Origin of the sequence: Paraglaciecola sp. 25GB23A, from assembly GCF_040012495.1 — a bacterium.
In the GTDB taxonomy this organism is placed as follows: Bacteria; Pseudomonadota; Gammaproteobacteria; order Enterobacterales; family Alteromonadaceae; genus Paraglaciecola.
This window is the reverse complement of the sequence record NZ_JBDYKM010000006.1, coordinates 115,344-173,014: the sequence shown is the minus strand read 5'-3', so window position 1 is coordinate 173,014 and position 57,671 is coordinate 115,344. Positions and strand designations below refer to the sequence as shown.

Here is a 57,671-nt window from a genome sequence, read left to right as displayed (position 1 = left end):
TGAGAATCAATTTTTAGGGTTGGCAAATCATGGTTAGACCAACGACTTTTATCGACAGACTGATAAGTAATATCACCGGAGACAGTCGAGCCCTTCAGTAGACTAATATCGCCATTTTTGGTTTCAAGATTTCCAGTAACCTTGACGTCGTACAAGCTAATATCACCATTAACGGTGGATATATCGCCACCTACTGTAGATCTTGCCTTTAAATCAATATCGCCGTTAACTGTATTAATATCGTCTTTTACCGTTAACTGAGACTCAGCACTTATATCTCCGTTGACACTACTTGCTGAAACAATACTGACATCCTTGCCTATATCTATGTCGCCATTCACAGTGTCAATTGTCTCTGCACTCACGCCATTATTCAGAGTGATATCACCGTTAACTGCTGATACATCTTGTATCTGCCGACCCGCATCAATATCGATGTCACCCATTACATGGCTTATGTTGCCATTGTGGTGATTATCATCATTAGCATGACCGCCTACATGAATGATGCACCCCGATGTTGATAAAAGTAAAAATGTGATGAGGCCGATTTTAGTGAAATAATTTACTTGCATGATATTTTCCAAAAATATTTTAACTTGAATAAAGTTTATTCTCTAAGCAGGTACTATGCCACTGATTTAACTAATTGAATTATATGATTTAAATTTAAATACTTATACTGGTTTGTGTGCATGTAACAGTAGATTTGGTGAAAAATACGATTAATTGGTTAAAACTAAAATGAGGGTAAATAAGTGAAAAATTGTTTAGATGCCATTCACGCATAATGTTAAATTAACGGACTCGTAGGAGACTGATGACCTGACAAATTTACCTCCTCCCGTTCCTAATTTTTATGTGGTAGTCATGAAGACGTTTATAGCCCTTTATTTGATGGTGTTTTGTTTACCAGCCTTGGCTGCAGATGATGTATTGCTCCATGAGCAATGTGTCTTAAAACAGTTAGGTTCGGATACCAACTTTATTTTAGTTTTGGGGCAAAAAAGTCAAGTGTCCATACCCACTGGAACAAGTCGATTCATTATCAACTGCAATACTCAAGAAGAAGGTGTACTGAGCTTTTTAAAAAGTGAACTCATTGCATTTGAATGGCGTCAACCAGATGGCCAATTGAAAGATGCCTTGCAGGCTACTCAACCCAGTTATTTTATGCCAAAAGGCCGTTTTAGCGGCGAATTGATGTTTATAACCCACCATAGTTACAAACCTCAATTTGAATGGTTAAGTGCTGAGTCTTTTATTGAACAGGTTCAAATAAATAATCTATTGATGGGCAGTTTTTATGGTTTGTGTCTGACTCTTATTTTTTACGTACTGATATTGGGTCGCAGTTTAAAAGATAATACCTTTAAGCTTTACAGTGCATATATTTGTTGCGCCGGTTTTTTCTTCTTGTTGCAGGAAGGCCAATTGAGTTTGTTTTTAAATGCACATTCTTATTGGCTAAGCCATCAACTTTATTTAGTGAGTGCAGGGCTCACGGTTTTTAGTGCAACAATTTTTCTGGTTCGTTTGACTGATTTACAGCAAACATGGCCCAAATTGATCAATAGACTGCTTTTACCAAGTGCGTGGTTAGTGCTGGGGTTATCTATCTTAATTACGCTGTTAGAGCATAGTTATTGGTCGGCTTTATTGGGGTCAATAATGGCCTATATGACTTTGGTCATAATCTTAGTTATTTTTGTTTTAGTAGCAAGATTAACCTATTGGCAAGTACCTGATGCCTGGTTGGTTTTTATTGCATTAAGTTTGGTTTTTGTAGCGATGATATTTCGGATTCTATTCCCTGATATTAGCCCCACAATTAATCGCTATGGTTTGATTTTTGCCTTTGCTATCGAGTCTTTCATACTGGCAGTGGCTGTTTCTGAGCGTGTAAAACGTTTGAAAAAAGATAAAAATCTGGCTGAGACTGAGGCAAATTATGATCCACTTTGTAATGTTTTGAGTCGCAGAGGCTGGTCTAAGCAAGCCCATAACTTATTGGAACAACAAAAGCTAAAGGGTGGCATGTTAGGCTTGCTTTATATTGATTTGAACAAGTTCAAGCAGGTAAACGATACCCATGGACACAATGTGGGTGATAAAGTACTACAAGTGGTAGCCAAAATTATCCGTAATCAAATCCGTGAGACTGATGCTCTAGGACGACTAGGTGGCGACGAGTTTGTGGTGTTGGGACATTTTGCTGATATAACGATATTTCAGGCATTACAACAGCGAGTACAAACACGTTTACAACATATTCCAATTCATACACAAGATGCGGATCTAGAAATCAGTGCCAGTGTCGGCAGTGTTGAGTTTTTGGCAATGCCATCGGATATCAATGAATTACTCAAGGCAGGTGACAAGGCAATGTATGCTGAGAAACTGGGTCATAATAGGCTGACACCTTCAGTCTTAAACTAATTACATTATTTATAACATTATCGAAGGTTTTACATGTTATCTACAGCACAAAAAGAACAGTTTATTCAGCAAGGTTATGTCGTTCTCGATGAATTATTTTCTCTACAAAGCATGCATAGCTTGAAGCAAGCAGCAGGTAAAATAGTTGATGATTTTGATGCTGAGTCTACCCGAGCGGTTTTTTCTACCCAAGATCAAAGTAAAAGCCGTGATGATTATTTTCTTAGTTCGGGTGATAAAGTCCGCTGTTTTTTTGAAGAAGATGCCTTCAACGCCGAAGGCCAATTAAAGCAAGAAAAAGCGCTCAGTATCAATAAAATTGGCCATGCTCTACATGTCCTAGAGCCTGTTTTCAAATCGTTTAGCCATAGTGATACTATTAGTCAGTTAGCATTGGACTTGGGTTTGCAAAAGCCCCAAATACATCAATCTATGTATATTTTTAAGCAACCCAAAATTGGCGGAGTGATACGTTGGCACCAGGATGCCAGTTACTTTTACAGTGACCCTATTACCGTATTAACGTTTTGGTTCGCGGTTGAAGATGCGACGATTCAAAATGGCTGCTTACAGGTGCAGGCCGACCCTGAGACCTATCCCCTCATTGAACAATTTAAGCGCTATGAAAATGACGATACTGACTTGATCAAGCTAAATAACAAACCCTGGCCAAAAGATGACGACGCTAAGCCTTTGGAAGTTAAAGCTGGGACTTTAGTGGTATTCAACGGTTTGTTACCGCATTTTAGTGCGCCTAATTTGTCGGATAAATCCCGTCACGCATTCACCTTACATATGACTTGTGCCACCAGTAAATACGCTAAAGAAAATTGGCTGCAGGCTAAACCGAGCCCCTTGTACTAATTTTTGATTTTTTACAGGCTGTCATAACAGGATCCGCTGTTTCTTAGCCGCGGATTCGAACACTGCTGCAACAACATGGATGTCGCGCAAACCTTCTTCACCCGGAACAAGCAATTTACCTTGCCCATTGATGGCCAGTGCATCGTTATCCATTTGAATAGTCTGTTGTATTTGTTTAATGGCGGGGAATAACTGCTCGTCGCTGGTATAACCGGTCACACCGGTATAGTTAGACATGGGTCTTAATGCATACCAACCATCACTGCAATCCATCTGTAATTGACTAAAAGACTTAACGACACTGGTGGCACATTCTGCGATTAAGCCCTCGGGGAATTCCAGCGTAAAATAGGTGGTTTCGTCGACCTCTGTAAATATTTTGGGGTGGGATTTTTCATGCCTTGCCGTCACTGCAATAGGCTCTTGGCCGGTCATAAAACGACAACCGTTTAATGGGTAAACACCCATGTCATACATAGCGCCACCCCCCATGGCTTTTTGCATTCGCCAATTGTTTGCAGCCAGTCCGTTACCGCCGTAACCTGCTTGTGCTACTAGTTTAGTGAATTTGCCATAAGGCTGCGTGTTCTTAAATTGCATAAAACGTCGAGTATTAGGTTCATGTTGCATGCGGTAACCTATGCTTAATTTGACCTTGTTTTTTTGACAAACATCAATAATACGTTGGCATTGCTGGGTATTAAGGGCCATTGGTTTCTCACACCAGACATGTTTACCTGCATTGGCGGCAATTTCACAATATTTAAGATGCAGAGACGTCGGCACCACAACATAAACAATGTCGATATCAGGATTGTTGGCTAATTCATGCATGTTGTCATAAGAATAAATATTTTTGTCTAAGAGACCATAACGTTTTTGCCAACTAGGAATTTTTGCTGGGCTACCGGTAACAATGCCACGTAACTCACAATGATTGGTCAGGTTTAAAGCAGGCGCAAGCAAGCCTTCGCTATAACCACCAAGGCCAACTAATGCAACGCCAAGTTTAGGGCTTGTGGCTGAAGTTGCGGCAACACTTTTTAAACTTGTTAGGGCACTTAAGCCAAAACCGCCACTTAGTTGTATGAATTTTCTTCTATTTAAATTACTCATGGTCCGTTCTCCACCAATATTATGCTGCAGTGTTGAACAAAAAATAAACATTCGCAAGTCTGAGGGGAGATGTCATAACTTACTTAACATAATTTTTAAACAGCACCCTTAGATAGGTAATAATATTCATGTAGACTAAAGCTATGGTTTATTGACTCAGGTTTATAGAAATAAAATGACTCAAGAATTTAGCATAGAGACATTTAGCCTTAAAAATCGCGTAAGTGAAGTCGAATGGCAAACACGTATTGACCTTGCCGCCTGTTATCGTTTAGTGGCAAATTTTTCATGGGGTGATTTGATTTATACCCATATTTCAGCACGAATTCCGCAAACGAATGACTATTTAGTTAATGCCTTTGGTCTGAGCTTCGAAGAAGTGACCGCATCTAACTTGGTTAAAGTCAATCTAGCTGGGGATATACTTGACGGCTCGCCTTATCAAATTAATCCTGCCGGTTTTACTATTCATAGTGCTATTCATGAAGTTCGCCACGATGTGCAATGTGTCATTCACTTGCATACCAAGGCGACAATTGGGGTCGCTACTATTGAGGGAGGCTTAAAACCTTGGAGCCAATATGCGTTATTTTCATTACCATCATTAAGTTATCATGGCTATGAAGGCTTGGCGGTCAATTGTGATGAAAAAGCTCGCCTACAAAATGACTTAGGTCATACTAACCATATGTTATTGCATAACCATGGTGGTCTCACCGTTGGGCCGACAGTGGGCGATGCATTTATGCGCTTTTATGATTTACAGCGTGCCTGCGAAATTCAAATGGAATTAATGCAAACTGGTAAACCGGTGATCAGTATTCCTCCTGCTATCGTTGAAGGTATCTATCAGCAGGCAAAAGTAGTCCATAGTGGTATTACGGGGGGGCAGTTAGCGTGGCCTGCCATGCTACGTAAAGCTTATAAGTTGGACCCTGGTTTTTGTCTTTAAGCCTTTTATTTTTTAGTTGATTGTTTTTTAGGATAATTATGAAAATAGTTCGTGTTGAAATTTTTGATATCCATTGTCCCAAACGCACAGTTTGGAATCCAGTATTTGTGCGTATTCATACCGATGAAGGTATTAGTGGAGTAGGGGAAGCCGGTTTAGCTTATGACTTAGGTCATAGTGCCGCTGCCCACATGATAAAAGAAATTGCAGAGGCGATGTTAATCGGTTGGGATCCCTTTAGAACAGAAGCCCTCTGGGCGCGCATGTTACGTGAAAGTTTCTGGGGTTTAGGCGGCGGACCAATAATTTATGCGGCCATGAGTGCTATTGATACTGCCTTATGGGATATCCGCGGTAAAGCGCTAGGGGTTCCTGTTTATCAATTGTTGGGCGGTAAAACAAACGCTAAATTAAGGACTTATGCTAGCCAATTACAATTCGACTGGGATAAAGAAGTCACACGTTTGAACAACCCCGCAGACTATGGCAAAGCCGCTGAAAAAGCCGTTGCTGAAGGTTATGACGCTGTTAAGGTTGATCCTATTGTGTATGACAAAGACGGTGTGAGCCACTTTGATCGCACCAAGTTATTCACTCAGCCTGAGTTACGCTTGTTTAAAGCTCGTTTGCAAGCAATTCGCGATGCTGTAGGCGATGATGTGGACATTATCTTTGAATGTCACAGCTTAGCAGGGGCCGCCAGCGCCATCCAATTGGGTGGTATGATCGAAGAGATTGGTTGCTTGTTTTATGAAGAACCCGTCAATTATCTAAATTCTAAGGTGCATGATAAAGTCGCTAAACGTGTCAATGTGCCTATAGCTGGCGGTGAACGTTTATATAACCGCTGGGGTATTCGTCCGTACATGGAAGATCAGTCTATTGATGTACTACAGCCGGACATTGGCTTATGTGGGGGGTTTACTGAGACGAAAAAGGTTTGTGATTATGCTGACGTTTATGATGTGCGTATCCAAGCCCATGTTTGCGGTGGACCTGTTGCCACAGCAGCGAGTTTACATTTAGAAACCGCCATTCCAAACTTCTTAATTCATGAACACCATACTTATGCGATTAAAGACTGGAACCGTGAATTATGTTTGCAAGATCCTCAACCAGTAAATGGCTTTTTTGAAGTCACTGAGGTACCAGGCATTGGTATCGATCTAAATGATAAAGTGGTTTATCGCTCACCGCATATGGAAGTGAAATAAGCTCTAAGTAAATAAAGAGAAACCATAGGGTTTCTCTTTTACTTTTTACGTTTTTTAGTCACGGTTAGCCAGTCAAAATTCACTCCAGAAATCGCATTAAAACGTGACACTCTTAACACTATGTCGAGCATTTTTGGACGCTGTCTTATTGTCGGCTCTTGCAGACGAGGAATAAAATAAGCAACCACACATAAACGCCCAATACTCGATGCCAGAAACACGACAAAAATACTGTGACTCAGTATATTGTCTAAACCACTTATTTGCGCAAATGGTTGTGCAAATGAGGCGATAACTCCGCCTACTATGGAGCCGATAAATACCAGCGCAGCACTCAGCCCCGCTTGCATTGCGGCATAGGTAGCAAAATCTGCTTGGTGTGGCCTGATGTCATACAAATAATTCACAGTACTTAGGCTAAAACCGCTCCACCACAAACCTGAAACGGCTTGAATGATTAGAATATAAGTAAAGTCTCCGGAAAATAACCATAACATGGGCACAAATGGGATCATGCTACAAGTGATAATCATGACTAAGCGATTGCCAAATTTATCACTGAATTTCCCCCAAAATTTTAAGGTGATAAATTGAGTGGCGATGGATGCAACCCCAGTCAAAACAAACTCAATGTAGGAAAACTGCAGGTTGTTAAGCATATAGACTGCAAAAAACGGTGCGGATATGGCGACCATGGACTGCATGGTGGCAACCAACAAGCTGTATTGTTTAAATACCGGATCTTGCCATGCATCACGAAGTTTTAACCAAGTACTATTTAATACTTTTTGCTGGATTTGTACTTGAGGATCATGCATTTTGTACAGCAACCAAGCTGAACTGAAGCGGCCTACTGCTGCAATTAAAAATAATAGGCTAAAGCCTAACCAAGCAAGATCAATGCTGCTAGTCAAGGTCAGTAAGCCGCCACCAATTATAAAGATAGCGAGTGAGGCGAGCATGGTGATTCGACTGCGCGACGCAAAGAATTTGCCACGACGTTTAGGCGGGACAATATTACCCATCCACGCACGCCAATGAGGTTGTACTAGATTTAACAAGCCATGATGTAACATGGCCAAAGCAATAAAATACCAAACTGCATTTTCTGGTCGCCAAATACTTAATATTGACATGGCAACGAGCCCTAAAGCTTGCAGTGTCGCGCCTACTATAATGATATTTTTTCGACAGAAATAACTGCCTATGCCCAATGATAGAAACTGCATCAGAGCGCCAAATAATTGCGGAAAGCCAGTTAATAAACCGAGTTGACTCATACTGGCTTGAATAAAAATGGCGAAAGCATTGAAAAAATTATCACTAGTCGCGGTCATAGCAGAAGAAGCTAAGGCTTCTTTTTGCGAATAACGCAGAGTGGAACGCAACCACAGATGTCGAGTGCTACGACGATTATTCAGTGTGGGCATTGATTCTGCTTTGTTTTGTGACATGAGCTCGTACAGCTAACATTTGAAATTTATGAGTGGCGTAGTTAAAAACAAAAATTGAGAGAGAACAAGTCATTCATCATTTTATTAGATAAATTGTTGGCTGAAAAGATAGGCGAGAGCATACGACTATTTTATATTGCAGAAAAAAGAAAGGGCGATGAAGTTTCCTTATCGCCCTTGTTGCTATGTTGTTAGCCTAGCTACTAAGCTACTAAGCTGCATTGGCTTGCGGTGCCGAATCTTCTTTTACCAAGTTTTGTTCAGTATCCAATAACTCTAAGTCAAATGTATACTCATCTACACGCACTGCTAGCTTGCGTTTTTCATTGTAATCGAGTACCAATTTTAAGTCTTTCTCACTTAACTCACCTGCCGCATGTAACTTACCCACGGCATGTTCGAAAGAAATAAATGGTATAACTGGATTCGCTTTCAAGGCCTTATGAATAAGCTTTAACTGTTCCATAACAGCATGTTTGGCAGCAAAGGCTTGTTGATTAATATCATGGCCATCACCTGGGGTGACTTTAACTAAGTGTGTTAACTCTTGCATAATACTGCTTTGTGACATGGTCGCGTCCGACAAGTCTCTTTTCAACTCATCCGAAATACTCTTAACCGAACGAGTATAAGTGTTAGTTAATACGCGCATTAATCCTCGAGTTGCGGTATTTGGGAAATTATCAACAAAATCAACGAGCGCTTGCTCACCTTGTTGCAATGTCCACTGAATCGCATATTCAAAGAAAGGTTTAGCTTCATTTCTGTTACTAACTTTTTGCTCGTAAAAACGCACTACTGCCATCGAAGCATATAGATAACTCATTACATCGCCTAAACGCGCCGACAACATTTCTGCTTTCTTAAGGTCACCGCCTAATACTAACAATGACAAGTCAGCCAAAGGAGCTAATTTTGCAGAAAGTGAGTTAATGCGTTTCTCGTACTGTTTAACTTCAGGCAAGGCAGTTTGTGAGCCGCGCATAAAGGGTAAATAGCTTTTTGATAAACTGCGGAAAGAATTTTTCACGCTGAAACCAATAGTCTTCATTAACACTTTATTAAAATGTGCATCAGCATTTTTGTCATTGCTGTGGATAAGATCAACCATTTCTTTCAAATGTGGATGACAACGCATTGCCCCTTGACCAAAAATCATCAAGCTGCGAGTTAATATGTTAGCGCCTTCAACTGTAATGGCTATGGGTTGTGCGGCGTAGCTGTCAGCCAAAGTGTTTTGCGGTCCACGTTGAATTGCTTTACCCGCTTGAATATCCATTGCTGTGGTATTGATATCCCGGCCTAGCTCAGTCATATGGTATTTTGCAATAGCAGTAACAACCGACGGTTTCAAACCTAGACCAAGGCCTTCAGTGGTTAGTACACGCATGGCTTCTAATACAAAGGTTTTACCTGCGATATCAGCAAGCTTTTCCTGTATACCTTCAAATCTGCCGATAGGGACGCCAAATTGCTCACGTACAAATGAATACTCTGCTGTTGATTTAAGCGCGGATTGACCTGAAGCCACCCCCATTGCTGGAAGTGAAATACCACGTCCGGCGCCTAAACAGCTCACAAGCATCTGCCATCCACGACCAATATTCTTTTGCCCACCGATAATGAAATCCATAGGAATAAAAACATTGTTACCACGAGTGGTACCGTTATAAAAACGCATGCCCATAGGGTCGTGACGATTACCTAATTCAACACCGGGATGTGACTTAGGTATAAGGGCGCAAGTGATACCGAGCTCTAGTTTGTCACCCAACAATTGCTCTGGGTCAAATACTTTAAACGCCAAACCAAGCACGGTAGCAATAGGGGCGAGGGTAATATAACGTTTGTCCCATGTAACAGACAAACCTAGTACTTCTTTACCTTCCCATGTGCCTTTAGTCACGATCCCTGCATCAGGAATTGAACCAGCATCTGAACCGGCTTCTGGGCTAGTTAAGGCAAAACACGGAATGTCTTTCCCTACCGCAAGGCTAGGTAACCATTGCTCTTGTTGGGCTAGGGTACCGTAATGCATAAGCAACTCACCTGGTCCTAATGAGTTAGGTACCATGACGGTTACAGCTATTGCACCACTTTTAGCCGCAATAGTGGCTACTATCGTCGAGTTGGCATAAGGGGAAAACTCTAATCCACCGAACTTCTTGGGGATAATTAAGGCAAAAAACTTATTAACCGAGAGATAATCCAAGATGTGTTGCGGGATATGCTTACCGTTTTGAAGGGCAAAATCATCCACCATGTTTAAAAGTGTCGTGACAGGACCGTCTAAGAAAGCTTGTTCCTCAGTACTCAAACGTGCTGCTGGAATAGCACGCAGGGCCGCCATGTCAGGCTTACCTTTATAGATAGAAGATTCAATCCACACATCGCCGGCGTCTAACGCCTCTTGTTCAGTTAGTGAAATAGGGGGTAATACTTTTTTAAGGCTTGTTCTAATACTCATAATTTACTCATCCGCTCATCTGACCAGTTGCTATTTATAATACTGCTTTTTGAAAATAGATCAAAACTGTTTTGTGTTTCTGTTAATTATTTGTTGATTTTATGAGTGAAGAGTTTGTTAAAACTCTATAATTATCAGGATAATAACTCTATTATTGGGGCCATAAATTTTTTTACAAAAAAACGTTAATTAGCGTAATGTGTGGCAGTTTCTGACTATAATCCAAGTTGTAAAACAACTAACTGTCGACTAATTGCCTTGTATTTTTGGGCAATATTGCAAATTAAATAGGGCTACAACTTATTTTTCTGCAATCCAAATTGAGCAACCGGGGTAAAACTAATTGTTTTAATTTGCATATTGTGTGGACGTGCTAGTTTATGTGCTTAGCAACATTATCAACGTACTATTAATAAGGAAATGATTTGAAAGGTTCATTACTTAGTTTACCGATTAATTACCCTAAAACTATTGTTATTGTCAGTTTACTGTTAACAATATTGGCTGCAATCGGTGCAAAGAACCTGTTTTTTAGAGGGGACTTTAGAGTTTTTTTTGAAGCCAATAATCCTCAATTACTTGCTTTTGAGCGAATGCAAAATAGTTTTAGTAAAAATGATAATGCCAGTATCATTATTGCCCCTCATTCGGGCAATGTATTCGATAAACAAAGCTTAAAATTAATCAAGCAACTTACCGATGATGCATGGCAAACCCCGCTGTCAACACGGGTCGATTCCTTAACCAATTTCCAGCATACATGGTCAGCCGAAGACGACTTGATTGTTGAAGATTTGGTATCCGATATTGATAAGTTAAACCCCAGCGACCTCATACGAATAAAACAACTTGCAATGAGTGAGCCTAATTTACTGGGCAGAATGGTCTCACCTGATGGTCAGGTCAGTATGATTAATATTACCGTTAATCTTCCGGATGGCGATCAAACTGAAGAAGTTGTTGTGGTCACACAATTTGTCAAAGCATTAACGGCGCGTTATAAACAACAGTTTCCTGATTTTGATTTTTATCATACAGGTGTAGTACTGATGAATGACGCCTTTGCTGATGCTGCAAAACGCGATGCTTCCTCTCTAGTGCCACTCATGTTTTTGACCATCATCGCTATTATGTGGTTATCTCTCAAAACTTGGGTAGGTACATTTTCTACGGTACTCGTTATTGTCGCCAGCATAGTGACTACAATGGGACTCTCTGGCTGGATGAATATGTTTTTAAGCACCGCGACAGTGAATGTGCCGACTATGGTGATGACATTGGCTGTGGCGGATTGCATTCATGTGGTTTCATCTATGCTATTTGCCATGCGCCAAGGTAAACCAAAAAATAGTGCCTTGGCTTATAGTTTAAAACTGAATGTAAAACCCATCCTCATTACCAGTATAACCACGGGCATTGGTTTTTTAACCCTCAACTTTGCGGCAGTGCCGATTTTAGCAGATTTAGGTAATTTGACTGCCTTGGGCGTCTTATTTGCTTGTGTTTTTTCACTGACATTATTACCCGCATTAATCATGATATTGCCGATTAAAGTGGTAAAACAGCAGACACAAGAAGAGGGCCGCACTGAAAAGTTTGGCGAATGGGTTATTGCCCATCATCGTAAGTTGTTGCCCATCAGTGTACTGGTGACTGTAGTAGCGGTATTCTTTGCTTTCAAAAATCAACTCAATGACTTGCCTACGGCTTACTTTGATCAATCTACGTCTTTTAGGCAGTCAACGGATTTTCAGCAGGCTACCTTAAGCGGCATGACGAATATCGATTTTGCTATTTATACCGAACAGGAAAGCGGTATTAATGCTCCTGATGTACAGTCAGTTACCGAGGCGTTTAGCGAGTGGTTGCGTGAACAGAGTGAGGTTGATCATGTCGCTTCCATTAGTGATACGTTTAAACGACTTAACAAAAATATGCACGGGGATGATGAAAGTTATTATGTTTTGCCTAATGATAGAGAGTTAGCAGCACAATATTTATTGTTGTATGAAATGTCTTTGCCCTATGGACTTGATTTAAATAACCAAGTGAATATGGATAAATCAGCGACCCGAATAGTAGCGACAATTCAAAATATAGGCAGTAAAGAGTTAACTAATCTAGAGGATCGTGCCCAACATTGGTTCACGGAACATGCACCACAACTTACTTTAATAGCTGCGAGTCCAGGCTTGATGTTTGCCCATATCGGTGAAGCCAATATGTCCAGTATGATAGAGGGCACGCTAGTCGCTTTGTTGTTAATCTCTGGTTTACTGATATTTGCGTTGAAGTCTTGGCGCATGGGGGTTATCAGTTTGCTACCAAATTTACTGCCTGCGGCCATTGGTTTTGGAATCTGGGGCGCGTATTCTGGGGAGATTAATTTAGGCTTGTCAGTGGTATTGAGCATGACCTTGGGTATTATTGTTGATGATACAGTGCACTTCTTAACTAAATATCAGCATGCCAAACAAGCGGGTCAAAGTGCCGAACAGGCGGTTCGCTTTGCCTTTGCCAGTGTTGGACGAGCCCTTTGGATCACCACTATTGTGTTATCCTTAGGTTTTTCGGTATTGATGCTATCACCCTTTGCTTTAAACGCTGACATGGGTATGTTAACCAGTATTATCATTTTGGTTGCCTTGGCAGTAGATTTTTTATTTTTACCTGCTTTTTTGCTGGTTTTTGATGCAAAAGCGCATAACGAAGGACAAAAAGTTCATGACAATAGTTAAATTTAACCAAGCGCGCTTATCGTTTAACCCATTATTATTATTGATTTTCAGCTTAATAACGAGTGCGCCTACATTGGCGCAAAGTACCCAAGAAAAGGGTTTAGCCATTGCCAAAGAGCGTAAGGCGAGAGATGTGGGATGGTCAGATAGTATCGCTGACACCAGTATGATTTTGCGAAATCCCAGAGGTGATGAAGCTGAGCGTAAAATGCGGGTTAAGTCACTTGAAGTAACTAGTGATGGAGATAAAGGTTTAACTATTTTTGACCAACCTTTAGATGTAAAGGGCACGGCGTTTTTGAATTTTTCGCATCCATTGGAAGCGGATGATCAATGGATGTATTTGCCTAAGTTAAAAAAAGTAAAACGTATTCAATCTCAAAATAAATCAGGTCCCTTTATGGGCAGTGAATTTGCTTTTGAAGACATGAGCTCTTTTGAAATAGAAAAATTTAAATTTAATTATCTGCGGGATGAGCAATTTCAAAATATGGATTGTTTTGTTGTTGAACAAGTGCCACTTGAAGAAGATTCAGGCTACAGTAAAACCATAACGTGGGTTGACAAAGAGCATTATCGGGCCATAAAAGTAGAATATTATGACCGTAAAGATAGCTTGTTAAAAATCCTCACTATGCACAATTATCAGTTGTATTTAGATAAATATTGGCGACCAATGGAATTAAGAATGGATAATCGCCAAAACGGAAAAAGCACGGATTTGATAACCCACTCGCTTGAATTTAAGACGGGTTTATCAGACAACGATTTTGATAAAGATAGCCTGATGCGGGCGCGTTAGAGGAAAAAATGAAAACTAGTTTAGTTAATAGTCTATCAGTGAGTTTGGTCATTGCCACAGCTTATGTGTGCAGTGCTCAGGCAGAAATTGAATACAGTGGAAGTGCCGCCTTCGAACAACGGTATTTTTTGCAAGACCCCTTATATCCTCAGCAAAGCAGAGATAATGCCTCAGTTTATTTTGCACCTGAATTATTTACTGCATTGAATGATGGCAGTGACACGATTTTATTCCGCGGGTTTTATCGTTTAGATCAACGCGACCAAGAACGCACTCATGGCGATGTTCGTGAGTTATTGTGGTCGCACATTGGAGATGATTGGGAAGTGAAAACCGGGATAGGCAAAGTATTTTGGGGGCAAACAGAATCCCTTCATTTAGTAGACATCATTAATCAAACTGATGCTATTGAAGCGATTGATGGAGAAGACAAGCTTGGCCAACCTATGGTAGCCGTCTCACTTTATAAAGACTGGGGTAATTTTACCTTATTTGCCTTGCCCTATTTTAGGGAGCGCACATTTGCAGGCATGGATGGGCGTCTACGTGGGCCGCTAAACATCGATACTGACAATCCTTTGTACGAGTCAGAAGATAAAGAGAAAAACCTCGATTGGGCGGCACGATGGCAGCACACCCTCGGTGACTGGGAAGTGGGTTTGTCTTACTTTGACGGTACGTCCCGCGAGCCTGATTTTGTGCCTGGATTAAATACGCAAAGTGAAGTTGTATTACGTCCTTACTATTCGCAAATTCAGCAAGTGGGTGTAGATGTCCTTGCTATTGTTGAGGCGTGGATCATTAAGTTCGAAGCGATTCAACGATCAGGAGAGATGCAAGACTATTGGGCCATGGTAGGCGGTTTTGAGTACACATCAGTTGGCGTATTTGATTCGGTTTATGACATAGGTTGGCTGATGGAATATCAATATGATGATCGTCAGGAATTAGCCACTTCCTCTGCACAGAATGATCTTCTGTTTGGTGCAAGATGGGTGTTTAACGATATCGACGGCACTGAAGTATTATTTGGGGTAGTGCAAGATTTAGATTATTCAAATGTGCGCTCTGGATTTATCGAAGCTTCCAGCCGTATCAACGATCATTGGAAATGGCGCTTAGATGCGTATTTATTTTCCAGCGATGAACCCACAGAAGTCTCCTTTTTATTACGTAGAGATGATTATGTGCAATTCAGTTTAGAGTATTATTTTTAAGCATCGAGCATCGAGCATCGAGCATCGAGCATCGGGCAACGAGCAACGACAAAGGCAAAAGCAAAGGCATTTGGTCACAGAGTACACAGAGGATAAGTATTCCCGTTGTAGGAGCTGTCGGTGACCGGCCCAGTTTAGCTGCGAACACAAAGTGGATGGACACGAGCAAAAGCAAAAAAAGCATTTGAACCACAGAGCGCACAGAGTACACAGAGGATAAGTATTCCCGTTGTAGGAGCTGTCGGTGACCGGCTCAGTTTAGCTGCGAACACAAAGTGAAAATTGTCCCTGCTGTAGGAGCTGCCGGTGACCGGCCCAGTTTAGCTGCGAACATAATGTGGACAGATACAAGCAAAGGCAAAAGCATTTGAACCACAGAGCGCACAGAGGAAAAGAATTCCTGTTGCAGGAGCTGCCGGTGACCCGCTCAGTTTAGCTGCGAACACAAAGTGGATAGATGCGAGCAATAAAAATAAAAGGGGTCACTGACTGACCCCTTAAACTTCTTTATTATTCAGGCTGGGTGATTTTGTCTTGGGTTTTAGTCTCAAAATCACTGGCGTCGTGGCGTTCATGCAGTTGACTTGACGGTTCGCCCCACGTGCGGTTAACCATTCTGCCGCGTTGTACTGCCGGTCTCAGGGCAATCTCATCATTCCATCTCAATACATGGGGGTATTCATGGGTTTGTAAGAACTCAGCCGCTTCGTAAACTTTGTTACTTACCAGTGCACCATACCAAGGCCAAATTGCGATATCTGCAATCGTATATTCATCTCCACACATGTAACGGTTTTTCGCGAGGTGCTGATCTAGAACATCTAATTGACGTTTTATCTCCATGGCATAACGATCAATAGGGTATTGGTATTTCTCAGGAGCATAGGCGTAGAAGTGGCCAAATCCACCACCCAATATGGGTGCACTGGCCATTTGCCAAAATAACCAAGACATACATTCTGCTCGCTGAGAAGGTGCACTAGGTATAAGTACATTAAATTTTTCAGCCAAATATAACAGCATAGAGCCCGATTCAAATAAGCGGGTAGGGGGATTCGTTGAGTGGTCAACAAGTGCTGGTATTTTTGAGTTTGGATTCACCTCTACAAAGCCACTAGTAAACTGCTCGCCTTCCATAATATTGACCAAATGAGCATCATATTCAGCATTGCCTATACCTAAGGCCAGTAATTCTTCAAACATGATCGTCACTTTGACACCATTTGGGGTAGCAAGCGAATATAACTGAAAGGGATGTTTACCCACTACCAGAGCTTTGTCTTCTCTGGCGCCAGCAGTTGGGCGATTAATCACGGCGAATCTTCCACCATTATCTGGGTTCCATTGCCATATTTTGGGAGGTGTGTAAGTTGGGTTGCTCAAATGATTCTTTCCTTATTGGTTTATATTGCAAGGCAGAGTAATTATTATTAAGGACTATCGAGTTTAAGTTTAGAACGACAAGATGACGAACTCAATATAGAGTGATGGGGGCAGTTGTTTAAAAACTAAAGCCCTAAGCTCAGATGAATGCAAGGCAAATTACTTTTAGAGACTAATTAGGCCTATACTTTAACTTAGTTGCTTAATACAGGCCTAGCTCATGATAGAAAAACGTCAACATTCAAGAATATTAGTGCAGGATTTGCATGCTGAGATTTGCGTTACAGAGTCAGGGACTTCGCAACAATCAATACTGCAAGGTTCGGTTGTTGATATGAGTAATTCTGGGATTAAAATAAAGCTCTTGTCTCCCATGCCACACACCTCACCTATGAGTAAAATTAGTATATTGTTAACTAACTCTAATCTGTCTAATCCAATGACAATTAAAGGGATGGTAAGACATATCTCTGTTAACAATGAGTGTGGTGTTGCTTTCTCTGACGAGGTGGGAAATGTCGATGTCGATGAGTTTTTGTTTGAATGTGTTAGAAATATTGCGACAAATTAAGGTTAATTAACCAATAAATCAGCTAACGAGTCAAAGCCATATTTGCTTTGACTCGTTAGCTGTCACTAAAAAATACTTATCTTTTATAAATATTTCGCATGAAAGCGTAAGTGGTCTTCGATAAAACTAGCAATAAAATAGTAGCTATGATCGTATCCAGGGTGGTAACGAAAATCTGCTTTGTAGCCAATCTCTGTTGCTACATCTTCTAAGGGTTTGGTTAGTTTTTGACTGAGGAAAAAATTATCATCTAATCCTTGATCAACCAACATGGGGATATGCAAAAACTCCCCTTGTTGACGCATTAATTGACAACTGTCATAGGCTTGCCAATCTTGTTTATTATCACCTAAATAGTGAGTGAAAGCCTTTTGTCCCCATTGACATTCCATTGGACTGACTATTGGCGCAAATGCTGATACAGAGCAATAACGCTTCATATTGGAAAGGGCAATAATAAGTGCACCATGGCCGCCCATTGAGTGGCCAGCAATCGCCGATTTTTCCTTCACATTAAATTCTTTTTGCACCAAGGCAGGTAATTCTTCCACAATGTAATCATACATTTGATAGTGGTCCTGCCACGGTGTTTGTGTGGCATTGAGATAAAAACCAGCACCCAAGCCTAAATCATAAGCACCATCGGCAGCTTCAGTAACTTGCTCGCCACGTGGGCTGGTATCAGGCATAACAAGCATGATGCCAAGTTCCGCAGCAACACGTTGCGCCCCCGCCTTGGCTGAAAAGTTCTCATCAGTACAGGTTAAACCACTAAGCCAATATAATACTGGCAGTTTCTGGTTCTTCCCGGTGGCTGGAGGAATAAATACACTAAACCGCATTTCGCAATTAAGTGTTTTCGAACGGTGGCTATAACGTTTTTGCCAGCCACCAAAACACTTATTTGCACTTAATTCAGCCAACTCTGTGGCATTAGTCATGGATTGGTCTCCCACTTAGAAATGCACCACGGTACGAATAGACTTGCCTTCATGCATCAAGTCAAAGGCATCATTGATATCTTCTAAAGCCATGGTATGGGTAATAAAAGTATCCAATTCAAATTCGCCATCCATATAACGCTGCACATATTCAGGCAATTGACTCCGGCCTTTAACTCCACCAAAGGCTGTGCCTCGCCACACACGCCCAGTAACTAATTGAAACGGGCGAGTTGAAATTTCCTGACCGGCGCCAGCTACGCCGATAATGATTGATTCGCCCCAACCTTTATGGCAACACTCAAGAGCCGAGCGCATCACATTGACGTTACCAATACATTCGAAGGAATAGTCAACACCACCATCGGTCATTTCAACAATAACGTCTTGAATAGGCTTATCAAAGTTTTTAGGGTTTACGACATCGGTAGCACCTAATTGTTTAGCAATTTCAAATTTGTCTTCATTAATATCAATAGCAATGATTCGTCCTGCTTTGGCCATTTTTGCGCCAATTAGCACTGAAAGCCCAATGCCGCCTAAACCAAATACTGCAACCGTATCACCAGCTTTGACTTTTGCTGCGTTAGTCACCGCACCCATGCCAGTGGTTACGCCACAGCCAAGTAAGCAGACTTTTTCTAAGGGGGCATCTTTAGGGATTTTAGCGAGGGCAATTTCTGGAATAACAGTATGTTCGGCAAAAGTTGAAGTGCCCATATAATGATAAATGGGTTGGCCATTAATAGAAAAACGGCTCGTACCGTCTGGCATCAGGCCTTTGCCTTGCGTTGCGCGGATGGCTTGGCACAAGTTGGTTTTACCTGAGAGGCAGAACTTACATTTGCCACACTCAGGCGTATATAGTGGAATAACATGGTCGCCCACCTCAACTAAGGTGACACCTTCTCCAATCGCTTCGACAATGCCCGCGCCTTCATGGCCCAAAATGGCAGGAAACAAACCTTCAGGATCGTCTCCAGACAGGGTATAGGCATCAGTATGGCAAACACCTGTCGCGACTATGCGAACCAATACTTCGCCTTTTTGTGGTGGTGCAAGATCCACTTCTTCAATCTTTAGTGGTTGGCCAGCGGCCCATGCGACAGCGGCCCGAGTTTTAATTGATTTCATTGTTTTTCCTTACTAATTTAATTTGTGCTTAATATGCTTGTATCTATACGAATATTATAAACAATTACCGAGTAAACGAATGTCTGCATCACGCCATAAAACTTGATTAATTTGATGACCATCAGCACACAACTTTTCTCTATTGAGTCTTTTTTGCAGACTCTCTGCGGCTTTGTCTTCGAGTTCTAATTTTGTTTGATTATCTGCCAATACTCCAAATTGTTTGGCTTGTTGTTTACGTCCTTCAATTTCCTCTCGATCAAGACCACGTTCATTTGGACGCTCATAGTCTCTTTGATTGTTGCTGCGCAAAGAATCTTGAGAGGTGTTACGCCAGGAAATACCAAATATGAATTCAATTGTGCCATTATCTAATGTGCGGCTCTCAAATTTTTCATCAGTCATTATAGGTTCTGGTGGCCCGGCAACGCAGGCGCTCAAAACTAAACTGAGCAAAGCAAGTTTTATGTAATTTATCAACGTATCGTCCAATATTATGCTGTTCTCCACTATACTATCGAATTGTGCGCTGAGGTGACAAACAAAGTCGATAATTTTTATCCTTACGGTTGGTATAAAAATTAATAATTGGGTAAGTTCTCTTCTATCCGTTTTTGACCTTCACTATGTTATATTGCATATTGGCTTACAGTAATTAATTATGTCCCTTACGGTCATAAACCTCTTTAGGTTTAAAGGAGTTTTCGGTTTTGAAATTCAAAAAATCAGTCTGTGTTTTAATGTTGTTAGGTTTTGGGGGACAAACGTATGCGACTGAGGGTTTATATGCTGTGTCAACCATTGGCTCAGCCAAAACAGAATTTGTCGACACTAGCAATAATGACTTGTCATACAAATTGGGCATGGGTTATCAAATTGACCGCCAATGGTATTTTGAAGCGGGTATACAAAAATGGGCTAGTGACAGCATGGCAAGTGAATTGCCTATTACTCTTGAACAATTACAAGATACAAGTTTAAAACTCGATACCACCGCGCTTTATGCTACTTTTTTAGGTAAAGCAGCTGGCCCGGCGGGTGAGCTTTTCTATCGTATAGGTTTGTTAAAAACCGATATCAAAGGCCAACAAGTTTTGGCGGGTAATCAAGTTTGTGAGCTGGGCAGTACCACAGCTATAGCGCTTAATGATGAGCAAAATTACAGTTTTTGTCAGTTTGACGAAGGTGGTGTAGCGGGAGTCATCGGTTTGGGTTTTGATTACTTCATCAGCCACAAAATGATGGTTCGAACTGAACTGGAATATATCAAAGGGCAAAATAACTTAAGCATGAGCGGAGCTTACGTGGGTTTGCGTTATAATTTTTAGTGAAATTTGTACCACCGAGCTGCGTTTGTGAAGGAAAGTTGGGTAAATAAGTCTGCACCTATCCTTAAGTCGTTATGATAAGCCTGCCATAGGTGGGAGTATGAGTGACTTAAGGTGCATAATGGAAAATTACTGGCTAACATCACTCTATTTGAACCGAAGCAGCTTAAAGTAAGCTCTAAAATTTCTGTAGCAGTGGTTATCAGCCAATTGCGCTTAGTCATTTCCCACGCCGACAGTTTAATCGCAACATTCGGGCAGGTACTCAAACCTTTTAAATTATTTTTCCATATAGCAAAGTCGGCAGTGGCTTTTTGTGGCGGCCATCCTGCATGATTGATAATAATAGCCATGTTTTTGTGGTTTTGCGCTAAGCTCAATAAGGCTTCAATCGCTGGTGTATTAGTGAGCGATAGCTGAGCTTCAAAATTAAAGCCTAGCTCATTTAATAAGCTAAACTGCTTAGACGTATGAGGGTGAGTCAAAATAGACAATGCATCGTCGTCTAGTATGTGCCTTACGCCAACAACCGAAGGCCGTTGCACTAGTTTTTTCAGATTATTTGCAAAATTAGTTGAGGTCAAATCAGTGCAGGCAATCGATTTAAATGGCAGGCGACAAACGCTTTCTAACCAGTCAATTTCACGCCATGGTTGACGGTTATCAAAACCAGCTTCGATGTGCACAAACCCAGCCAGTGACATTCCTTTTGCAAGTATAAGATCTTGTTCATCGTAGTTTCTTGCGATCTGCTGTTTGTCTTGCCAATGGGGCGGGTTCTGGGGTTTTAGCCAGCCATATTCGCCTAAATTTAAGTCAAATAAATGCAGGTGTGGGTCGATTATTTTTATTGGGGCAACGGCCATTATTATTCTCAATAACTGTATGGTAGACAGCAAAATTCATTTTATTGAGCGGTATAACCGCCATCGATTACCTGCAAACTACCGGTGATAAACGCTGCCTCGTCACTCGCTAAAAAATAGGTCAAAGCTGCTACTTCGTCTGCTTTTCCTAATCGACCAAGCGGTTGTAATGCCGCTTCTTCACGATGCACTTGTTGCTCGTCGGCTCCAGATTTTTTTACGTATTTGTCAATCGCATGGTGATAAAGAGGCGTTTCTATTGTGCCAGGGCAGATAGCGTTAGCTCTAATTTGATAAGCCGCATAGTCCAGTGCGGTAGTTTTTGCTAAGGACGCTAGCGCAGCCTTGGTCATGTTGTAGGCAAAGGAATTGCGTTTTGCGATAATTGATTGGTCAGAAGCCATATATAAAATGACCCCTTTGGCTTGCGATTTCATTACCGGTAATACTGCTTTAGTGGCAGTAATTGCACCCTTAACATTGATAGCAAATACGCGATCAAATTCCGCTTCTGAGGTCTGTTCAATGGTGCCAGAAAAATGAATCCCTGCATTTGAAACCAGCACATCCACTCTTTTATATAGGAGGAGTATTTTAGAAAATACCGACTTTGTTTCAGCGATATCAGCTATATCACAGGGCCACCAGTCAATATTAGGCGATTTTGTGGTTGCTTTTTGTAGATCGACATTCACCACCTTGTAACCTTGTTGAGCAAAACGTTCACAAATTGCCGCGCCTATGCCTAAGCTTCCACCAGTGACGATACATACAGCTTGAGAGGAATGTTGAGTCATAATTAACCTGTGTTGTTCAAAGTAACCTTAGCCAGCTAGGGTAAAGCAATGTTTATTAGCGACCAAGCGATAATTTAATCTTATACCTACTCTTAAATTAAACGTAAAAAAACTCTCAATCTTGGCATACATAAGAGGTCGATTATTGTAAAATATTGCACTATTAAAGCGGGTTTAAATTAATTAATAGTGAACTTGAAAGGCGTCTAAGGTTCAAATGTTACTGTTCAGTCTCGTTATTACTTAAATTACACAGAGAGAAAGATTTTTTGTCCCTAAAAATTATTCAGTTTTTTTACTGCAGATTGTTGTTGTGTCTATTATTTTCTTGTTCAACTGCATTGTGGACAGTTAATGTTTTGGCTTCTAATGTTGATGTTACGGGTATTAAAAACGACAAAGTACTGACGAATGTTACTGCTCACATAGAAAGCATCGAACCACCAGCAGCTAATTATCAGTTTGAACAATATCAGTTACAACTGATTGAAAAAGTAAAATTAGCCGTTGAAGTATTTGGTTATTATCAAACCCAAGTAGACGTGACTTTACCCGACCCAAATATTAAAAATAGTCGATGGCAGGTAGTTGTAGCATTAGGCAAAGTAACGACTATTAGTCAGTTATTAATAGATATAAAAGGGGATGGTGAACAAGACCCTATTATTCAGCAAGTATTAGCAAAACTGCCATTGACGCTTAACAAGGCCCTGCATCACGCAGATTATGAAGCAAGTAAGTCGCAACTTCAAAATGTCGCATTGTCGCTGGGATATTTTGATTTTGTCTTCACAGAACATACTATTGAAATTTTTGAGTCCACAGCCACTGCTACCATCACACTGAAAATGCAAACCGGCAAACGCTATTCTTTCGGGGAATTGCGCTTCCCAGAGGATGCCCGTGCCGAGGCCTTAGTGAAAGATTCACTGCCGTTTAATAGCGGTGAATACTATGAAGCTGATAAGTTAGCCTTATTGAACAAACGTTTAAAACAAACTCAGTATTTTAGACATGTTTTGGTGCGTCCTCTTGTGGCAGAAGCGATTGATTTTGCTGTCCCTATCGAAATCATTCTTACCCACAAGCCTCGAGATAACGTCGATTTAGGCGCCGGGATTTCGTCAGATATTGGCCCTAGATTTACCGCAAAATGGCAACGGCCTTGGGTAAATAGTTATGGACATGCTCTTGGATCAGAGCTATTTATTTCGCAACCGGAACGTTCAATTAGTTTTGACTATCGCGTGCCCATTGAAGATCCAATACAGAATTACGCGAGTTTTCAAATTGGTTTTCAGTCGCAAGACGACAATGATACCGCCAGTAAACGTTATACCATGTCAGCCACCCGTTTTTGGACAGTGGTAGATTCTGATTGGCAACGCGCGATGTTTTTGCGTTTAGAGCAAGAAACCTTTACCCAAGGTCTAGATGATGAGCAAACTACGCGCTTGCTTACGCCCGGGTTTACCTTGAGTCGTTTACGCACTAAGGGTGGCCTAGATGTATATTGGGGCGACAAACAGTCCATTACAGTAGAGAGCGCCGCTGATGTTTTTTTCTCAGATATCAACCTAGTACGTGTTACCGCACAATCTAAATGGTTGCGCAGCTGGAATGAACATCGAGTGTTATTTCGTGCTGATTTAGGCGCAATAGCGACCAATGACTTTAGTCAAGTCCCCTCGAGTTTGCGGTATTTTGCCGGTGGCGATCAAAGTATCCGCGGTTTTGGCTATCGCAAATTGTCCCCCGTCGAACTTAACGACATGGGAGATGAGGTGTTAACCGGTGGGCGATATCTTGCTGTGGGTAGCACAGAATACACCTATCCCTTTGCTGAAAATTGGCGTTTGGCCCTATTTTTTGATGCGGGTACGGCCACCAATAACTTTTCCAGTGATTACGCAACCGGCATTGGGGCGGGTGTCAATTGGTTGACGCCCGTTGGTCCTGTGCGCATTTATGTGGGACGTGGTAATAGTAGTTACGAAAGCAGCTGGCGTTTGCATTTTTCCATGGGGCCTGCACTGTGAGAAGTTTAAAATGGATATCAGCGATTTTATTGGCTTTGCTGCTAAGTGCAGTCTTATTGGCTGGCTTTGTGTTTACGCCCTGGGGAACACAATTAGCGCTTAAGGGCGCTGATGCATGGTTAGATGAATTAACTATTGACTATAAAAGTGGTGGTTTGGGCTCTGAGTTACTATTGAACCAGGTGCAATGGCAACAAGCTAATTTACAGGCCACCAGCCAAGATATTCAACTGAATATTGATTGGTCTTGTACTTGGTCGATGAATGTCTGTATTAACACCTTAAAAACCGGTGCAATTGATGTTCAGTTAAGTGTGCAAACCGAAGAATCGGCACCTGCCGGCAGCACCTCACCGCTAACATTGCCGTTTAATCTGAAGGTTGATAGCTTAAAACTTGGACCACTTAATGTGCTCATAAAAGATCAACTTAAGCTGTCTTGGCAAAGTGTCAGTAGTCGTTTTACCTTTGCTCAAAGTTTAGATGTTGCAAGCCTTGAAGTGGTGTCATTGCAAGTCGATTTACTCGCAAATGAAGCGGTGGCAAAGCCAACAGAACCCTTTGATTGGAGAACATGGCAGTATCAAGGGATCGAGCAATTGCCCATTAGTTTGCCCCTAGCTTTTGATTTGACTGAAGTGAATATTGCACCCTTTAAACTCAGTGCCAATGGACAACAAACCCTGTTATTAAGCTCAATAGGCCTATCAGCTGGTGCAGATGGTAAGAATTTGAGTTTACGCCAACTTAAAATACGTCATCAATTAGCCGAGGTTTCTGCTTCTGCTGAGGTAGGGCTTGGTGGCAGTTTACAGCACCAACTCAATGTTAAAGCGCAATATTTTGAGCCCCAAGGCGGCGAGGTCAACCTAGTATTGTCCTCTAAAGGTAATCTGCAGCAATTGGAAACACAAGCCCATATTAGTGGCTTAATCCAAGCTGATATTGGTATTGAGGCTGATTTAGTATCGAATGCGCTGCCAGTAGATATAACTGTATCATGGCAAAATCTAACGTGGCCCTTGGTTAAGCAGGCAGGCGCGCCAGCGCAATTTGAATCCCTCCAAGGTAAATTACACATGGCGGGTAATTTGGATGGTTTAAAGCTGGTTGGGCAAGGTGCGTTAGCGGGCCAATCTCTGCCTGACACTTCTTTTAATTTGCAAGCCAATGCCGATCGACAAAAATTGTTGCTCGACACTCTATCTATTCAGACTTTAGGTGGGCAAATTATTGCCAAAGGCGCCGTGACATTCTCTGATTATCTTGAAATTGTTAGCAGCTTAGAGTTAAACCATATTAACCCCGGAGTGTTGCTGCCTGAGTATCAAGCGGATATTAATGGTCAATTGCACGCTAAGGTATCTAACCCTTCAGGTCAGTGGCGAGCAAAGTTAAGTGAACTGAACATCAATGGAATGTGGCGTGATTTCCCCTTAAGTATTGGCGGTAATGCGCAGATTGATGATTTAGCTAATGTTATGCTCAATAAATTTAGCATCAAAAATGGCGAAAATAGTTTAGTGCTTGATGGCAAATTAAGCGGCGATCGTAGTATTGATTTTACGGTGCAACTCAATGCCCCGGCTCTTGAACAGAGCGTTGCAGACCTTCAAGGTCGCTTGTCATTGTCAGCGCAAATTAGCGGTTCGTTAGAACAACCTGCTTTAAAATATACCCTAGAAGGTGAAAAACTGAGATTTGCAGATATCAATGTCAAAGCCTTTGATGGTAAAGGACAAGTCTTGTGGGATGAGTTAAAGCCCGTTTCTATTGAGCTAAATGTGCAGCAAGTTATTGGGGTTAATAATCAGATTGATGAGGTAAAATTTAGTCTGACGGGGAATGCCCAAGCCCATGAATTATTGCTTGATACTACCAGTAATAAAACCAATTTGTTGGCTCGTATCCAAGGGACGTTAGCAAACGATTCTTGGCAAGGTCGCTGGCTTGAAGGGCAAATAGAGTCGACTTATGCCTCTTTGACACTGGCTGAGCCTTTTACTATCTCTGCTAATTGGTTATTACAAGAGTACGCTATTTCCCCCCATTGTTGGCAGCAAGTTAATAGTGATTTGTGTATTAAGCAGGCCAGCTTTAGTGACAATCGGGTGCGTTGGGATTTAGCCTTGCACGAACTTAATCTTATTCCATTACTGCAACGTGTCGTTCCGTCTTTTCCTCCCATTGATTCGACCAGTAAGCTTAGTATGACCTTAAAAGGCGATTGGCTTTTAAGCGAGCTTCCCAGTGCACAAATACATGCGAGTTTAACCCCAGCAACGTGGCGCTTTAAAAATAAAAAAACCTTACAACTAGATATCAAGGAATTCACTCTCGACGGTCAAATATCGGAGCAAAATATCAGCGTTGGTATGGCTTTGTCTGGGCCGCAAATTGGCTTGTTGTCGCTAAATTTACAAGGAGAAGCAGGCAACTTTAGCGATCAACTTGATAGACCCATAACTGGCGAGTTGGCTCTGAGTAATATTAATCTAGCCCCTTTTAGAGTGTTTCTACCACAACTTGATAAGTTTGAAGGAAAATTAGCCGGCAATACGCAGATCACAGGCACTTTACTTGAACCCTTAGTGAACGGAGTGATCACCCTAAGCGAAGGGGCAGTGCAGGGCCAAGATATTCCTCTTATCATCAGTGGTGTTAATCAAACGCTTGAACTACAGGGCGACAAAGCGTCTCTAAATGGCAGTTATTTGTTGGGTAAAGGCAAGGGGTCGATAGTCGGGGAACTCGCTTGGCGGCCGCAACTGGTGGGTAAAATAAATGTAGCAGGACAAAACTTAGAACTTGATTATCAAAGTATGCTGCGGGCGCAAGTCAGTCCGAATATCGATATCCAGTTTTCTCCAAATGCCGTTAAGGTAAAGGGGGAAGTAGTTGTACCTTATGCACGATTTAAGTTGAGGACATTACCACAGGGAACAGTTTCGCCTTCCAAAGATGTAGTGCTTGTAGAACAACAAGCCGAGCTGGCGCAGACCGAACAATTATTGGATTTGAATATTGTGGTATCCGTGGATCCAATGCAGAGAAATGATGTAAAACTCGATGCCTTTGGTTTAACCACTGATTTACGCGGAAATATGCGTTTGGAAAATAGTAAGCTAGGCATGATTGCCAATGGCGATGTGCAATTAATTAATGGACGTTACCGCGCTTATGGACAAAACTTAATTATTCGTGAAGGTGATATTACTTTTAATGGCCCCTTGGATAGACCATTTTTGAATATTGAAGCGGTGCGTGATCCTAAGCTCACTGATGACGATGTGGTTGCTGGAATTCGAGTAGATGGCGCGGCTGACAGTCCTAAAGTAGAGGTGTTCTCAGAGCCAGTAATGGAGCAGCAACAAAGTCTATCTTATGTGTTAACCGGACGCGGTTTAGGCCAATCGAGTGGTGATAGCCAAGAAACCGTATTATACAATATGTTGCTGGGTTTTGGCTTAGGCCAAAGCGAAAACATGGTGACTAATATTGGCCAAAAACTAGGTTTCAAAGATGTCAATTTAGATACCAGTGGACAAGGTGAAAATACGCAACTCTCCGTTTCTGGATACGTTGCGCCGGGCGTGCAACTTCGCTATGGGGTAGGGGTGTTTAACACTGCCTCTGAAGTCGCTATTCGTTACGAATTATTACCACAACTTTACATTGAAGCGGTTAGTGGTTTGAGCAATGCTCTTGCTATTTATTATAGTTTTAGTATTGAGGGCAGTCAGAACAAAAAAATACTAAATAAAGACAATACTCAGTAAATTTACTCTTTTGGCCTGTATATTGCTGAAGATTGCTTAGTATTAGGGTAATTGAGTATAAACATGACGCAAAAACATCATATTAAAAACAGTGTGGTCGCCGCGCTTGGTCTGACTTTAAGCGGCTGTTCGTTGTTTGGTTTGGGAACGGCTGAGCACAACATAGCAAAGGCAAACGCCAACTCTGATTATCACGCTAATGGCACTGAAGCGATGCTTATAGCCGAACGCATCAGCTTACCTGCTAGTACTGAAGATAGTGTACCCACAGCCTTCACATCGAATATTCATTTTCAGATGTTAAATGACTACGTTGAACAAATGGCTATTGAGTTAAGCCTTGAACTGGTTAATCTCAAATTGGATTATCCCATTGCGGTGAGCTCATTTGTGCAACTAGACGCCTCACTCAATAACGCTGACAGCTTGGGTAATCAATTAGCAGAAAACTTTATCACGGAGTTGAGAAAGGTAGGTTTGCTGGTTAATGATTACAAGATCACTGGCAATATATTGGTGACCCCGAGCGGGGATTTCGCCATGAGTCGCGATCCTAATCAGTTAAAGTCACTGCAAAATATTGGCTATGTATTAAGTGGCACGATGGTAAAAAATGCCAAAGGTATGTTAATTAATGCAAGAATTGTCGGGCTTAGCAGTAATGTTGTGGTTGCAGCAACGTCAAAACTTATTCCTAATATCATGTTAAGAGAGTTTCAATAGAAAAGGCGCTTCACTATAGCGCCTTTACTGAGTTTAAAGTGATAAAACCCCTAGACGCTCACTGGCTACTGACCAATTTAATGCCGTCTTTTTGGCCACTGTTGTTAATTGATTGAGTGATGCTTGCTGGTAAAAATCCCTGAGCAGAACCCACTACCGCTTTACTTGATATACCGACAATGCGAGCATTGACCAATACCCCACCTTGATGTTTAGTCATTGTACCAAGTAACACATATTCTACGGGAAGTTTGCTGGGTAATTCTAAGAAATCACGGCTTAAGACAAAGTCACCGCTAGATGTGACTCGCACATAATCAGTGGTCTTAAAGTCAATAACAGGAATACCAAAGCGATGAATTTCATGAATAAAACTCTCGGCAATTTGATTGCCCAAGATATCGGCTTGTTCAAAATTACTGTCTAGAAAAACGAAACTGGTCACTGCCATTGGCGTTTCGGCATTAACATATTGCAGATTACTGACTAAGTCTTGCATCATGCCACGCACATAGTGATTTATATTATAATTTTTTGGATCAACATTATTAATATTGCTGTAATTGTTACCACTACTTTGCGCATTGAGTTGCTGTTTAAATTGGTTCTGAAACTTGGCGCTCGCTTCTAACTGACTCATGTCAGCATGTTTTTGCTCTGTAATACTGGCTTGGCCACTTTCTTGAAATAATACGCTATCGTTGTTTGAATCTGCAGTTAAATAACCTTCATTAGGTCCTGCGACACAGCCGCTCAGTGCCATACCTACCAGTATACTTAGCTTATGAATTTTCATTTAACTCTCCTAACAAATAAAACCGATGTGCATACCTTGCTGAGCAAGGTTTAGTTGTTTCGGTATTCAACTTAATATCGACTGCATGTCGCATAACTGGAGGTGTCATCATCGGCAAAGGCTAACCGCTAATGATGTTCCAAAGGCAATAGATTGCCTGCTCATTGCATGTTACCGCTGCTTAGTTATTAGTGTGACTTACTCAGCAGCGTAAACTCACTCGTTATCGGCAGCACGTCATACTAAATTTAGCAATTAAGATGCCAATAAGTGGAGAGAAACAAGATGTTAAAGGCGCTTAGGTGAGATGAAAAATAAACGTAAATGAATAAATCATCCAACTACCACCTTCATACTTGACTGCTTATTTTCAGCACGAAGTTATTCTTCAATAAACTCTTTACCGATTTGCAAATTACGGGTGGCGAGTTGAACTTCTTTTAAAAAAGTTAAAAGGGCAAAAATCAATAAAATTAAGGATATAGTAAATAAGGCAATAACTGCGTTACGAAAATTTATCTGCCACAAGTCACCCACAAAGAGGCACACAACCACGCCACAAACAAATAGTGCAGAGGCTACGCACAGACCTATCGCTCGGTTGATGAGGTTTACGCGCCGCCACAGGTTTTTAAGTTCTTTTTGCGACATTTCAAGGTAGGCAGGATTTTTAAGCATCATGATCCTACGTTCTATGATCCTTGCTCTATCAACAATACGTCCAAGTCGCCCCGACATCACATTTAAAAAGCCGGCTATGCCCGTTAACATAAACACAGGGGCTACCACTATCTGAATGATTTGGGCTAAATCAGTTGTTGATGAATCCATCTTTATATCCCGTTAGTTTAAAGGCTGTCTTGAGCTGGTTCTTCATCTTCAACTTTAACGGCCCATAAGTCATGGTCGTCGGCATGGATAATTTGTGCCCAGATAATATCACCGGGCTCAACATCAAATTCGTCGGTTAAATGCACGTTACCATCAATTTCAGGTGCATCAGCATAACAACGGCCTACTGCCCCTTCACTGGTTACTTCATCAATTAATACTTGGAATTCAAGACCAATTTTCGCTTGTAATTTAGCGGCACTGATCGCAGCTTGTTTATGCATAAAACGTTCATGACGTTGCTGTTTCACTTCTTCACTAACGGGGTCGGGAAGGTCGTTGGCTTTGGCACCATCCACATCTGAATACATAAAGCAGCCCACTCGATCAAGCTGAGCTTCGTCTAAAAAGTCGAGCAACATTTGAAAGTCTTCTTCTGTCTCACCTGGAAAACCAACGATAAATGTTGAACGAATAACTAAATTCGGGCAGATCTCACGCCACGCTCTGATGCGCTCCATGGTGCGTTCGGCAGCGGCTGGGCGTTTCATTAACTTAAGAATACGCGGGCTGGCATGTTGAAAGGGAATATCCAAGTAGGGCAATATTCGCCCTTCAGCCATCAAAGGCATAATTTTATCCACAGAAGGGTAGGGATAAACGTAATGTAAACGCACCCAAATGCCTAAATCAGCGAGTTTTTCACATAGGGTTTTCATGTCGGTTTTTACCGGCATACCGTTCCAAAATGCGGTCTTATTTTTTACATCAACCCCATAAGCACTGGTATCTTGCGAAATCACCAATAACTCTTTAACTCCGGCATTTTTCAAACGTTGTGCTTCATCTAATATGTCGCCAATAGGGCGACTGACTAAGTCGCCACGCATGGACGGGATGATGCAAAAAGTACAACGGTGATTACACCCTTCCGATATTTTCAAATAGGCATAATGACGCGGCGTCAATTTAACCCCGATATCAGGCACTAAATTTAAATAAGGGTTGTGTACGGGCTGCGGCAAGTGGGTATGCACTTGATTAACCACTTCTTCATAAGCGTGGGGGCCTGTAATGGCAAGTACATTCGGGTGAACTTCGCGAATGTCATCTTCTTTGATGCCTAAACAGCCAGTAACGATAACCTTGCCATTTTCAGCCAAAGCTTCGCCGATGGTATCGAGAGACTCTTGCACGGCGGAGTCGATAAAACCACAGGTATTGACTATGACTAAATCGGCATCTTTATAAGTGGGCACTACATCATAACCTTCGGTGCGCAGTTGAGTCAGAATACGTTCTGAGTCCACTAAGTTTTTTGGACAACCTAAGCTAATAAAACCAATGCGCGTGCCTTCTGATGGTTTATGTGTGACTCCAGATTCAAGCACCTTAACGGGCGTTTCTAAGGTAGTGGTTTTATTTGGGATATAGGTTTCAAATGTCATGTAGGGCCTTGCTGCTTTACTTGTGATATCCAAGTTAAAAGCAATATAAATGGAAGTTTGGCTAACTTTTGCTGGAGTAAAACAGACGTGTTTACTCAAAGCTGCCTTCAATTGCATCGATTATACAGGAGAATTTGTTACGGTGTAACGACTAAGTATGCAGGAATGATGATCAGTTTAGGCTCTAGCTTGAGTTGTGTATTTAACTTGGTGCAGATGGGGAGACTCGAACTCCCACGACCGTTAAGCCACTAGCACCTGAAGCTAGCGTGTCTACCAATTCCACCACATCTGCAATAGCTGGCGATTCTATACTGGCTTGTCCCTTTAAAGTAGTCTCGCATCAAGAGTTTTTACATTATTTTTGCATTTAACTATTAATGCCAAGTCTATACCTTTATTTGTCATGTCAACTCAAGGTTGTAGTCAAACTCGGTGAGCGTCACTAGCGATATAGTGCGTTTATCTCATCAGGTCGCAACTAGGTAAGACGCTCGCGGCTCGTCAGGGTCCTTAATCCCAAATCTCGTTGACCAAGACCGATACCCACCACCATTAATTGTTCAAACGCTTCAGTATCATAGGCACTGACTATTATGCGACTTGGACTAAAACCTGTGAGTCATTTAGAACTGGGCGCATAGCACTCTGTGCAAATGGTACGGGCGAGCTATTCACCTAATTGTTCAGGCTGAAATACTAAAATTTGGCTAAGTCTTATAAACATTGTCGACTTAAACCGATTTGAATCTAATAGCGTCATAAGGGGCATAACTCTGCCCCTTATTGTTGGCCACATATGAACTGCCGCAAAATGATGCAGGCCCAGTCTTTAAACATGCAATGAAGCTATAAATCTGCCAATGTGTAGCGAAATGGCACAGCGGGTAAACCTGCACTATTATAGATATTCGCGGGGCTGTTATCGGCCCAAGCATAACGTAGCATTTTGGCTTGTTTTACCTTGGGAGAACTGACGATGATACTATCGCCGTCAATTAGTGCATGAGCATTAACAAACTTACCATCCGCGCCAGCTAACGCAAAACCCAATAGCTCCTTGCCTTGAACCTTTAAACCACCATCAACATGATTGTATGACACGACTAATACGTTTTTACCTGCAATAAGTTTGGCCTCTGCCTTGGCGATGCTTGGACCAGAGTAGCAAACAGGCTCTTTTAGCACCACATGTTGCGCTACCCGCCATAATCGCTCGCCTACATCAGTTTTGTTGCGCGGGTGAATATCATCGGCATCACCAATATCGATGGTGACAGCCATGCCTGTATTGGGCAACGTCAGAGCGCAGGATTGAGCTTCGCGCAGCAGCGCCCAATCGCTGTCAGTCGCTTGGTCTTTTTGCTTGAGGTAACTAGCTACTTGTACAAACAAAAAAGGCAGTTCAGGCTCATGCCATTGTTTGCGCCAATCGGTGATCAATGTTTTGAACAGCTCGCTATATAACGCGTGTGTGCCCACGTTATTTTCACCTTGATACCAGATCACCCCGCTAATTGGAAAATTAACCAGCGGGTGGATCATGGCGTTATACAATACGCCGGGCTTCCATTTGTAAGACTTAACATCGGGTATTTTAGGTTCAATTTTATTACACACTTGCCATGGGCCACTCAGGTCGACATTTTGATAGTCTAAGGCTAAATAAAAGCGCTCTTTTTTACCGATTAATACCGTATTATCCCAGCTGTTTGCTACTCGCACCACAATGATGTTATCGCCAATTTTCAGTGTATTTAAGGGTATGTGCACACGTTCTGTGGTGTCTTGCCAACCCTTTGTATAGACTTGTTGGCCATTGATAAAGACCCGAGCAATTTGATTGAGCTCGCCCATATCTAGACTCACAGAGCGAGGTAGGGTACTAACTTGAAAGTGCTTTCTTGCCCAAACTATGTCGCTTAGTGCATGGGCTTGCAAGTTGGGTAAATTGACCGTTGACCAAGTTGAATCATCAAAATCAGCGGCTAGTAATTTGCCATCAGCAAAGGCAGTGCGACTATCAAGTAGCTGCCATTTTTGTTTTTCTAATTCGTCGTTATGGCTAAATTTTTGTTGCCATTTTGGCCCAAGTTGTTGCATGTTTTGTGCGTCTTTTTGATAAGCATTAATATTGACTAATGCCTCTAAAGACGTCCACGCCTCTGCGGGTGTGCCGCCCCAACTACTATCGATAATTGCCACCGCAATGCCAGTATGCCGCTGATAACGTTTGGCAAAATGCCAAGCAACGGCTGAAAACTCAGCGCTGGTTAAGGGGCTAGAAATTTTCCATGCTGAAGCAGGTATATTATATTGAGGAATGGCTGAATAGGTTTGACTGAGTTCAAAAAAACGAATTTGCGTATTCTCACTGTTGGCCACTTCTTGTTGCCAGTCATCCGTTTGCCAACTCAATTTCCATTCCATATTCGATTGGCCAGAAGCCAGCCAGACATCGCCAACTAAGATATCATCGACAAGCAAACTTGTATTACCTTGCCCCACCTTGAGTTGAAATGGTCCGCCCGCACTTAATGATGGTAAGTGAAGCTGCCACCGACCAGCTAGGTCAACTTGCGTGCGCTCGGTAAGCAAGTTGTGCTGTCCTTGAAATAAACTGACTTTAATCCATGCGCCTACTGTCCCAGCACCCCATATCGCCAAAGGTTTGTTGCGCTGAAAGACCATGTGGTCACAAAAAATAGAGGCGAGAGATAGAGAGTCGGGCATGAGTGTGGTTTTTTTAAACTCAGTTTTAATTGTCTGTTTTAACTGCTTTACGCTATTGATAGACAGGACATCAAGTTACTTGTCCCCAGCCTCGAAATTCTAGACTCCGGCGAATCTGGGTTGTTTGAAATTCTGTTACTCATCGATGATTACTATTTAATGGTACAAACATAAGCACCAATAATCATCTTTTTGTTCCTACTCGAAGTTTGCCTCTTTACTTTTTAACACAAACAAATATAGCGTTACCAGAAGTCGTGTCCCACGGAATGAGTCTGTCGTATTCATGCTCAAAAATATGCAACTCAAAGTAGGGATTTAATATTGCTTGTAACTGAGTAAAACTGACAGCCACCATAGGGTGTTGGTCTTGCCATCTATGCTGTTCTGTTGGAGAAGTTTTTTCAATGCTGAGCAATAAAGATTGTTTGTCGCCTTGGCCGACGTAATGCCAAGCTGAGGTAAAAGTAAAATCACTGTTTTCATGTAAGGCATGATGATGCTCTACTTTGCTATTGTCGATAGCGTGTTTATCTACTGCGTTAAAACAAAAAATTCCTCCAGATTTTAGCGCTGCATAAACGCACTTGATACAGTTATGTAAGTCTTCAAGATCAGCGCAATAATGTAAGGAATAAAGAAAACAAGAGATAAGATCAACCGGCTCTTCTACTTTGAACTCTGTCATATTGCCTAAGGTAAATATAGCTTGAGGACAACGTTGCTTGGCAATATCCAACATAGGTTGATTAATATCTAGGCCCTGACATTGAAAACCGTAGTCAATAAAATATTTAAGATGGGGCCCAGTGCCGCAGGCTAAATCAATATGTTGTCTGCCTTGGTTACCAAAAAAGTGGTGTAGGCGACGCACACAATCACTTTGCTGCTGATAATCAATATCGGCACACATCAGGTCATAATAATGTGATAGGTCGGTATACAGTGCGACAGTCATAATAAGCCCAAAAACAAAAAATTGCGGGCGCATAATATAGCAACTTAGCTGTTTTGCGAAGCGAGTTTACTGCAAATAAAAAAGCCGGCAAAGATGCCGGCTTTTATAGTTAAGTCTTCTTAGAAGCGTTTTTTAACGGTTACACCAAAGGTTCTTGGCTCAGCCATATAAGCATTCAATTTACCCTCTTGCAGCGGTGTATTGAAGTTTGTGCGGTTAATATATTCTTCGTCTAATACATTACGTGCCCATACAACGACGTCTATATCCTGATCCATGAAGTTCATGAATAATCGTAGGTTCAATAAGCTATAAGCATCTTGCACTGCATAAGGGTCGTTACTACCATCTAGGATAATATCACTAGTATAAGTATATTCACCTTGCACATAAGCATAAATATTATCAGCTAATTCCAGATCTTGCTTTAAAGACAAGACTGCATAATTTTCTGGCTCACCACCGGGTCTGTCACCTGAACGATCACAGAAACGATTAGGATTGCCATTTGCATCAGCACCTCGACCTGGATCAGCTATACCTGTATGCCAAGTATATGCAGTCCAGCAGTTACCGGCCAAAAAGGTTTTGTATTTGGCTTTCACAAAAGCATAACCAAGGTTAACTTCTAAAGTATCAGTAGGTAGCCAAGTAGCTTCTAGTTCTAGACCTTTTATTTCGTAGTCACCGGCGTTTTGTAAATTAAAGCCGTTACCAGTAAACGTATTGGCTTGAAAATCTTTAACGGTAGTGTAATGAGTAGCGGCGTTGATACGTAAATCTTGATCTGGGAAGTCTTTCTTCAAACCAAGTTCAAATGACTGCGACGTTTCGGCATCAAATAATGGATTAAAACCAGCTGCAATCCTGTCAGTATTTGTACCACCTGATTTATAGCCTTCACCATAAGATGCGTACCACAAGGTATCCGAATCTGGTTGATAACTTAATTTAACCGTACCGGTGATTTGGTCATCCTTCAACGATTCAGTAATATCTGGGCGATCTGACGTGGTAGCACCAAGTGCTTTAAAAGCCCATCCAGGTGTCTGGAAAGGTAATAATGCTGCAGCAGCCATTTCAGAAAAGGGGTCAATTTGACCTGCGCCAATGCCTTGTAAAATTATGCCAGCATAACCTGCACCGTAGATCAACGAACCTGGTGTTGGTGCTGAAGGATCACCTATTGATGAAAAGAAGGTTGGGTATTCTGTACCACCTGCCATATTTTCACTAAATACAGTAGATAAGTCCTTTTTCTCGTCGGTGTAACGAATACCTGCTGTTAGGGTTAACTCATCAGTTAATTTGTAATCAAACTGACCAAACAAGGCATAACTTTTATGCTTTTGTTTGGCAACGTGATCAAAACCAGTGCCCGCTGGGCTAGCTTCAGCAGCTGGCGCGATTAACCCACCAGTGGCAGCACTTAATCCATTAAGGCCATTAAGCAGTGGATCCAAGGCACCGCCGAAACTTGCCATAACAAAAGGATTAAACACATTATCGGTATACAGACTGTAGGCTAAATCTAAGTCTTGCTCGAAATAGTACAAACCTACAATATAATTAAGTTTTTCGCTGTTATAGTCGATGCGTAGTTCTTGGGAAAACGAGCTTTGCTGCGAATCATTGCTGGTACCAAATAAATCCACATCAGTGAAATCTGTATCAATATTGTCGTAAGATTCAAATTTACGATACGCTGAGATAGACACAAAAGTGTAGTTGTCATCTAAATCCCAATCAAGTTGGGCTGATAGACCACGGTCTGTCATGCTTGATTCAGGCAAAAATGATAAGGCAATTTCCCGATCATAAAAGGCATCACCACCTGGAAAGGCTGTTCCACCTAAACTGGCGATAGCTGCATCTGAGCCAAATTTGCCGGGGATTTCTTTTGCTTGGAAGTTACTTAACTGTACCGGAGCACCGCAGCAGATTTCATCGATTTCTGCCCAGTCGGCAATAATGCGTAAGCTGACATCTTCGTTAGGTGTATAAAGTGCCTGTGCTCTTGCGCCCCAACGGTCACGATCGTTAACAGTATCTTCTCCAAGGGCGATATCGCTAATGGTGCCGTCACGTTGGCTACCAAATGCAGTAATACGAAAAGCCAAGACATCTTCAATAGCTGATATAGACGTGGCACCTGAAAGGTTAACTAGCCCGTAATTACCGACTGTTGCTTCTACAAATGCATCTCCGCCACTATGGCTGGGGGCGGCAGTAGTGACCAACACTGCCCCAGACGGGGTGTTTTTACCAAATAAAGTACCTTGTGGACCGCGCAATACTTCAACTGCTGCAACGTCAACTAGGTTATTAATTAGGGAGTTTTGACGAGCGCGATATACGCCATCAACATATAAACCAACCGAGGATTCAAGACCAAAGTTCTGTGAAGATGTACCGACACCACGAATAGAGAAACTCGAATTAGTGGCACTTTGACTTTGAAATGCTCCAAGGCCTGGCACATTAGTTTGCAAATCGTACATGTCTTTGATGACCGACTCGGCCATTTCGTCGCCAGTAAAGGCGGTGACAGATACGGGTACTTCTTGTAAATTTTGTGCTCTTTTTTGTGCAGTAACGGTGATGGTTTCTAAGCCTTGTTTTTCAGCCTTAGTTTCCTGCTCTTGCGCACTAACAACTGTGGTGCTGAGGGTCAAACTAAGTCCAATAAAAAAGGCTAGTGGTGTGCGTTTAAACTTCAGTGGGTAACTGTGAGTCATTTCATATTCTCTCGTTCCTAGTAACTTTGTTACTAGTTTGGTTACAACTTTTATAGTTTTGGTTTGGGTCGTTATAAGGAGCAAATTTTATCTTATGTCTTTTAACTGCTCCTACCTGTTATACGCTACCAAGTTTTCCACCTAAAAGTAAATAAAACGTTTGTGAAATGTTAATCATAGCGGCCATTTATAAGGTGAATGTTACTAATGCTTAACATTTGCCTTAGTGTTAATTAGTTTTGGGAATGTAATCCTATTAAAATAATCAATTAAACTAATAGTTTGTTTCTGCCTACACTGCGTCTCTCATATACTGAAGGATCCTCAATGACCGAGTTATTTTTAGTGCGCCATGGACAAGCTTCGTTTGGGGCCAAAAATTACGACAAATTAAGCCCTTTAGGCCATCAGCAAAGTCGGTGGCTTGGTGAATATTTCAGTGAACGCCAAACCGATATTGCGCAGATATGGACAGGGACTTTGGTTAGGCATCAAGAAACCGCACAAGGTATTTTGGATGGTACGAGCCAGACGTTTAGGCCTAGAGTAGACGCCAGTTTTAATGAGTTTGATTTTCAGTCTATTGGACGCGCCTACTTAAAGTTATTCCCACAGGAAGTATTGCCCACAGCGGCAACACCTGCTGAATTTTATCGTTTACTAAAAAAAGCCATGTTAGCGTGGTCGAACAATGAATTAGAGTCTGCTGATATTCCAGAGAGCTGGGGTGATTTTGAAAGGCGTGTTCGTTACTCTATTGAGCTATTACAAAAAGACGCTGGGCAAGGCCCAGTATTAGTAGTCAGCTCAGGTGGAGCGATAGCCATGCTTCTCAGTGTGGTACTAGGTTTGAACGCAGCGCAAGTTATTGAACTCAATATGCAAATTCGTAATACCAGCTTTAGTCACTTTTATTTTAATCAACACAACATCCGTTTAAGTAGTTTTAACAATGTGCCACATCTAGACACACTTGAACGACTATCTTCAATTACCTTTAGTTAGGTAAATAATCGACAATGCTTAGTTGTCTATAGGAATTACTATGAACTTTGATTACTCTGAAAAATCCACCGGTCTGATAAACAGACTTGAATCCTTTATGCAGGAACATATTTACCCCGTTGAGCAGGCCTATATCGAGCAAGTTCATGCACGAGCCTCATCACCTGAAACGCGCTGGCAAACACCTGCTTTGATGGAAGAATTAAAGCAAAAAGCTAAAGATGCTGGACTGTGGAATTTATTTCTACCCCATGAATATTTGCCTTATGGAGCAGGGTTAAGCAACTTAGAATATGCGCCACTATGTGAGTTAATGGGACGAGTTATGTGGAGCTCTGAAGTCTTTAACTGCAGTGCACCTGATACCGGTAACATGGAAGTGTTGTCTAAATACGGTTCACCGGCGCATAAAAAACAATGGCTAGAGCCACTACTTGCCGGAGAGATTCGTTCGGCTTTTGCCATGACAGAGCCTGCGGTTGCCTCGTCTGATGCGACTAATATAGAAACTTCTATCGTCAGAGAGGGCGATCACTATGTCATTAATGGTCGCAAGTGGTACACCAGTGGTGCCATGAACGAAAGTTGTAAAATTATGGTGGTGATGGGTAAAACCGATACCAGTGCTGCGCGTCATCAACAGCAGTCACAAATTTTAGTACCCATGAATACACCGGGTGTCACTGTGGTGCGTGCCATGGCTGCGATGGGTCATTATGACGAACCCGTTGGCCACGCCGAAGTCTTGTTTGAAAACGTTAAAGTACCGGCTGCCAACTTATTAGTGGGTGAGGGGGAGGGCTTTGCTATCGCGCAGGGCCGTTTAGGTCCAGGCCGTATTCACCATTGCATGCGTTTAATTGGTTGTGCCCAGCGAGCCCTTGATTTAGCGTGTCAGCGCGTCGAGTCGCGTATTGCATTTGGTCAACCTTTAAGTAAACAACAATCTATTCGTGAACGCATTGCGCAAATGCATTGTGATATTGAACAAGCACGTCTATTGACTTTAAAAGCGGCAGATAAAATGGACCGTTACGGCAATAAAGTCAGTCGCGATATTATTGCCGCGATTAAGATAGTTGCCCCTAAGATGGCATGTAATGTTATTGATCAAGCCATACAAATGCACGGCGCGGCGGGAACCAGCCAAGATACAATCCTAGCGTCTATTTATGCCTATGCACGAACTATTCGTTTAGCTGATGGACCTGATGAAGTGCATATGATGCAATTAGGGCGTAACTTAATTAAAGATGCCAACGCCTAAGAGGGAACAACATTGAGTGAATTAAATCACGTTGATCAGTTAGATGAGCAAGTTTTGGCTGACTATTTAAGTCAGCACTTACCTGGCTTTAAAGGACCGGTGACGGCCACTAAATTTTCTGGCGGTCAATCCAATCCAACCTTTAAATTGCAAACGCCAAGCCAAAGCTATGTCCTAAGACGACAACCGCCGGGCAAATTGTTGAAATCTGCCCATGCGGTAGACCGCGAATACAAAGTGATTGCGGCTTTGCAGGGCTCTAAGGTGCCCGTAGCGAAAGTCTATCACTTGTGTGAAGACCCCAGTGTCATTGGCAGTCTATTTTACATTATGGAATATGTTGAGGGCCGAGTCTTTTGGGACAGCTCTTTACCAGAGATTAGCGATAACACACAACGAAGCCAGATGTATCAGCAAATGGTTGAAGTACTGGTGGCGCTGCACAGTGTTGATATTGAGAAAGTCGGCTTGAGTGATTATGGACGTCCTGGTAATTATTTTGAACGTCAATTTAGTCGCTGGAGTCAGCAATACGTATTGTCAGAGACTCACGATATTCCGCAAATGAATGCCTTAATTAGTTGGCTTGAACAACATTTGCCAGCAGATGATGGTCGGGTGTCTCTGGTGCACGGTGATTACCGTATGGACAATTTAATGTTTCATCCTACCGAGACAAAAATTATCGCGGTATTGGATTGGGAATTATCGACCTTAGGCCATCCTTTCGCCGACTTAGCTTACCAATGTATGCAACTACGGTTGCCTGAAAATGTTGGTAAGGCGACTGGTTTAGGTGGTATTGATCGGGCTAGTTTGGGTATTCCTGATGAACAAGCTTATGTCGCAAGCTATTGTAAGTTAATGGGCATTGATAAAATAACCAACTGGAACTTTTATTTGGCCTTTAGCTTTTTCCGCTTAGCGGCGATCGCACAGGGTGTGGCCAAGCGGGCGCAAGACGGCAATGCCTCGAATAAAGAAGCAATGAAAATAGGCGCTATCGTGCAGCCTTTAGCGACATACGCCCTACAATTAACCGAACCGGTGTAAAGTAAATAACACCGGTAACCATGGAGTAATAAATGAAAGCGATTGTATGTAATGAGTTTGCACCAGTAGAAGAGTTGCAATATATAGACGTACCCGATCCGGTCGCCAAAAAAGGCGAAGTTGTAGTGGATATCAAAGCCTGTGGGGTTAATTTTCCTGATGGTTTATTGGTGCAAGGTTTGTATCAAATGAAACCACCGAGACCTTTTATTCCCGGTGGTGAAGTGGCTGGGGTTATTAGTCAAATTGGTGAAGGGGTGAGTCATCTTAAAGTGGGTATGCGTGTTATCGCCCTGTGTATGTTGGGCGGTTATGCTGAAAAAGTAGCCTGTCCGGCTACCCATGTTCTGCCCATCCCGGATGCTATTCCCGATGATGAAGCAGCGGCCTTAGTCACCGCTCATGCGACAGCCCATCATGCCTTGAAACAACGCGCGCAGATTAAGCCCGGTGAAACCTTATTAGTGACTGGTGCAGCTGGTGGTACAGGACTAGCAGCAGTGCAAATTGGTAAGTTGATGGGAGCTACAGTTATTGCCGTTTGTTCAACCCAAGAAAAGCTTGATGTAGCCAAGGCAAATGGCGCAGATATATTGATCAATTATACCGATACCGATTTAAAAACCGCCATTAAAGAAGTGACCGATGGCAAGGGTGTGGATGTAGTCTATGAATGTGTGGGCGGCGATGCTTTTCATGCCTGTTCACGCAGCATGGCGTGGAACGGACGTTTGTTGGTTGTAGGTTTTGCCAGCGGTACTATCCCAGAATTTCCCATTAATCTATGTTTGGTCAAAGGCTATTCTGTGGTCGGGGTTTTTTGGGGCTCGTTTACTCAACATCAACCCAAAGACTTTGCCGCCAATATGCATGAATTATTAATGTGGTATGTGCAGGGTAAGGTCAAAGTTATTGTCGATGGTGTTGTACCATTAGAACATGCCAAAGATGCACTGAATAAAGTGATGGGGCGAGAAGTAAAAGGGAAAATGAGTTTAAGGCCCTAGAACTTAGAGCTGCGAGCTGCGAGTAAGAAACAGTAAAAGCAGACATCGCTTTTACTGTTTAACTCGCAGCTCGCTACTATCTTTTTATTTAACCGCCTGCTTCAAATAAGCGTTAAACACATCTTGATTCGCCGTTTTAAGTGCAAGGCATTGCAGAGAACTGGCTTGTGATATGTCAAAGCTTCTGGCCATACCATCAATAGTATCTTTGCGCTCTGCATAAAACTGGCTGCTCAGATCGATGTCATGTTGACTGCAGGATGATGATGCATACTCAGGTAAACGCGCAACATGGAAAGCCGGCATCTTTTTCACCAGTGTAGCAAAGTTATTTTTTAACCAAACATACAGCACATCATGCGTATCTAAGCCTCCATCAGCTCTAGCAACAAAACTAATGACATTCGCCGGGCTTACCGTATCCGTTAAGGCAAAATCTAAAGTTTTTGTTACATTTTCACTTTGTTGAAATACCATTGCTGCTCTTAAAGTACCGCGAATGTTCGCATCAGTATGCTCGATATAAGCCGCTTTTAGTTTATCAAACCAGCTATTGTCACCGTTTCTAACTGCATTGCGCAGGGCTACCGCTGCAATGGATCTTGGTACACTGCTTGGGTCAGCTAAAAACTGTTTAGCTAGGGTCAGACTGACGTCATTTACCTTGGGATCATTTGAGTAGCGGGCTAACATGCCATAAACCGAGGATCTTAAGCGGCTAAGGTCTGTACTATCAGTATCCTCTTCATTAACACCCAACTGCTCAAACCAATCTATTAATTTATGGCTAACAAACTGACCGAATAATACTTCATTATCTTTATCGACTAGGTAGATAAGCTCATTTAATGAAGCAACCACTGAACTAGCAACGATAGGGTCTTTGTCGGTAGATAAAACATCCAGCACCTGCATATACTCAGACAATTCAATTTCGCCAGCGGCAAATAAGGCATCGGTATTATACAGCACATTTTTACGCTCTCTGACGTTTAAGGTATCGATATCAGTTAACAAAGCGCGTAGTTGTTTAGCAGGTATTTTCCAGCGCATATAGCCCATGGCGTTATCGTTTGGAAATATCCAATCAGCTTCGGCTAACTCTGCAAGCACGGCCGATTTATCTTTTAAAAACAGTTGAGTTCGTTTTATTTTGCCCTGCTTTTTGTAGCTTATTGCCAGTGGGACAGTCCAGGTTTGTGCGGCAACGGTTGCGCCAAGTAGATGAAAGCGGCGTTGTTCAATGTTGCCACTATTATTAAATTCGACTAAAGGATAGGCCGGCTGCTCTAAATAAGTTTTCATTAATGCAGGGACATCAAAATCTGCAACACTTGAGAGAACGGCCCACAGGTCGTCCGCTTGCGCATTACCCCAAGCATTGTTTTTCATGTAGGTTTGCACACCTTTTTGAAAAGCTTTTTCACCGACTAGCGATTCAATCAGTTTTAGAATTGATTCTCCTTTGCTGTAATTTAGGCCTAAACCATCCATCACATCGGTTTGGCTTTTTACTAATTTTTTGACCGGTTTTACCGTTGGGCTAGAGTCTGCTCCAAAAGCACTTTCTTGCACCAATGCAGCTTGAAAGTTTTGCTCAGGATAGAGATCCATCATGACCTTAGAGGCCATCCAAGAAGCAAATGCTTCATTGAGCCATAAGTCGTCCCACCAGGCCATCGTCACCAAATTTCCGTACCACATATGGGCAAGTTCATGGGCAATAACGTTCAAAGGACTGCGTTGTTCAGTCAAGCGGGGTTCGTCGTCTAACAGCAATAGACTGCTGCGATAAGTCACTAAACCGGCATTTTCCATGGCGCCATGTGTGAAGTTTGGCACAGCAATAAAATCTAACTTTTCAAAAGGGTAGGGACTGCCAAAGTAGCTTTCTAAATTAGCTAGAATTTCAGCTGTGTGTTTGGCGGCAAATTTGGTGCGTCCTGCTTGACCTTTTGGTGTATAAATTTTTCCTGGTACATTCAGGCCGGGGATCTCGGCAGAATCAAATTCGCCTACGGCGTAAGCCACTATGTAAGAAGGCATAGGCTCAGTACGATTAAATTCAACGGTTTGCCAAGCATCGTTTACGCTACGTGATTTCACCATAGTATTAGAAACGACAGTGTGTTTTGTAGGCGCCTCAATGGTGATTTGAAAGGGAATTTTGAAGCCAGGCTCATCAAAACTTGGAAAGGCACGACGAGCATGCATATCTTCAAACTGGGTATAAATATAATTGTTACCCTCAAATGTTGACAAATACATGCCGTCAGAGGTGGTATTGACCTTTCCTGTAAACACTATATGCACTTGGTATTGCTTTGGGGGTAGGGTCTGCGCGGCTTTGGCCTGTTGAATATCATAGTCATGAGACGTAACGACTAATGGCAGTGTCTGCTTACCATCGATCAATTCCGCTTTATCAATCGTTAACTCAAGTTGATAAAATTCTATAATATCAGTGGCATTATTAACGTTGATAGTGATAGTGGTTTCACCACTAAAGGTTGGAGAATCAGGATCGATTTTTAATTTAATTTGTTGAAAAATCGGCGTTACATTGTCAGAAAGTCGATAATTGGATTCTTGTGCTATGGTCGCAGTTGAAACTAAAAAGATCAGCGATAACCAAAATCGTGCACGAAATAAGGTCATAAAGTGTCCTTGGGTCTTAGGTTAAATGTTAAAAAAAAGCGATGCACAGTAATTTATTAAGCGTTAAAAGCAAGGCTTAAAGCGTTAAAAAATATGTCAGTAGCTGGAATATAAGCCGTACACCGGAGCATTATATTGCTCCGGTGCAGGATATTACCTAATTTTTTATTGGGAACTGATAATCTTCGAGAGATTTACGTAGGGCTAATTTGTTCAGTTTACCGGTCGCGGTATGGGGTAATTCCTTAACAAATACTACATCGTCGGGTAAAGACCATTTATGCAGTGAAGTGCTCAAAAATTGAATAATTTCTTCAGCTGCAATATCTGCACCCTCAACTAATACCGCTACTAATAAAGGACGCTCAGTCCACTTAGGATGATAACGACCGATAGCCGCCGCTTCTGCAATTAAAGGATGGCTGACAGCTGCATTTTCAATTTCAATGGAGCTAACCCATTCTCCACCCGACTTGATAACATCTTTTGTTCGATCGGTGATTTGCATAAAGCCATTGGGATCAATAGTGGCAACATCGCCGGTTTCAAACCAGCCATCTTCATCCACAGGGCAGCCTGGTGTACCAGGTACTTGAGACATACCGTAATAGCCGCTAGCGACCCAAGGACCGCGCACTTTTAAGGAACCAAAGGCAACGCCATCCCAAGGTAACTCTTTATTATTTTCATCTACGATACGCATTTGAATTCCAAAGACACCACGCCCTTGTTTACATTGTATATCAGTCAACTCAGTATCAGATAAGTCATCCATGCCACGCTTTAAACAAAAAACTGTGCCCAGTGGACTTGTTTCTGTCATACCCCAACCTTGAACGACGGTGGTTCCGTAGGCTTTGAAACGTTCAATTACCGTTCTAGGGCAAGCCGCACCGCCAACCGTAACTCGAGTCATTTTAGCTAATTTAGTTTTAGATTTATCAAGGTAATCTAACAACGCTAACCAAATGGTCGGTACTCCTGAGCTATAGGTTACGCCTTCATGTTCGATTAAGGACTGCAAGGTTTCACCATCGCCCATCTTCGGACCAGGCATTACCAGTTTGGAACCGGCCATCACGCCAGCATAGGGAATCCCCCAAGCATTAACGTGAAACATGGGAACAACGGGCATACAAGTTTCATGAGTTGAGGCATTTGTCACATCAGGTAAAGAGCCAGCCAGTGCGTGTAACAGAGTTGAGCGATGACTATAAACTACGCCCTTTGGATTGCCTGTTGTGCCTGAGGTATAACACATGCCACTGGCAGTGTTTTCATCAAATTGCGGCCATTCAAATTCATCAGATTGTTGTTCCAGTAAGTCCTCATAACACCATACATTAGATAAACTGGTTTGGGGCATATGGGCTTTATCTGTCATCACTATAAAACCAGTGACATCACTTAAATGCGGTTTTAAGGCTTCCAACAAAGGCATGACTAAGACATCAACAAACAGCAGTTTGTCTTCTGCATGTTTAACGATATAAGCAATTTGTTCAGGGAAGAGCTTAGGATTAATGGTATGACATACCATGCCACTGCCTGATATGGCGTAATATAGTTCCAAGTGACGGTAATCATTCCAAGCCAAGGTACCGATGCGGTCGCCAAACTTGGCTCCCAACTGTGTTAAGGCATTGGCCAATTTTCTTGAGCGCTTGGCAAAGTCTTTGTAAGTGTAGCGGTGACGTGGGTTGTCTGCTGTCACTGAAACAATTTCTGTTTCTGGAAAGTTACGCTCGGCATGAACTAAAATTGAAGAAATCATCAACTGTGAATTCATCATCAATGCTTGCATTTTATTGTCCTTTTTTAGAATTATTGGATTAAAAAACCCAAGGCCAAAATGTTAACCTTGGGGTAAAATATAGACTGATTATTACCAGGCTGAAACACCACCATCAACGGCGATAGTTTGGCCATTCATGTAAGAATTGCCGGGAGACAACATCAAAATCATGGTGTTGACGATTTCTTGTGGCTGAGCCAAACGCTTAATAGGTGTTCCGCGGGCCAGTTGGGCTTGGCTTTCGGGCGAGTCGTGATCTTTTAATATCGCGGTCGGGCTATAAAACGGACAAATGGCATTACAGCGAATGCCTTTTCTCGCGTATTCAACCGCGGCGGTTTTGGTTAAACCGGCAACGGCATGTTTCGCTGCAGCATAGGCGCCACCTTTGGGCGCCCCACCTATACCAGCCATCGAGCTGACATTTAGAATATGCCCAGAGCCTTGACTCATCATGGCGGCAATTTGATACTTCATGCCAAAGAGTACCCCTTTAACATTGACATCCCATTGTTTATCCATGGTTTGCTCAGTTAATAAATGGAGAGGAGACATTTCGTGAGCGATACCGGCATTGTTGACAGCAATATCCACACGGCCAAAGTGTTGCATCGCGCTATCTACCATGGCTTTGCAATCTTGTTCATTAGCAACATCGCAGCGTTGACTGATTATATTGCCAGCATTACTCCCAGCCAAGGCGACGGTTTGAGCGAGATGCTCTTCATTAATATCACTGATAACTAAACGACAGCCCCGTTTCACTAAACCTAAGCTTAGTAATCGGCCAAAACCGCTACCGGCTCCCGTGATGAGGGCCACTTGCCCGCTAAAATCGAGTAATTCATCCATTGTTTTGTCCTTATCTTTCTTATTTTATTGAAATTGGGTTTGCTTGCATAAAGGTCAACAACACATTACTGAGCGCTGTAGCTTGATCTTCTTGTAAAAAATGTCCGCCTTGTTGAATAATTGTATGGGCTTGCCCCTGACAACCGGGTATCAGCTTTTGCATAATCCGATCACCGCCCGCTGTGACTGGATCGCTGTCACTAAAGGCGGTAGTAAAGGGTTTAGTAAATTGTTGTAATACCTGCCAAGCTCGTCTGTTGGCATCACTGGCGGGATCATCTGGTGTTACAGGCACTAATAAAGGAAATTGCCTTACTCCAGCTTTATAGGATTCATCGGGAAAAGGCGCATCGTAGGCATTGAGAGTTGGTACACTGAGCTCGGTTACTGTGGCACCTTTAATCACGCCGGCTACCGGAAATATTTGTACTTCTTGAGAAAAGGCCTTCCATTTCAAAAAAGCCTCTGTGGCGGGATGATCACCAGTAGGTAGCATAGTGTTCGCGGCTAATACTCGGGCAAAAAGGGTATTATGCTCAGCCACCAGCCTCAGGCCTATCAAGCCTCCCCAATCTTGGCACACCAATGTGATGTCAGATAGTTTCAGTTCAATCAGTAAGGCTCTAATCCAATCAACATGACGTTGATAAGTATAATCGCTCTGCTTGGTGGGTTTGTCTGACTTACCAAAGCCAATTAAGTCTGGGGCAATAACCCGATAGCCTGCTGCGACAATGGATGAAATCATGTGCCGATATAAAAAGCTCCAACTTGGCTCGCCATGCAACATCAGCACAACTTCGCCATCTCGGGGACCTTCATCAACATAGTGCAGCTTAAGGCTTCCGCCTTCTTGATCACTGACATTTAAATAGTGTTCTGCAAAAGGATAATCCTCAATAGCAGCGAAACAAGCTTTAGGAGTGCTTAAATAATCCAAAATAAACCTTATGTGAAAATAATGTAAAATAGATGTTTACTGATTAGAACATCAAAAGGTGCAATAAAAGTCAACTTGTGTAGATTGATAAATCAATATGAGTTTAATGAATACAACATAAGTCCAGCGTTATAACTCAGTTTTATAGGTCAACATAAAACCAATAAATTTGGATGATTGACAAGCCTAGCCTACTATCACACAACTTAATGTTATCTGGTTGGACATGTTTATGACGCAAAATTCAATACAAGCTGTTGCCTACGAGCTGGTAGAACAGGGAGTCGGCAGTAATGTGGCCGTGCTATGGATGCAAAATCCGCCTGTTAATGCTTTGTCAAAAGCAGTAAGAGTCGGTTTGATTGCTGCACTTCAGCAAGCCTTGGCTGACGATTCGGTTAAAGTTATTGTTATTTCCTCTAAGCAAAATTTGTTTTCGGGTGGTGCTGATATCAGTGAGTTTTCTGGTGGTGACTTTGAGCCCCCTTTACCTGCTGTGTTGGAATTGATTGAAAACGCCAATAAACCAATAGTGGCGGTGCTTAATGGCCCCGCCTTTGGTGGTGGATTAGAAGTTGCTCTTTCTTGTCATTATCGGGTGACTTTTGCGGCCAATAAAGTGGGTCTGCCAGAGGTGAATCTGGGTATTCTTCCTGGTGCAGGTGGGACTCAACGTTTACCTCGCTTGGCCGGTGTTGCTCAAGCACTTGATATGATTGTATCGGGTCGTCCGGTAGCAGCTAAAAAATTGGCTGGTGTATTTGATCTAGTTGTTGAACAAGCAGAAAACTTATTAAAAGAGGCTATGGCCTTTTGCGCTGCACTTGTTAGTAACGGCGCTGCAGTCAAAAGAACCTGCGATATTACAATTGACCCGAGCACTGCTCCAGCAGAGCTCTTTGCTCAGTATCGTCAGAGTATTGCTAAACAAGCCAGAGGCTTTTTTGCACCAGAGCGTTGTATTCAAGCCGTTGAAGCGGCAGTCAGTTTGCCTTTCGATGCAGGTTTAGTGCGCGAAGGTGAGTTGTTTATGCAATGCATGGCGTCAAAAGAAGCGCGTGCGCAACAGCATTTCTTTTTTGCTGAACGTGCGGCTTCCCATGTTAAAGACTACGACAAAAGCACGCCCGTCAGAGATATTCAAAAAGTCGGTATTATCGGCGCTGGCACCATGGGTGGCGGTATCGCCATGAATTTTGCCAACGTAGGAATTCCGGTCACGTTGTTAGAATTGAAACAAGAGGCCTTAGATAAGGGTTTAGCGCTTATTCGCAAAAATTATGAAAGTTCTGCTAAGAAAGGCAAATTGACCGTCGCGCAGGTTGAAGAACGCATGAGCTTATTAGGCGGCTCAACTAGCTACAGCGATTTGTCTGATGTTGATTTGGTGATTGAAGCGGTATTTGAAAAAATGTCGGTAAAACAAGAAGTGTTCAAGTCGTTAGATGCCGTGTGTAAACCAGGTGCAATACTTGCCTCGAACACTTCAACCTTGGATCTAAATGAAATAGCGGCAGCGACTAAGCGGCCACAAGATGTCATTGGCTTGCACTTTTTTAGCCCAGCGAACGTTATGAAATTACTTGAAGTAGTCAAAGGTGAAAAGACTTCGGCTGATGTAATTAAAACTACCATGATGATGGCCAAGAAAATTAATAAGGTCGCTGTGCTGGTTGGTGTGTGTTTCGGTTTTGTGGGTAACCGCATGATTGAATCTTATGGCCGTGAAGCAAATCGCCTGATGCTTGAAGGCGCAAGTCCTGAGCATGTCGATAAAATTATTTATGACTTTGGTATGCCTATGGGGCCTTTCACTATGGGTGATATGGCTGGCCAAGATATCGGTTATTTTGTGCGTCAATCCCGTCAAAAATTTATCAAACATGACCCCAGCTACTGCATTATTGCAGATAAATTAGTGGAACAGGGGAGAGTCGGTTTAAAAGTAGGTAAGGGCGCTTATTTATACGCTGAAGGGAGCCGCACACCGATCCCTGATCCTGCGGTTGCAGAGATCGCAAAACAGGAAGCTGATCGTCTTGGCATCAAACAACGTAAAATCAGTGAGCAAGAAATACTCGAGCGGATTATCTTCCCACTTATAAACGAGGGGGCTCTCATCTTGGAAGAGGGCATTGCCGCTAAATCGAGTGACATTGATGTGATCTATGTCTATGGATATGGTTTCCCAGTTTATCGCGGTGGACCGATGCAATATGCCGATGAAATTGGTTTAAAAACAGTTTATGACGCGATGTGTAAATATCGTGATGAGTTAGGTGAGTATGGTGGTCACTGGTTCCAACCCGCGCCATTATTGAAAAAATTAGCTGAGCAGGGCAAACGTTTTTCTGACCTGTAATTTGGGTCTTGGATTTTAACCTACGCTAAGTTACTGAGTTAGCTTGGTATTAAAAGAGTAAATATTATGAAAGAAGCTGTAATTGTCTCTACCGCAAGAACACCGATTGGCCGAGCGTACAAAGGAGCTTTTAATAATTTAGAAGCCCCTAGTCTAGGTGGTCATGCTATTCGTGAAGCGGTAAAGCGCTCTGGTGTTGATCCCGCTAGTATTGATGACGTCATCATGGGCAGTGCGTTAACCCAAGGTAGTGGTGGTATGAACATCGCTCGTTTAGCGGCATTGGCCGGTGATTTGCCAGTCACTGTTGCTGGTATGACCCTTGACCGTCAATGTAGCTCGGGCATGTACGCTATTGCTACGGCAGCAAAACATATTATTACTGACAATGTGCCGATTATGGTGGCCGGTGGTTTAGACTCGATTAGTCTAGTACAAAACAAAAGCATGAATACTCATCGCATGGTTGACCCCGCATTGGTGAAAAAACACCGTGACATTTATATGCCTATGCTACAAACCGCTGAAATCGTAGCCAAACGCTATGGGATTAGCCGTGATGCACAAGACGAATACGCATTTCAAAGCCAAATGCGTACTGCAGCCGGACAAGCTGCAGGCAAGTTTGATGATGAAATAGTGCCAGTTACTGCAACACAAGTGGTTTTCAATAAAGAAACAAAAGAAGAAAGCTTTCATCAAATCACCTTAAGTAAAGACGAAGGCAATCGCGCTGAAACAACCTTAGTTGGTTTGCAAAGTTTGAAGCCGGTAATTGAGGGGGGGGTTATCACCGCAGGAAACGCCAGCCAACTTTCAGATGGGGCTTCTGCATGTGTCATGATGGACGGTAAGCTTGCCGAAAAGTCTAACTTGACTCCACTGGGTGCTTATCGTGGTATCGCTGTGGCCGGATGTGAGCCGGATGAGATGGGTATTGGCCCAGTTTTCGCTATCCCAAAATTATTAAAGCAACATGGCCTAACTATGAATGATATAGGCCTTTGGGAACTGAATGAAGCCTTTGCAGTGCAAGTGCTTTATTGCCGTGACAAATTAGGCATTCCTGATGAATTACTTAACGTTAACGGTGGTGCGATCTCTATCGGTCATCCCTATGGTATGAGTGGCGCCAGAATGATTGGCCATGCTTTGATAGAAGGGAAACGTCGCGGTGCTAAATATGTGGTTTGTACCATGTGTATAGGCGGTGGTATGGGCGCAGCAGGCTTGTTTGAAGTTTTTTAAAAGCTAGTAATATCGAGCTACGAGCTACGAGCTACGAGCTTCGAGCGAAAAACCGTGGATAAACAGCACTGAGTTAGAAAAATAAAGTTTAAACGCTTTTTCTTTCGCTCGCAGCTCGCAGCTCGGTGCTCGAAAACTCGTAGCTAAGGCTAAGGCTCAGAGTATCGAGAAAACAAAAATTATTTAAGAGGTAGTTATGCAAGGTTATAAAGCACCACAAAAAGATTCATTGTTCGTGATGAACGAATTGCTTGGTTTTGACAAGCATTATGCAGACTTAGGGTTTGATGATGCTTCGCCCGATATGGTTGAAGCGATTTTTGCTGAAGGGGCTAAATTTACCGAAAATGTACTAGCGCCAATTAATGCTAGCGGCGATGAAGAAGGTTGTGTTTGGAAAGACGGTGTTGTTACAACACCAGCTGGATTTAGAGATGCTTATCAGCAATATGTCGACGGCGGCTGGCCATCGATGACTCATCCTGAAGAGTTTGGTGGTCAAGCACTACCGTACTCTCTTGGTACGATCTTGGCAGAGTGGTTTTCTGGTGCAAACCATAGCTGGGCTATGTATCCCGGTCTGAGTCACGGTTGTATGGAAACCTTAAAAGCCCACGGCAGCGACGAACTGAAAAAGCAGTATTTACATAACTTAGTATCTGGTAAGTGGACTGGAACCATGTGTTTGACTGAGTCACACTGTGGCTCTGATTTAGGCATGTTAAAAACCAAAGCCGTGCCCAATGCAGATGGTTCTTACAGTATTACTGGTACCAAAATCTTTATCTCTGCCGGTGAACATGATTTGTCTGACAATATTGTGCATATTGTTATTGCTCGTTTGCCCGATGCGCCGAGCGGTACAAAAGGTATCTCATTATTTGTTGTGCCTAAGTTTCTTGCCGGTCCAAATGGCGAAAAACTTGAGCGCAATGCTGTTAGCTGTGGTTCGATTGAGCACAAAATGGGCATTAAGGCGAGTGCTACCTGTGTTATCAACTTTGATGAAGCCAAAGGATTTTTGGTCGGTACTGAAAATCGTGGTTTAAATTGTATGTTTACCTTTATGAATATGGCGCGTATCGGTACTGGTTTAGAAGGTTTGGCTGCGACTGAAGCGGCTTTCCAAGGTGCATTAACTTACGCCAAAGACCGTTTGCAATTCCGTTCAGTCAGCGGTATTAAAAATCCGAATGGACCGGCCGACCCTATTATTCATCACCCTGATGTACGCCGTATGTTGTTGACGCAGAAAGCCTTTCGTGAAGGTGAGCGTGCGATGGCTCTGTATTGCATGCAATTAGTTGATGTTGGTTTGTATTCTACTGATGAAAAAGCCAAACAAATTGGAGAAGGAAAATTGGCTTTGTTAACGCCAATATTAAAAGCCTTTTTAACCGAGACGGCTCAAGAATCGACCAGCTATGGCATGCAAGTTTACGGTGGTCACGGTTACATTAAAGAGTGGGGCATGGAGCAACTTGCTCGTGATACCCGTATTTGTACTATGTACGAGGGCACAACGGGTATACAGGCTATCGACTTATTAGCCCGTAAAGTGGCAGGCTCGAATGGAGAACTACTTAAGTTGTTCATTCAAGAGATTAAAGAATATTGCCTCAGTATCCGTGATAAAAGTCAGTTTAATGCTTGGTCAAATACCATTAATAAACATTGTGATGAATGGGCGCAGATTACCTCAGACATTATGCAGCGCGCAGCAAATAATCCTGAAGAATTAGGGGCTGCGTCAGTAGACTACTTGATGTATTCAGGTTATGTCACCGTTGGTTATTTCTGGTTAAAAATGGCGGTAACTGCCCAACAGAAAATAGACTCAGGTGATTATAGCGATAGTGTGGGTGACGAAGCTTTCTACCAAGCAAAATTACACACGGCTAAGTTCTATTTTGACCGCATGCTTACTCGTACGCGTTCATTGGTTTCAGCAATGGAGTCTGGCGCTGAGAACCTGATGAGTATGGATGAAGAGTTGTTTTATTTAGGTTAATAGTTTAGCTACGAGCTGAGAGCTGAGAGCTACGAGCTACGAGCTAAAAATACAATAAGTATTAAGGCGGACGACAGGCAATTAATTGTGAGTCGTTCGCCTTTTTTTGTGATGTAAGGGAATAAAAATGAACCATCGATTCATTGATGTTGAAGGGGTAAAACTGCATTACGTTGAAGCTAAGCCCGACAAACCAGCTGGAACTATTATCTTTTTACATGGTTTTCCAGAATATTGGGCGAGTTGGCAACAACAAATGAACTATTTTAGTCAACAATACCAAGTGATTGCGCCTGATCTACCCGGTTATAATTTAAGTGACAAACCGGACGATATTTCCTTTTATCAGTTAGCAAAGCTTATCCCTTTTATGGCCAATTTTGTCCAACAAGTTTGTGAAGCTAACAGCGCTGAGCATCCAGTATTTTTAGTGGCGCACGATTGGGGCGGTGCAATCGCGTGGCCCCTAGTAGCCTTTTATCCGCAGTTATTTAATAAATTGATTATTCTTAATGCAGCTCACCCAAGTACCTTTACCCGTGAAATGCACTACAATCCAGAGCAACAAAAAAAGAGCCACTATATACATCACTTAACCGCCCCAGACGGACCAAAACGGGTGCGAAATAATGACTTTTCTCTGCTTAGAAATATGTTGTTTGGAGGTACCTGTCGACCTGTGTTTGATGCGAAACAGCAGGCAGACTATTTAGTTGTATGGCAGCAAGCCGAAGCAGTTGAAGGTATGTTGTCTTATTACCTTATGATGCCACAACAGCCACCCTTGCTTGAACCGGGCGACCCACAAAAGCGGATGAAGCAGGGGGCAAAAATCCCCAATATCCGTGTAAGCGTGCCAACCTTAATTCTATGGGGTGAGCAGGATGAGGCCTTTGTCAGAGACGTTTTATCGGGTATAGAGGAGTATGTAAGCGATTGTCAGATTATCCGCTTTAGTGATGCCACCCATTGGCTGCATCATGAACAGCCCCAGATAGTGGCAAAATATATTGAAGAGTTTATGGCTGTAGCTGAATAAAATTAGAGCAATAAAAAACCGCAAAGTTGTTTACTACTTTGCGGTCCAGGGATTTCAAATGACAGTTCACTACGCTGTCATTAGGTATGACGCATTGTAGAGGTCAAAAGTTTAATTTTTGTGAAGATAAATTATAATTACTTAGTTATATATCATGCACTTTTGTCACTTAAGCCACTTTTTCGATTTTTTACCTCAGCAAGTTGGCACTACTTCTCTGGCGATTTTTTGTAAAAGTTCGATTTTTATTAGAGTTAAGGCTGATTAATGAGTACTAGTTGATGAAAATAAAGCTTAAGACTTTTAAAAATAACAGAATTATAGGATATTGGGTCAAGCCTTATTATTAATGGTCGAAATTGGATTGGATCAAGTACCAATGGGTAAATGAAGTGATAATAAATGGAGTTATAAAATTTAAATGAAAGCACCTCATTGGATGAATGTTAATAAAGATCTAATAATAGGCGCATTTACTGGTCTTGTATTGGGTTTACCTCAGGGTTTAAAAGAAATACCGATGCTCAGTCAAGGGGGTGGCTCCTCAGACATGTGGACTATGTATACTGGGATCAGTGTTTTATTTGGATTTTTTGTGGGCGTCCATTTGATTAGTCGAGCCAATCCTGAGCCGAAAAAGCGAGCTGCTTTTGCCTGTATATTAGTTATCGCACTATCCTTTGGTTTTTTGCCTTTTTTCCGGATTTGGTTTACCCAAGGTCTTGAAAGCTTAACTATTCAAGTACCGATTTTTATGGCGCTGGCCATGGCTATGATGTTGGGTGGGGCAGTGAGTCACTGGTTTAGTAAAAGATTGACTCAGCAGCAAGAGTAATGAATAAAACGAAACGGCCTCAAAGGAAATATAGGGCAAAAACGAGCAGCGAGTCACAAGCTTCTAGCTAAAAAAGATAAAAAACAATATAAGTTAACACTAAAAAAATGGAAGCAAGTAATACGTCCGTTTTAAGTCAAAGTGTTAGCTAGAGATGCTTGCAAAACACAATTTTGTCGTCACCGATAGCATAATACTCAGGTATTACTGCTACTTGTTTGTATCCACATTTCGGGTAAAAATCTCTGGTGAGTTCATACTCAGGTAAGCCAGAAGTTTCTACGAGTAGCACTCTGACCAATAATGTTTTAAGTTTATCTTCGATAAATGTGATCAACTTAGAGCCAACACCACAACCTTGGAACTGTTTGAGTACAGCTATCAATAATAAATTCCAAGTGCCTTCGGTCATGCGTTCTGGTGAGCAATAAGCTACAGCGATTATTCCTGCGTCTTCTTGCTCCAAAATGAACCACATATCTTCAGTCTCTTGATTAAAATAATTTACCGTCATTTCATCAATATATTCTGCTGGAAACATTTGGTTATCATCAATAATTGTCTTTACTTTTGGTATGTCTGATTTACTCATTTCGCGAATGTATATTTGATTTTTCAAAGTTTTATACTCAATTATTAGTTAATAGAAAATCCATTAAAAACACAGATTTTTTAACTTGTTATGCAAGCGAACAAGGATTTTTGCTAGTCATTGATTACGTTAATGTGCAAAAAATTACCAAATATTATTGATTAAAAGGGCCTAGAGTGACGAGAGGAGACAAACTCACTGGTCGATGTTTCTTAATACTTTCAATTCACCATAGAAGCAAACTTGTTTACATTCTTTTTTGTCAATAGCTGCCCCAAAGTCCGATGCCTTTATGTTTGATTGTAAAGTATCGTTGGAATAGAAATAATGGTCAATAGGGTATAACTTTATGTCTTAACTTCAACAATGATGTTCGATAATTAGATTAAGATAACCCTTTGCTGGTATTCGCGCCAAAAAAACATAATGTCTTATTTTTTAGCTTGCAGTTAAAATCAAGGCTATCTTCTAAAATTAAGACATAAAAAAGCGGCCCCAATTGGGGCCGCTTTTGAAGGATTAATGGTATTAGTCCTCTCCAATATCTTGAACTTAGCAAGCAACTCGTCGCTTTAAGCTCTCAGCTACTCTTAGATTCTATCGTTCAATACAGCAACAATGGGTGATTCGTCTAAGCCATTCTCTGATGCCCATGCCGCAATAGTCAGGCCATCTGATT

The 57,671-nt window shown here is 42.1% G+C and carries 43 protein-coding genes and 1 tRNA gene (2 of these 44 cut by a window edge); 21 read left to right on the top strand and 23 right to left on the bottom strand.

Annotated elements, in window-relative coordinates; translation table 11 throughout:
* Positions 1 to 575: the 5' portion of a hypothetical protein gene (locus ABKW31_RS12065; RefSeq protein WP_348616623.1), read on the bottom strand. The gene continues 100 nt to the left of window position 1, outside the view; the window shows 575 of its 675 coding nt (coding positions 1–575); the start codon lies at positions 573 to 575; its stop codon lies beyond the left edge, outside the window.
* 295 nt (positions 576 to 870) lie between these two features.
* Between ABKW31_RS12065 and ABKW31_RS12060 the strand changes: the two genes are divergently transcribed.
* Complete coding sequence (locus ABKW31_RS12060; protein ID WP_348616622.1) at positions 871 to 2,439, top strand: diguanylate cyclase; 1,569 nt, start codon at positions 871 to 873, stop codon at positions 2,437 to 2,439.
* A 33-nt stretch (positions 2,440 to 2,472) separates the two neighbouring features.
* Positions 2,473 to 3,303: a phytanoyl-CoA dioxygenase family protein gene (locus tag ABKW31_RS12055; RefSeq protein ID WP_348616620.1), complete on the top strand. Its 831-nt coding sequence runs from the start codon at positions 2,473 to 2,475 to the stop codon at positions 3,301 to 3,303.
* Between the two features lie 21 nt (positions 3,304 to 3,324).
* On the opposite strand, the gene ABKW31_RS12050 is transcribed toward ABKW31_RS12055, so the two are convergent.
* A complete protein-coding gene (locus ABKW31_RS12050; RefSeq protein ID WP_348616619.1) occupies positions 3,325 to 4,419 on the bottom strand; it encodes a Gfo/Idh/MocA family oxidoreductase in 1,095 nt (364 codons plus the stop codon).
* 175 nt (positions 4,420 to 4,594) lie between these two features.
* Here ABKW31_RS12050 and ABKW31_RS12045 point away from each other — a divergent pair, with 175 nt between their 5' ends.
* Together ABKW31_RS12045 and ABKW31_RS12040 are read left to right on the top strand one after the other, a co-directional pair.
* Positions 4,595 to 5,371: a class II aldolase/adducin family protein gene (locus ABKW31_RS12045; protein WP_348616618.1), complete on the top strand. Its 777-nt coding sequence runs from the start codon at positions 4,595 to 4,597 to the stop codon at positions 5,369 to 5,371.
* Between the two features lie 38 nt (positions 5,372 to 5,409).
* The gene (locus ABKW31_RS12040) at positions 5,410 to 6,585 is read left to right on the top strand and encodes a mandelate racemase/muconate lactonizing enzyme family protein (RefSeq protein WP_348616616.1); all 1,176 of its coding nucleotides are present in this window, start codon (positions 5,410 to 5,412) and stop codon (positions 6,583 to 6,585) included.
* Positions 6,586 to 6,623: 38 nt separating this feature from the next.
* On the opposite strand, the gene ABKW31_RS12035 is transcribed toward ABKW31_RS12040, so the two are convergent.
* Together ABKW31_RS12035 and ABKW31_RS12030 are read right to left on the bottom strand one after the other, a co-directional pair.
* Complete coding sequence (locus tag ABKW31_RS12035) at positions 6,624 to 8,015, bottom strand: MFS transporter (protein WP_348616615.1); 1,392 nt, start codon at positions 8,013 to 8,015, stop codon at positions 6,624 to 6,626.
* A 235-nt stretch (positions 8,016 to 8,250) separates the two neighbouring features.
* Positions 8,251 to 10,506, bottom strand: coding sequence for an acyl-CoA dehydrogenase (locus tag ABKW31_RS12030; protein WP_348616614.1), 2,256 nt, complete (start codon positions 10,504 to 10,506; stop codon positions 8,251 to 8,253).
* Between the two features lie 425 nt (positions 10,507 to 10,931).
* Between ABKW31_RS12030 and ABKW31_RS12025 the strand changes: the two genes are divergently transcribed.
* Genes ABKW31_RS12025 through ABKW31_RS12015 form a run of 3 tightly spaced genes read left to right on the top strand, consistent with a single transcriptional unit; the run spans position 10,932 to position 15,263 of the window.
* Complete coding sequence (locus ABKW31_RS12025; RefSeq protein WP_348616613.1) at positions 10,932 to 13,244, top strand: MMPL family transporter; 2,313 nt, start codon at positions 10,932 to 10,934, stop codon at positions 13,242 to 13,244.
* The gene (locus ABKW31_RS12020) at positions 13,231 to 14,046 is read left to right on the top strand and encodes an outer membrane lipoprotein-sorting protein (RefSeq protein ID WP_348616611.1); all 816 of its coding nucleotides are present in this window, start codon (positions 13,231 to 13,233) and stop codon (positions 14,044 to 14,046) included. The genes ABKW31_RS12025 and ABKW31_RS12020 overlap by 14 nt, the downstream gene beginning before the upstream one ends.
* 8 nt (positions 14,047 to 14,054) lie before the next feature.
* Positions 14,055 to 15,263, top strand: coding sequence for a hypothetical protein (locus tag ABKW31_RS12015; RefSeq protein WP_348616610.1), 1,209 nt, complete (start codon positions 14,055 to 14,057; stop codon positions 15,261 to 15,263).
* Positions 15,264 to 15,773: 510 nt separating this feature from the next.
* Here the strand turns inward: ABKW31_RS12015 and yghU are convergent.
* Positions 15,774 to 16,646 (bottom strand): glutathione-dependent disulfide-bond oxidoreductase, encoded by an 873-nt coding sequence (gene yghU / locus ABKW31_RS12010; protein ID WP_348616609.1) that lies wholly within the window; start codon positions 16,644 to 16,646, stop codon positions 15,774 to 15,776.
* Positions 16,647 to 16,866: 220 nt separating this feature from the next.
* Between yghU and ABKW31_RS12005 the strand changes: the two genes are divergently transcribed.
* Complete coding sequence (locus ABKW31_RS12005) at positions 16,867 to 17,217, top strand: PilZ domain-containing protein (RefSeq protein ID WP_348616608.1); 351 nt, start codon at positions 16,867 to 16,869, stop codon at positions 17,215 to 17,217.
* 83 nt (positions 17,218 to 17,300) lie between these two features.
* Here ABKW31_RS12005 and fghA read toward each other — a convergent pair whose 3' ends face one another.
* From fghA to ABKW31_RS11990, 3 genes are read right to left on the bottom strand one after another with little or no spacing between them, the layout of a single operon-like run.
* Positions 17,301 to 18,158 carry an S-formylglutathione hydrolase gene (fghA, locus tag ABKW31_RS12000; protein WP_348616607.1) on the bottom strand — a complete coding sequence of 286 codons (858 nt, stop codon included), beginning with the start codon at positions 18,156 to 18,158 and terminating at the stop codon, positions 17,301 to 17,303.
* 15 nt (positions 18,159 to 18,173) lie between these two features.
* Positions 18,174 to 19,292, bottom strand: a complete 1,119-nt coding sequence (locus tag ABKW31_RS11995; protein ID WP_348616606.1) for an S-(hydroxymethyl)glutathione dehydrogenase/class III alcohol dehydrogenase — start codon at positions 19,290 to 19,292, stop codon at positions 18,174 to 18,176.
* Between the two features lie 54 nt (positions 19,293 to 19,346).
* Complete coding sequence (locus ABKW31_RS11990) at positions 19,347 to 19,697, bottom strand: hypothetical protein (protein ID WP_348616605.1); 351 nt, start codon at positions 19,695 to 19,697, stop codon at positions 19,347 to 19,349.
* A 305-nt stretch (positions 19,698 to 20,002) separates the two neighbouring features.
* Between ABKW31_RS11990 and ABKW31_RS11985 the strand changes: the two genes are divergently transcribed.
* Positions 20,003 to 20,620 carry an outer membrane beta-barrel protein gene (locus ABKW31_RS11985; protein WP_348616604.1) on the top strand — a complete coding sequence of 206 codons (618 nt, stop codon included), beginning with the start codon at positions 20,003 to 20,005 and terminating at the stop codon, positions 20,618 to 20,620.
* Here ABKW31_RS11985 and ABKW31_RS11980 read toward each other — a convergent pair.
* Both ABKW31_RS11980 and ABKW31_RS11975 read right to left on the bottom strand, forming a co-directional pair.
* Entirely contained in the window at positions 20,617 to 21,486 is an 870-nt protein-coding gene (locus ABKW31_RS11980) for an amidohydrolase family protein (RefSeq protein ID WP_348616603.1), read from the bottom strand. The two genes, ABKW31_RS11985 and ABKW31_RS11980, sit on opposite strands and share 4 nt — an antisense overlap.
* Before the next feature lie 41 nt (positions 21,487 to 21,527).
* Positions 21,528 to 22,283: an SDR family oxidoreductase gene (locus ABKW31_RS11975; RefSeq protein WP_348616602.1), complete on the bottom strand. Its 756-nt coding sequence runs from the start codon at positions 22,281 to 22,283 to the stop codon at positions 21,528 to 21,530.
* A 359-nt stretch (positions 22,284 to 22,642) separates the two neighbouring features.
* Here ABKW31_RS11975 and ABKW31_RS11970 point away from each other — a divergent pair, with 359 nt between their 5' ends.
* The 3 genes from ABKW31_RS11970 (at position 22,643) to ABKW31_RS11960 (ending at position 28,824) form a co-directional block, all read left to right on the top strand.
* Complete coding sequence (locus ABKW31_RS11970) at positions 22,643 to 24,322, top strand: autotransporter assembly complex family protein (RefSeq protein ID WP_348616601.1); 1,680 nt, start codon at positions 22,643 to 22,645, stop codon at positions 24,320 to 24,322.
* The gene (locus ABKW31_RS11965) at positions 24,319 to 28,101 is read left to right on the top strand and encodes a translocation/assembly module TamB domain-containing protein (protein ID WP_348616600.1); all 3,783 of its coding nucleotides are present in this window, start codon (positions 24,319 to 24,321) and stop codon (positions 28,099 to 28,101) included. The genes ABKW31_RS11970 and ABKW31_RS11965 overlap by 4 nt, the downstream gene beginning before the upstream one ends.
* Before the next feature lie 63 nt (positions 28,102 to 28,164).
* Positions 28,165 to 28,824 (top strand): FlgO family outer membrane protein, encoded by a 660-nt coding sequence (locus ABKW31_RS11960; RefSeq protein WP_348616599.1) that lies wholly within the window; start codon positions 28,165 to 28,167, stop codon positions 28,822 to 28,824.
* Positions 28,825 to 28,882: 58 nt separating this feature from the next.
* On the opposite strand, the gene ABKW31_RS11955 is transcribed toward ABKW31_RS11960, so the two are convergent.
* From ABKW31_RS11955 to ABKW31_RS11925, 7 genes are all read right to left on the bottom strand, one after another.
* Complete coding sequence (locus tag ABKW31_RS11955; protein ID WP_348616598.1) at positions 28,883 to 29,620, bottom strand: FlgO family outer membrane protein; 738 nt, start codon at positions 29,618 to 29,620, stop codon at positions 28,883 to 28,885.
* Positions 29,621 to 30,001: 381 nt separating this feature from the next.
* Complete coding sequence (locus ABKW31_RS11950; protein WP_348616597.1) at positions 30,002 to 30,451, bottom strand: DUF2721 domain-containing protein; 450 nt, start codon at positions 30,449 to 30,451, stop codon at positions 30,002 to 30,004.
* A 17-nt stretch (positions 30,452 to 30,468) separates the two neighbouring features.
* A complete protein-coding gene (gene rimO, locus ABKW31_RS11945; RefSeq protein WP_348616596.1) occupies positions 30,469 to 31,899 on the bottom strand; it encodes a 30S ribosomal protein S12 methylthiotransferase RimO in 1,431 nt (476 codons plus the stop codon).
* Positions 31,900 to 32,107: 208 nt separating this feature from the next.
* Positions 32,108 to 32,194: transfer RNA gene (locus ABKW31_RS11940), tRNA-Leu, on the bottom strand.
* A 554-nt stretch (positions 32,195 to 32,748) separates the two neighbouring features.
* Positions 32,749 to 34,632, bottom strand: coding sequence for a sialate O-acetylesterase (locus ABKW31_RS11935; RefSeq protein WP_348616595.1), 1,884 nt, complete (start codon positions 34,630 to 34,632; stop codon positions 32,749 to 32,751).
* Between the two features lie 217 nt (positions 34,633 to 34,849).
* A complete protein-coding gene (locus tag ABKW31_RS11930; protein ID WP_348616644.1) occupies positions 34,850 to 35,593 on the bottom strand; it encodes a methyltransferase domain-containing protein in 744 nt (247 codons plus the stop codon).
* Between the two features lie 116 nt (positions 35,594 to 35,709).
* Positions 35,710 to 38,328 carry a TonB-dependent receptor gene (locus ABKW31_RS11925; protein ID WP_348616594.1) on the bottom strand — a complete coding sequence of 873 codons (2,619 nt, stop codon included), beginning with the start codon at positions 38,326 to 38,328 and terminating at the stop codon, positions 35,710 to 35,712.
* Between the two features lie 327 nt (positions 38,329 to 38,655).
* Between ABKW31_RS11925 and ABKW31_RS11920 the strand changes: the two genes are divergently transcribed.
* From ABKW31_RS11920 to ABKW31_RS11905, 4 genes are read left to right on the top strand one after another with little or no spacing between them, the layout of a single operon-like run.
* On the top strand, positions 38,656 to 39,333 hold the full coding sequence (locus ABKW31_RS11920) for a histidine phosphatase family protein (RefSeq protein ID WP_348616593.1): 678 nt from the start codon (positions 38,656 to 38,658) through the stop codon (positions 39,331 to 39,333).
* A gap of 40 nt (positions 39,334 to 39,373) precedes the next feature.
* A complete protein-coding gene (locus ABKW31_RS11915; protein WP_348616592.1) occupies positions 39,374 to 40,600 on the top strand; it encodes an acyl-CoA dehydrogenase family protein in 1,227 nt (408 codons plus the stop codon).
* A 12-nt stretch (positions 40,601 to 40,612) separates the two neighbouring features.
* A complete protein-coding gene (locus ABKW31_RS11910) occupies positions 40,613 to 41,653 on the top strand; it encodes a phosphotransferase (RefSeq protein WP_348616591.1) in 1,041 nt (346 codons plus the stop codon).
* Positions 41,654 to 41,685: 32 nt separating this feature from the next.
* Positions 41,686 to 42,660 (top strand): NADPH:quinone oxidoreductase family protein, encoded by a 975-nt coding sequence (locus ABKW31_RS11905; protein ID WP_348616589.1) that lies wholly within the window; start codon positions 41,686 to 41,688, stop codon positions 42,658 to 42,660.
* A gap of 84 nt (positions 42,661 to 42,744) precedes the next feature.
* On the opposite strand, the gene ABKW31_RS11900 is transcribed toward ABKW31_RS11905, so the two are convergent.
* The 4 genes from ABKW31_RS11900 to ABKW31_RS11885 form a co-directional block, all read right to left on the bottom strand.
* Positions 42,745 to 45,318 carry a M1 family metallopeptidase gene (locus ABKW31_RS11900; RefSeq protein ID WP_348616588.1) on the bottom strand — a complete coding sequence of 858 codons (2,574 nt, stop codon included), beginning with the start codon at positions 45,316 to 45,318 and terminating at the stop codon, positions 42,745 to 42,747.
* 157 nt (positions 45,319 to 45,475) lie between these two features.
* Positions 45,476 to 47,122 carry a long-chain-fatty-acid--CoA ligase gene (locus ABKW31_RS11895; RefSeq protein ID WP_348616587.1) on the bottom strand — a complete coding sequence of 549 codons (1,647 nt, stop codon included), beginning with the start codon at positions 47,120 to 47,122 and terminating at the stop codon, positions 45,476 to 45,478.
* Between the two features lie 81 nt (positions 47,123 to 47,203).
* Positions 47,204 to 47,965: a glucose 1-dehydrogenase gene (locus tag ABKW31_RS11890; RefSeq protein ID WP_348616585.1), complete on the bottom strand. Its 762-nt coding sequence runs from the start codon at positions 47,963 to 47,965 to the stop codon at positions 47,204 to 47,206.
* A 19-nt stretch (positions 47,966 to 47,984) separates the two neighbouring features.
* Positions 47,985 to 48,905 (bottom strand): haloalkane dehalogenase, encoded by a 921-nt coding sequence (locus tag ABKW31_RS11885; RefSeq protein ID WP_348616584.1) that lies wholly within the window; start codon positions 48,903 to 48,905, stop codon positions 47,985 to 47,987.
* Positions 48,906 to 49,137: 232 nt separating this feature from the next.
* Between ABKW31_RS11885 and ABKW31_RS11880 the strand changes: the two genes are divergently transcribed.
* The 5 genes from ABKW31_RS11880 to ABKW31_RS11860 all read left to right on the top strand — a co-directional run bounded on the left by ABKW31_RS11880 (position 49,138) and on the right by ABKW31_RS11860 (position 56,400).
* On the top strand, positions 49,138 to 51,267 hold the full coding sequence (locus tag ABKW31_RS11880) for a 3-hydroxyacyl-CoA dehydrogenase NAD-binding domain-containing protein (protein ID WP_348616583.1): 2,130 nt from the start codon (positions 49,138 to 49,140) through the stop codon (positions 51,265 to 51,267).
* A 66-nt stretch (positions 51,268 to 51,333) separates the two neighbouring features.
* The gene (locus ABKW31_RS11875; RefSeq protein WP_348616581.1) at positions 51,334 to 52,515 is read left to right on the top strand and encodes an acetyl-CoA C-acyltransferase; all 1,182 of its coding nucleotides are present in this window, start codon (positions 51,334 to 51,336) and stop codon (positions 52,513 to 52,515) included.
* A gap of 196 nt (positions 52,516 to 52,711) precedes the next feature.
* Complete coding sequence (locus ABKW31_RS11870) at positions 52,712 to 54,526, top strand: acyl-CoA dehydrogenase C-terminal domain-containing protein (RefSeq protein ID WP_348616580.1); 1,815 nt, start codon at positions 52,712 to 52,714, stop codon at positions 54,524 to 54,526.
* A gap of 127 nt (positions 54,527 to 54,653) precedes the next feature.
* Entirely contained in the window at positions 54,654 to 55,565 is a 912-nt protein-coding gene (locus tag ABKW31_RS11865; protein WP_348616579.1) for an alpha/beta hydrolase, read from the top strand.
* Between the two features lie 421 nt (positions 55,566 to 55,986).
* A complete protein-coding gene (locus tag ABKW31_RS11860; protein WP_348616578.1) occupies positions 55,987 to 56,400 on the top strand; it encodes a hypothetical protein in 414 nt (137 codons plus the stop codon).
* Positions 56,401 to 56,548: 148 nt separating this feature from the next.
* Here the strand turns inward: ABKW31_RS11860 and ABKW31_RS11855 are convergent, their stop codons facing one another.
* Entirely contained in the window at positions 56,549 to 57,019 is a 471-nt protein-coding gene (locus tag ABKW31_RS11855) for a GNAT family N-acetyltransferase (protein ID WP_348616576.1), read from the bottom strand.
* A gap of 563 nt (positions 57,020 to 57,582) precedes the next feature.
* Positions 57,583 to 57,671 carry the 3' end of a DUF3718 domain-containing protein gene (locus ABKW31_RS11850; RefSeq protein WP_348616575.1) on the bottom strand. 307 nt of this gene lie beyond the right edge of the window, so only the last 89 of its 396 coding nucleotides appear in the window; the start codon falls outside the window, past its right edge; it ends in the stop codon at positions 57,583 to 57,585.

Excerpts from the sequence above, each read along its gene's own strand:
- ABKW31_RS11990 (WP_348616605.1), bottom strand. The coding sequence starts at position 19,697 with ATGACTGATGAAAAATTTGAGAGCCGCACATTAGATAATGGCACAATT.
- ABKW31_RS11900 (WP_348616588.1), bottom strand. The coding sequence starts at position 45,318 with ATGACCTTATTTCGTGCACGATTTTGGTTATCGCTGATCTTTTTAGTT.
- ABKW31_RS12035 (WP_348616615.1), bottom strand. The coding sequence starts at position 8,015 with ATGCCCACACTGAATAATCGTCGTAGCACTCGACATCTGTGGTTGCGT.
- ABKW31_RS12050 (WP_348616619.1), bottom strand. The coding sequence starts at position 4,419 with ATGAGTAATTTAAATAGAAGAAAATTCATACAACTAAGTGGCGGTTTT.
- ABKW31_RS11920 (WP_348616593.1), top strand. The coding sequence starts at position 38,656 with ATGACCGAGTTATTTTTAGTGCGCCATGGACAAGCTTCGTTTGGGGCC.
- rimO (WP_348616596.1), bottom strand. The coding sequence starts at position 31,899 with ATGACATTTGAAACCTATATCCCAAATAAAACCACTACCTTAGAAACG.
- ABKW31_RS12055 (WP_348616620.1), top strand. The coding sequence starts at position 2,473 with ATGTTATCTACAGCACAAAAAGAACAGTTTATTCAGCAAGGTTATGTC.
- fghA (WP_348616607.1), bottom strand. The coding sequence starts at position 18,158 with ATGACTAATGCCACAGAGTTGGCTGAATTAAGTGCAAATAAGTGTTTT.
- ABKW31_RS11905 (WP_348616589.1), top strand. The coding sequence starts at position 41,686 with ATGAAAGCGATTGTATGTAATGAGTTTGCACCAGTAGAAGAGTTGCAA.
- ABKW31_RS11975 (WP_348616602.1), bottom strand. The coding sequence starts at position 22,283 with ATGACTCAACATTCCTCTCAAGCTGTATGTATCGTCACTGGTGGAAGC.
- ABKW31_RS11960 (WP_348616599.1), top strand. The coding sequence starts at position 28,165 with ATGACGCAAAAACATCATATTAAAAACAGTGTGGTCGCCGCGCTTGGT.
- ABKW31_RS12060 (WP_348616622.1), top strand. The coding sequence starts at position 871 with ATGAAGACGTTTATAGCCCTTTATTTGATGGTGTTTTGTTTACCAGCC.
- ABKW31_RS11995 (WP_348616606.1), bottom strand. The coding sequence starts at position 19,292 with ATGAAATCAATTAAAACTCGGGCCGCTGTCGCATGGGCCGCTGGCCAA.
- ABKW31_RS11875 (WP_348616581.1), top strand. The coding sequence starts at position 51,334 with ATGAAAGAAGCTGTAATTGTCTCTACCGCAAGAACACCGATTGGCCGA.
- ABKW31_RS11955 (WP_348616598.1), bottom strand. The coding sequence starts at position 29,620 with ATGAAAATTCATAAGCTAAGTATACTGGTAGGTATGGCACTGAGCGGC.
- ABKW31_RS11880 (WP_348616583.1), top strand. The coding sequence starts at position 49,138 with ATGACGCAAAATTCAATACAAGCTGTTGCCTACGAGCTGGTAGAACAG.
- ABKW31_RS11935 (WP_348616595.1), bottom strand. The coding sequence starts at position 34,632 with ATGCCCGACTCTCTATCTCTCGCCTCTATTTTTTGTGACCACATGGTC.
- ABKW31_RS12040 (WP_348616616.1), top strand. The coding sequence starts at position 5,410 with ATGAAAATAGTTCGTGTTGAAATTTTTGATATCCATTGTCCCAAACGC.
- ABKW31_RS11870 (WP_348616580.1), top strand. The coding sequence starts at position 52,712 with ATGCAAGGTTATAAAGCACCACAAAAAGATTCATTGTTCGTGATGAAC.
- ABKW31_RS12030 (WP_348616614.1), bottom strand. The coding sequence starts at position 10,506 with ATGAGTATTAGAACAAGCCTTAAAAAAGTATTACCCCCTATTTCACTA.
- ABKW31_RS11925 (WP_348616594.1), bottom strand. The coding sequence starts at position 38,328 with ATGACTCACAGTTACCCACTGAAGTTTAAACGCACACCACTAGCCTTT.
- ABKW31_RS11865 (WP_348616579.1), top strand. The coding sequence starts at position 54,654 with ATGAACCATCGATTCATTGATGTTGAAGGGGTAAAACTGCATTACGTT.
- ABKW31_RS12045 (WP_348616618.1), top strand. The coding sequence starts at position 4,595 with ATGACTCAAGAATTTAGCATAGAGACATTTAGCCTTAAAAATCGCGTA.
- ABKW31_RS12005 (WP_348616608.1), top strand. The coding sequence starts at position 16,867 with ATGATAGAAAAACGTCAACATTCAAGAATATTAGTGCAGGATTTGCAT.
- ABKW31_RS11860 (WP_348616578.1), top strand. The coding sequence starts at position 55,987 with ATGAAAGCACCTCATTGGATGAATGTTAATAAAGATCTAATAATAGGC.
- ABKW31_RS11980 (WP_348616603.1), bottom strand. The coding sequence starts at position 21,486 with ATGGCCGTTGCCCCAATAAAAATAATCGACCCACACCTGCATTTATTT.
- ABKW31_RS11950 (WP_348616597.1), bottom strand. The coding sequence starts at position 30,451 with ATGGATTCATCAACAACTGATTTAGCCCAAATCATTCAGATAGTGGTA.
- ABKW31_RS11915 (WP_348616592.1), top strand. The coding sequence starts at position 39,374 with ATGAACTTTGATTACTCTGAAAAATCCACCGGTCTGATAAACAGACTT.
- ABKW31_RS12020 (WP_348616611.1), top strand. The coding sequence starts at position 13,231 with ATGACAATAGTTAAATTTAACCAAGCGCGCTTATCGTTTAACCCATTA.
- ABKW31_RS12015 (WP_348616610.1), top strand. The coding sequence starts at position 14,055 with ATGAAAACTAGTTTAGTTAATAGTCTATCAGTGAGTTTGGTCATTGCC.
- ABKW31_RS11895 (WP_348616587.1), bottom strand. The coding sequence starts at position 47,122 with ATGCAAGCATTGATGATGAATTCACAGTTGATGATTTCTTCAATTTTA.
- ABKW31_RS11890 (WP_348616585.1), bottom strand. The coding sequence starts at position 47,965 with ATGGATGAATTACTCGATTTTAGCGGGCAAGTGGCCCTCATCACGGGA.